The 57,671-nt window shown below is 69.4% G+C and carries 50 protein-coding genes (2 of these 50 only partly in view); 25 read left to right on the top strand and 25 right to left on the bottom strand.

What is annotated here, in order from left to right; translation table 11 throughout:
- Positions 1-379: the beginning of a class II 3-deoxy-7-phosphoheptulonate synthase gene (locus ACLBWH_RS13880; protein WP_322847731.1), read on the bottom strand. It extends 995 nt beyond the left edge of the window; only the first 379 of its 1,374 coding nucleotides appear in the window; the start codon lies at positions 377-379; the stop codon falls past the left edge of the window.
- A 187-nt stretch (positions 380-566) separates the two neighbouring features.
- Here ACLBWH_RS13880 and ACLBWH_RS13875 point away from each other — a divergent pair, with 187 nt between their 5' ends.
- Together ACLBWH_RS13875 and ACLBWH_RS13870 are read left to right on the top strand one after the other, a co-directional pair.
- A complete protein-coding gene (locus ACLBWH_RS13875; protein ID WP_447799509.1) occupies positions 567-1,592 on the top strand; it encodes a hypothetical protein in 1,026 nt (341 codons plus the stop codon).
- Between the two features lie 52 nt (positions 1,593-1,644).
- Positions 1,645-2,637, top strand: coding sequence for a M48 family metalloprotease (locus ACLBWH_RS13870; RefSeq protein ID WP_447799508.1), 993 nt, complete (start codon positions 1,645-1,647; stop codon positions 2,635-2,637).
- Positions 2,638-2,657: 20 nt separating this feature from the next.
- Here ACLBWH_RS13870 and cysS read toward each other — a convergent pair whose 3' ends face one another.
- Both cysS and ACLBWH_RS13860 read right to left on the bottom strand, forming a co-directional pair.
- The gene (cysS, locus tag ACLBWH_RS13865) at positions 2,658-4,085 is read right to left on the bottom strand and encodes a cysteine--tRNA ligase (RefSeq protein ID WP_447799507.1); all 1,428 of its coding nucleotides are present in this window, start codon (positions 4,083-4,085) and stop codon (positions 2,658-2,660) included.
- 47 nt (positions 4,086-4,132) lie between these two features.
- Positions 4,133-5,620 (bottom strand): hypothetical protein, encoded by a 1,488-nt coding sequence (locus ACLBWH_RS13860; RefSeq protein ID WP_447799506.1) that lies wholly within the window; start codon positions 5,618-5,620, stop codon positions 4,133-4,135.
- 211 nt (positions 5,621-5,831) lie between these two features.
- Here ACLBWH_RS13860 and ACLBWH_RS13855 point away from each other — a divergent pair, with 211 nt between their 5' ends.
- The 5 genes from ACLBWH_RS13855 to ACLBWH_RS13835 all read left to right on the top strand — a co-directional run bounded on the left by ACLBWH_RS13855 (position 5,832) and on the right by ACLBWH_RS13835 (position 11,358).
- A complete protein-coding gene (locus tag ACLBWH_RS13855) occupies positions 5,832-6,710 on the top strand; it encodes a glycosyltransferase (protein ID WP_447799505.1) in 879 nt (292 codons plus the stop codon).
- Positions 6,703-7,506 carry a ChbG/HpnK family deacetylase gene (locus ACLBWH_RS13850; protein ID WP_447799504.1) on the top strand — a complete coding sequence of 268 codons (804 nt, stop codon included), beginning with the start codon at positions 6,703-6,705 and terminating at the stop codon, positions 7,504-7,506. Before ACLBWH_RS13855 ends, ACLBWH_RS13850 begins: the two co-directional genes overlap by 8 nt.
- Before the next feature lie 63 nt (positions 7,507-7,569).
- Complete coding sequence (locus tag ACLBWH_RS13845; RefSeq protein ID WP_447799744.1) at positions 7,570-8,076, top strand: RNA polymerase sigma factor; 507 nt, start codon at positions 7,570-7,572, stop codon at positions 8,074-8,076.
- Positions 8,073-9,023, top strand: coding sequence for a FecR family protein (locus tag ACLBWH_RS13840; RefSeq protein WP_447799503.1), 951 nt, complete (start codon positions 8,073-8,075; stop codon positions 9,021-9,023). Before ACLBWH_RS13845 ends, ACLBWH_RS13840 begins: the two co-directional genes overlap by 4 nt.
- Before the next feature lie 64 nt (positions 9,024-9,087).
- On the top strand, positions 9,088-11,358 hold the full coding sequence (locus ACLBWH_RS13835; protein WP_447799502.1) for a TonB-dependent receptor: 2,271 nt from the start codon (positions 9,088-9,090) through the stop codon (positions 11,356-11,358).
- A gap of 3 nt (positions 11,359-11,361) precedes the next feature.
- Here ACLBWH_RS13835 and ACLBWH_RS13830 read toward each other — a convergent pair whose 3' ends face one another.
- Genes ACLBWH_RS13830 through ACLBWH_RS13810 form a run of 5 tightly spaced genes read right to left on the bottom strand, consistent with a single transcriptional unit; the run spans position 11,362 to position 17,291 of the window.
- Positions 11,362-12,213: an HpcH/HpaI aldolase/citrate lyase family protein gene (locus ACLBWH_RS13830; protein ID WP_447799501.1), complete on the bottom strand. Its 852-nt coding sequence runs from the start codon at positions 12,211-12,213 to the stop codon at positions 11,362-11,364.
- Positions 12,210-12,662, bottom strand: coding sequence for a MaoC family dehydratase (locus ACLBWH_RS13825; protein ID WP_179508442.1), 453 nt, complete (start codon positions 12,660-12,662; stop codon positions 12,210-12,212). The genes ACLBWH_RS13830 and ACLBWH_RS13825 overlap by 4 nt, the downstream gene beginning before the upstream one ends.
- Positions 12,662-14,509, bottom strand: a complete 1,848-nt coding sequence (locus tag ACLBWH_RS13820) for an acetyl/propionyl/methylcrotonyl-CoA carboxylase subunit alpha (RefSeq protein ID WP_447799500.1) — start codon at positions 14,507-14,509, stop codon at positions 12,662-12,664. The genes ACLBWH_RS13825 and ACLBWH_RS13820 overlap by 1 nt, the downstream gene beginning before the upstream one ends.
- Positions 14,510-14,514: 5 nt before the next feature.
- Complete coding sequence (locus ACLBWH_RS13815; protein ID WP_447799499.1) at positions 14,515-16,125, bottom strand: carboxyl transferase domain-containing protein; 1,611 nt, start codon at positions 16,123-16,125, stop codon at positions 14,515-14,517.
- Entirely contained in the window at positions 16,122-17,291 is a 1,170-nt protein-coding gene (locus ACLBWH_RS13810) for an isovaleryl-CoA dehydrogenase (protein WP_447799498.1), read from the bottom strand. The genes ACLBWH_RS13815 and ACLBWH_RS13810 overlap by 4 nt, the downstream gene beginning before the upstream one ends.
- A gap of 91 nt (positions 17,292-17,382) precedes the next feature.
- On the opposite strand from ACLBWH_RS13810, the gene ACLBWH_RS13805 reads away from it, so the two are divergent.
- The gene (locus ACLBWH_RS13805) at positions 17,383-18,264 is read left to right on the top strand and encodes a LysR family transcriptional regulator (protein ID WP_447799497.1); all 882 of its coding nucleotides are present in this window, start codon (positions 17,383-17,385) and stop codon (positions 18,262-18,264) included.
- 3 nt (positions 18,265-18,267) lie between these two features.
- Here ACLBWH_RS13805 and ACLBWH_RS13800 read toward each other — a convergent pair whose 3' ends face one another.
- From ACLBWH_RS13800 to ACLBWH_RS13775, 6 genes are all read right to left on the bottom strand, one after another.
- Positions 18,268-19,143, bottom strand: a complete 876-nt coding sequence (locus tag ACLBWH_RS13800; RefSeq protein ID WP_447799496.1) for an SDR family oxidoreductase — start codon at positions 19,141-19,143, stop codon at positions 18,268-18,270.
- Positions 19,144-19,213: 70 nt separating this feature from the next.
- Complete coding sequence (locus ACLBWH_RS13795; RefSeq protein WP_447799495.1) at positions 19,214-20,632, bottom strand: efflux transporter outer membrane subunit; 1,419 nt, start codon at positions 20,630-20,632, stop codon at positions 19,214-19,216.
- Positions 20,629-21,531 carry an efflux RND transporter periplasmic adaptor subunit gene (locus tag ACLBWH_RS13790; RefSeq protein ID WP_447799494.1) on the bottom strand — a complete coding sequence of 301 codons (903 nt, stop codon included), beginning with the start codon at positions 21,529-21,531 and terminating at the stop codon, positions 20,629-20,631. The genes ACLBWH_RS13795 and ACLBWH_RS13790 overlap by 4 nt, the downstream gene beginning before the upstream one ends.
- 7 nt (positions 21,532-21,538) lie before the next feature.
- Positions 21,539-21,766, bottom strand: coding sequence for a DUF1656 domain-containing protein (locus ACLBWH_RS13785; RefSeq protein WP_137896946.1), 228 nt, complete (start codon positions 21,764-21,766; stop codon positions 21,539-21,541).
- On the bottom strand, positions 21,763-23,760 hold the full coding sequence (locus ACLBWH_RS13780; RefSeq protein ID WP_447799493.1) for an FUSC family protein: 1,998 nt from the start codon (positions 23,758-23,760) through the stop codon (positions 21,763-21,765). Before ACLBWH_RS13780 ends, ACLBWH_RS13785 begins: the two co-directional genes overlap by 4 nt.
- Positions 23,761-23,769: 9 nt before the next feature.
- Positions 23,770-24,225, bottom strand: coding sequence for a MarR family winged helix-turn-helix transcriptional regulator (locus tag ACLBWH_RS13775; RefSeq protein WP_322847749.1), 456 nt, complete (start codon positions 24,223-24,225; stop codon positions 23,770-23,772).
- Positions 24,226-24,342: 117 nt separating this feature from the next.
- Here ACLBWH_RS13775 and ACLBWH_RS13770 point away from each other — a divergent pair, with 117 nt between their 5' ends.
- The 4 genes from ACLBWH_RS13770 (at position 24,343) to ACLBWH_RS13755 (ending at position 32,363) form a co-directional block, all read left to right on the top strand.
- Positions 24,343-25,965 (top strand): alkaline phosphatase D family protein, encoded by a 1,623-nt coding sequence (locus ACLBWH_RS13770; protein ID WP_322847750.1) that lies wholly within the window; start codon positions 24,343-24,345, stop codon positions 25,963-25,965.
- Positions 25,966-26,090: 125 nt separating this feature from the next.
- Positions 26,091-28,517, top strand: a complete 2,427-nt coding sequence (locus ACLBWH_RS13765) for a TonB-dependent receptor (protein WP_447799492.1) — start codon at positions 26,091-26,093, stop codon at positions 28,515-28,517.
- Between the two features lie 67 nt (positions 28,518-28,584).
- On the top strand, positions 28,585-31,410 hold the full coding sequence (locus ACLBWH_RS13760; protein ID WP_447799491.1) for a TonB-dependent receptor: 2,826 nt from the start codon (positions 28,585-28,587) through the stop codon (positions 31,408-31,410).
- A 14-nt stretch (positions 31,411-31,424) separates the two neighbouring features.
- Positions 31,425-32,363 (top strand): glycerophosphodiester phosphodiesterase family protein, encoded by a 939-nt coding sequence (locus tag ACLBWH_RS13755; protein ID WP_447799490.1) that lies wholly within the window; start codon positions 31,425-31,427, stop codon positions 32,361-32,363.
- A 204-nt stretch (positions 32,364-32,567) separates the two neighbouring features.
- Here the strand turns inward: ACLBWH_RS13755 and ACLBWH_RS13750 are convergent, their stop codons facing one another.
- From ACLBWH_RS13750 to ACLBWH_RS13725, 6 genes are all read right to left on the bottom strand, one after another.
- The gene (locus tag ACLBWH_RS13750) at positions 32,568-34,025 is read right to left on the bottom strand and encodes a phospholipase D-like domain-containing protein (RefSeq protein ID WP_447799489.1); all 1,458 of its coding nucleotides are present in this window, start codon (positions 34,023-34,025) and stop codon (positions 32,568-32,570) included.
- Between the two features lie 20 nt (positions 34,026-34,045).
- Positions 34,046-35,023: a Gfo/Idh/MocA family protein gene (locus tag ACLBWH_RS13745; RefSeq protein ID WP_447799488.1), complete on the bottom strand. Its 978-nt coding sequence runs from the start codon at positions 35,021-35,023 to the stop codon at positions 34,046-34,048.
- Positions 35,024-35,029: 6 nt separating this feature from the next.
- Positions 35,030-36,016, bottom strand: coding sequence for an MDR/zinc-dependent alcohol dehydrogenase-like family protein (locus tag ACLBWH_RS13740; protein ID WP_447799487.1), 987 nt, complete (start codon positions 36,014-36,016; stop codon positions 35,030-35,032).
- Between the two features lie 61 nt (positions 36,017-36,077).
- Complete coding sequence (locus tag ACLBWH_RS13735) at positions 36,078-37,001, bottom strand: glycosyl hydrolase (protein WP_447799486.1); 924 nt, start codon at positions 36,999-37,001, stop codon at positions 36,078-36,080.
- Positions 36,998-37,783 carry a TIGR04290 family methyltransferase gene (locus ACLBWH_RS13730; RefSeq protein WP_447799485.1) on the bottom strand — a complete coding sequence of 262 codons (786 nt, stop codon included), beginning with the start codon at positions 37,781-37,783 and terminating at the stop codon, positions 36,998-37,000. Before ACLBWH_RS13730 ends, ACLBWH_RS13735 begins: the two co-directional genes overlap by 4 nt.
- Positions 37,780-38,391 carry a histidine phosphatase family protein gene (locus ACLBWH_RS13725; RefSeq protein WP_447799484.1) on the bottom strand — a complete coding sequence of 204 codons (612 nt, stop codon included), beginning with the start codon at positions 38,389-38,391 and terminating at the stop codon, positions 37,780-37,782. The genes ACLBWH_RS13730 and ACLBWH_RS13725 overlap by 4 nt, the downstream gene beginning before the upstream one ends.
- Positions 38,392-38,607: 216 nt before the next feature.
- Here ACLBWH_RS13725 and ACLBWH_RS13720 point away from each other — a divergent pair, with 216 nt between their 5' ends.
- From ACLBWH_RS13720 to ACLBWH_RS13675, 10 genes are all read left to right on the top strand, one after another.
- Entirely contained in the window at positions 38,608-39,723 is a 1,116-nt protein-coding gene (locus ACLBWH_RS13720; protein ID WP_322847760.1) for an NAD-dependent epimerase/dehydratase family protein, read from the top strand.
- Complete coding sequence (locus ACLBWH_RS13715; RefSeq protein WP_447799483.1) at positions 39,720-40,817, top strand: SDR family NAD(P)-dependent oxidoreductase; 1,098 nt, start codon at positions 39,720-39,722, stop codon at positions 40,815-40,817. The genes ACLBWH_RS13720 and ACLBWH_RS13715 overlap by 4 nt, the downstream gene beginning before the upstream one ends.
- Complete coding sequence (locus ACLBWH_RS13710) at positions 40,814-41,938, top strand: glycosyltransferase family 4 protein (RefSeq protein ID WP_447799482.1); 1,125 nt, start codon at positions 40,814-40,816, stop codon at positions 41,936-41,938. The genes ACLBWH_RS13715 and ACLBWH_RS13710 overlap by 4 nt, the downstream gene beginning before the upstream one ends.
- Positions 41,935-43,044, top strand: a complete 1,110-nt coding sequence (locus ACLBWH_RS13705; RefSeq protein ID WP_447799481.1) for a CgeB family protein — start codon at positions 41,935-41,937, stop codon at positions 43,042-43,044. The genes ACLBWH_RS13710 and ACLBWH_RS13705 overlap by 4 nt, the downstream gene beginning before the upstream one ends.
- On the top strand, positions 43,041-44,123 hold the full coding sequence (locus ACLBWH_RS13700; RefSeq protein ID WP_447799480.1) for a CgeB family protein: 1,083 nt from the start codon (positions 43,041-43,043) through the stop codon (positions 44,121-44,123). The genes ACLBWH_RS13705 and ACLBWH_RS13700 overlap by 4 nt, the downstream gene beginning before the upstream one ends.
- Positions 44,120-45,199 (top strand): CgeB family protein, encoded by a 1,080-nt coding sequence (locus ACLBWH_RS13695; protein WP_447799479.1) that lies wholly within the window; start codon positions 44,120-44,122, stop codon positions 45,197-45,199. The genes ACLBWH_RS13700 and ACLBWH_RS13695 overlap by 4 nt, the downstream gene beginning before the upstream one ends.
- 143 nt (positions 45,200-45,342) lie before the next feature.
- On the top strand, positions 45,343-46,029 hold the full coding sequence (locus tag ACLBWH_RS13690) for a Crp/Fnr family transcriptional regulator (RefSeq protein ID WP_322847766.1): 687 nt from the start codon (positions 45,343-45,345) through the stop codon (positions 46,027-46,029).
- Complete coding sequence (locus tag ACLBWH_RS13685) at positions 46,014-46,229, top strand: hypothetical protein (protein ID WP_447799478.1); 216 nt, start codon at positions 46,014-46,016, stop codon at positions 46,227-46,229. Before ACLBWH_RS13690 ends, ACLBWH_RS13685 begins: the two co-directional genes overlap by 16 nt.
- 51 nt (positions 46,230-46,280) lie before the next feature.
- Entirely contained in the window at positions 46,281-48,410 is a 2,130-nt protein-coding gene (locus ACLBWH_RS13680; protein WP_447799477.1) for a M3 family metallopeptidase, read from the top strand.
- On the top strand, positions 48,407-49,687 hold the full coding sequence (locus tag ACLBWH_RS13675; RefSeq protein ID WP_447799476.1) for an MFS transporter: 1,281 nt from the start codon (positions 48,407-48,409) through the stop codon (positions 49,685-49,687). The genes ACLBWH_RS13680 and ACLBWH_RS13675 overlap by 4 nt, the downstream gene beginning before the upstream one ends.
- A gap of 413 nt (positions 49,688-50,100) precedes the next feature.
- Here ACLBWH_RS13675 and ACLBWH_RS13670 read toward each other — a convergent pair whose 3' ends face one another.
- From ACLBWH_RS13670 to ACLBWH_RS13650, 5 genes are all read right to left on the bottom strand, one after another.
- Positions 50,101-51,432: a HAMP domain-containing sensor histidine kinase gene (locus ACLBWH_RS13670; RefSeq protein ID WP_447799743.1), complete on the bottom strand. Its 1,332-nt coding sequence runs from the start codon at positions 51,430-51,432 to the stop codon at positions 50,101-50,103.
- Positions 51,433-51,503: 71 nt separating this feature from the next.
- Entirely contained in the window at positions 51,504-52,223 is a 720-nt protein-coding gene (locus tag ACLBWH_RS13665; protein WP_179508821.1) for a response regulator, read from the bottom strand.
- Positions 52,224-52,294: 71 nt separating this feature from the next.
- Entirely contained in the window at positions 52,295-52,738 is a 444-nt protein-coding gene (locus ACLBWH_RS13660) for a hypothetical protein (protein WP_447799475.1), read from the bottom strand.
- A gap of 136 nt (positions 52,739-52,874) precedes the next feature.
- Positions 52,875-53,645: a thioesterase family protein gene (locus ACLBWH_RS13655; RefSeq protein ID WP_447799474.1), complete on the bottom strand. Its 771-nt coding sequence runs from the start codon at positions 53,643-53,645 to the stop codon at positions 52,875-52,877.
- Positions 53,642-54,892, bottom strand: a complete 1,251-nt coding sequence (locus tag ACLBWH_RS13650) for a TetR/AcrR family transcriptional regulator (RefSeq protein ID WP_447799473.1) — start codon at positions 54,890-54,892, stop codon at positions 53,642-53,644. The genes ACLBWH_RS13655 and ACLBWH_RS13650 overlap by 4 nt, the downstream gene beginning before the upstream one ends.
- A gap of 154 nt (positions 54,893-55,046) precedes the next feature.
- On the opposite strand from ACLBWH_RS13650, the gene ACLBWH_RS13645 reads away from it, so the two are divergent.
- The 3 genes from ACLBWH_RS13645 to ACLBWH_RS13635 all read left to right on the top strand — a co-directional run.
- Entirely contained in the window at positions 55,047-56,309 is a 1,263-nt protein-coding gene (locus ACLBWH_RS13645) for an acyl-CoA dehydrogenase family protein (protein ID WP_447799472.1), read from the top strand.
- Positions 56,310-56,436: 127 nt separating this feature from the next.
- Positions 56,437-57,519 carry a Zn-dependent alcohol dehydrogenase gene (locus ACLBWH_RS13640; protein WP_447799471.1) on the top strand — a complete coding sequence of 361 codons (1,083 nt, stop codon included), beginning with the start codon at positions 56,437-56,439 and terminating at the stop codon, positions 57,517-57,519.
- 43 nt (positions 57,520-57,562) lie between these two features.
- Positions 57,563-57,671: the 5' portion of a phosphotransferase family protein gene (locus ACLBWH_RS13635; protein WP_447799470.1), read on the top strand. It continues 944 nt past the right edge of the window; 109 of the gene's 1,053 nt are visible here — the first part of the coding sequence; it begins with the start codon at positions 57,563-57,565; its stop codon lies off the right edge, out of view.

Below are 57,671 nucleotides of genomic sequence, written 5' to 3'. Positions count from 1 at the left end.
CCCCATCGATCGTCTCGTTGGGAGCGGAGCGCGGCTTGGCGAACTGGCCCGCCATGCGGCCGAGCTTCACCACCGGCAGCTTCGACGCATAGGTCAGCACCACCGCCATCTGCAGGATGACGCGGAAGGTGTCGCGAATGTTGTTGGCGCTATGCTCGGCAAAGCTTTCGGCGCAATCGCCGCCCTGGAGCAGGAACGCCTTGCCGGCGGCGACGTCGGCAAGCTCGGCGGTCAGGTTGCGCGCCTCGCCCGCGAAGACGAGCGGCGGATAGGTCGCCAGCGTGTCGGTCGCGCGGGTCAGCGCCGCGGCGTCGGGATAGTCGGGAAGCTGGCGGGCCTCTGCCTTGGTCCAGCTGTCGGGGGCCCAGTTCGCGGCCATGATCTGTCGTCCTTCGGGTCTAAACGCGTCGCGACATGCGCCCAAAACGGCCCTGACGCAATGAAGGAAGGCTTTGGCGCCGCATGGCGGGGGCTTTGCCGGTGCCGCCGGCGGCCACGGATGCTGGCGGAATCGCCAGCCGGTCTGCTAGCAGGCTATTCGGGTGTGGGGCCACGGGGGACAGACGATGAAACGGGCGATGATGATCCTGGCGCTGGCGACCGCTGCGCCGATTGCCGCACGCGATCTGCCGGTGCCGCCGGGCAAGAGCTGGCAACATGCGGAGACCGGATTGATCCTGCGGTCGCAGCTCGCCGGCCTGCCGCGCGGCGCGCTGACCGATGCCACGCAGAGCGAACACGATGTCGCCGCGCAATTCGAAGCGCCGGATGGCAGCGTCAGCGCGACGGTCTACCTCTTCCATCCGGCGGTGCCCGACGTCGCGCTGTGGTTCGACCGGTCGCGTACCGCGATCGAGAGCCGCGACCTGTTCCGCAATGCGGCGCCGGCGTCCGCCGATCCGATCGCCTTCGCCGCGCCGGGCGCGACCGCCGCGTCGTCGTTGCGGCAGGTATATGCCAATGCCGGCAGGGGGTATCGCAGCACCGCGCTCGCGGTCGTGCCCGTGGGCGAATGGATCGTCAGTATCCGGATGAGCGCCAAGGCGCTGACCGCGGAGCAGCTCGATGCGCAATTGCAGCAGGCGATCGCGACGATCCACTGGCCACGGCCGGCCGGTCCCGCGACGCCGGCGGCGACGCCGATCAGGGCGTGCGCCACGCCGCTGGTCTTCGCGCACGCGAAGCCGATCAAACCCGCGGGCGGCGACATGCTGATGGCGTTGCTCGCCGGTAGTATCGCGGCGAAGGCGAAGGCCGATCCCGCCACACCGCCCCAGCCGCGACCCTCATGGTGCCGCGAGGGCGATGCGCGCCTCGAATATGGCGTCTATCGAGCCAATGGGGCGGGGTATGAGATGGCCTTGTACGACGCCGGCCGGACGGTCAGCGTCTATCCGTCGCTGATGGGCCAAATCGACAAGAGCGGAACTTACACCGTGGCGCTGACCGACGTCGACGGCACTGTGTCGAGCTTCCCCACCTTCGACGGATTGCCGACCCCCAAACAGGTTTGGGAACTGGTCGCCAGCGGCAAGCGCACCGGCGTGTCGAAGGGCAATCAGGTGACCATCGATGCCAAGAGCGTTCGGTAGAGAAGGCGTATCGGAGGTTTCGCGGGCGAACGCGCTGTTCTAGGGCGGCGGGATGAACAAGGCTCTGCTGTGCATCGCGCCCGTATTGCTCGGGATCTGGAGCCCGTCGCCGGCCCGGGCGCAGGATAGCGCCGCGACCTTCACGGCGTTGCGTGCGGTGGACGGGCGGATGGCGGGGATCGCCTATCGGCTGACCACCGCCAATGCCGCGCTGTGCCGCGAGACGGCGCCGACGCCGGGCTGGGCGCTCCATGCTATCGACCAATATGACGCACCGTTGCGCGACCAGGCACGCCGCAGCTTCGGGTTCGAGACGCCGATCGCAGTCGAGGCGGTGGTCCCAGGCTCACCCGCGGCCGCCGCGGCGGTACGCGAGGGCGATTCGATCGTCGCGATCGACGGCAAGCGGGTCGATGGCGCAGTGCCGGGCAAGACCGCGACCAGCGCCGCGCGCGATGCGGTGATCGCGACGATCGCCGGCCTGCCCGCCGACAAGCCGCTGCGCGTCGACCTGCTGCGCGACGGCAAGGCGCGCAGCGTCACCATCGCCGCGTCGCCGGGCTGCCGCAGCGCGTTCGAGGTGCTGCTCGGACCGGGGATGGACGCGTCGGCGGACGGGCGGATCGTGCAGATCGCGGTGCGCTTCTTCGAACGCTACACCGACGACGAGGTCGCGGTGGTCGTCGCGCACGAACTGGCGCACAACATCCTCCATCATGCCGCGCGGCTCGACGCCGCCGGGGTGAAACGCGGCCTGCTGTCGGAGGTAGGGCGCAACGGCCGGCTGTTCAGGCTGACCGAGGATCAGGCCGATCTGCTCGGCATGTATCTGCTGCGCAACGCCGGCTACGACCCGCAGATCGCGGTGCGCTTCTGGCGCGAACATGGCGGCGACGTCGACGGCGGCCTGTTCCGCAGCCGGACGCACCCGTCCTCGGCGGCGCGCGCCAAGGCGCTGGAGGCGGAGATTGCGCGCATCCCCGCGAACGCACCGAGGCCGTACGTGCCGCCGATCATCGCGACGGCGGATCAGCCGCTGCAATAGAGAGGCGCGACCGTCGCCGGTTACGGCGTTACCTTCCAGTCCCAACCGAGCGGATCGCCGTCCATCACCTCGACCCCCAGCGCGGCGAGTTCGTCGCGGATCGCGTCGGAGCGCGGGAAGTCCTTTGCCGCGCGCGCCTCGCGACGCTCGGCGAGCCGCGCCGCGATCCCCGCTTCGTCGATGCCGGCGCTGGCCGGGCGGACGCGCAGGTCCTCGCGGGACAGCGTCGTCAGGCCGAGCCCGAGTACCGCGTCGAAATCGCCGAGCGCGGCGAGCCGGGCGGCGGGGCCGATCGTCTTGTCGGCGAGCAACTCGTCGAGCACCGGCAGCGCCTTGGGCGTATTGAGATCGTCGGACACCGCCGCATCGAGCCGCTCGATATAAGGCGCGGCGGAGGCGGCGCCCTTGCCTTCGCCGCGGGCACGGAGCGCCGCGACGGTCTGGACGTAGCGTTTCAACCGCGTCTGCGCCGCGGCGAGATTCTCCCAGGAGAATTCCAGCTCGCTGCGATAATGCGCCTGCAGGCACATCAGGCGATAGGCGAGGGGGTGGAAACCGCGCTCGACCAGCGTCGGCAGGATGAGGAATTCGCCCGACGACTTGGACATCTTGCCGGTGCGGTCGACGAGGAAGTTGTTGTGCATCCACAGCGTCGCGCCGGTGTCGGCGGTGCCGCTGAACGCCTGATTCTGCGCGATCTCATTGGGATGGTGGATCTCGCGGTGGTCGATGCCGCCGGTGTGGATGTCGAAATGGGCGCCGAGATATTGCCGGCTCATCACCGAACATTCGAGATGCCAGCCGGGCGCGCCGCGGCCCCAGGGGCTGTCCCATTCCATCTGGCGATGCTCGCCCGGCGCACTGGTCCGCCAGATCGCGAAGTCGGCGGCGTGGCGCTTCCCCGCCACCGTCTCGATCCGGCCCTCGGCGGGGCCGTCGTCGCGGGTGCCGGCGAGGCGGCCGTAATCGGGGACGGTCGAGGTGTCGAAATAGAGGCCGTCGGGAAGCTGATAGCAATGTTTCGCGGCGATCGCCTCGCCGAAGGCGATCATGCCCTCGACGTGGTCGGTGGCGAGCGGGAAGCGGGCGGGATCGCGGACGTTGAGATCCTTGAGGTTCGCCTTGAATGCCGCGGTGTAATGCGCGGCGACCGCCCAGATGTCGCGGCCGCTGGCGCGCGCCGCCGCCTCCATCTTGTCGTCGCCCGCGTCGGCGTCGCTGGTCAGATGGCCGACGTCGGTGATGTTGATGACATGGGTCAGGCCATAGCCCTTCCACGTCAGCACCCGGCCGAGCGTGTCGGTGAACAGATAGGCGCGCAGATTGCCGATATGCGCATAATGATAGACCGTCGGCCCGCATGAATAGATGCGGACGTCGGCGGGATCGGCGGGCTGGAACAGCTCCGTCATGCGGGTCAGGCTGTTGTGGAGCGTCAGCGGCGTCATGCAGGCGCTCTAGCCCGGCGGAGGCGTCCGCGCCAAGGGGCGTGACGTCAGCGCCGCAGCGGCAGATCGTCGCGCAGATAGACGAGCAGATGCGCGTCCTCGCGCGGCACCGCCAGCACCCGGCGATAGCGCGCGGCGAGCGCCTGCGTCATCGCCGCCTGGCTGTCGCGGTTCCACGGCGCCATCGGCGCGTCCATCGTCACGATCACCGGCGGCCGGCCGGCGAGGATGCGGCGGACCTCGGCGGCCTCGTCGATGCCGGTGGCGCCCTGTTCGGCTTCATAGGCGAGCGTCGATGGGAAGGCGTAGGCGGTGGGGATACAGGCAGATGCGAGATGGTAGAGGATGGCGTCGCCGGCGAAAACATAGGGGCAGCCGCCGCGGTCGTTCGCCGCCATCACCCGCGCCACCACGCGCGCCGATGCGGCCTCGGTCGGCACCAAAGCCACCCGCGCGACGAACAGCAGCAGGCCGTAGCCGAGCAGCGCGACGGGCGCCGCCCGGTACCGGCCGACCGCCACACCGGCGATCATCGCCAGCGGCACCATCAGCGGCAGCGCATAATGATCGAAGAAGGCGCCGATCATCGCGAAGGCGACCAGCGCCGCGGCGAGCCAGCCGAAGGCGATCGCCACCTCGGGCCGGCGCGGCCGCACCCGCCACGCGAGCGATGCGCAGGCGATGAACGGCAGCAATTGCGCGGTGGTGCCGGCGAGCCGTGCGGCGATCTTGGCGGCCGGATAGCCCTTGCGCAGCGAGACCGAGGCGAAATTGGCGAACCAGAAGGCGTCGAACACCGCCGGCCCCTGCCACCGGTAGAATAGCACGACCACCGCGGTCGGCAGGACGCCGAGCACCGCCCAAACCAGCCCCGAAACCCCGAGCCGCGCGAGCGAAGCGCCCGCGCGGCGGAGATACCAGAGGTGGACGAGCCCGAAGAACGCGCCTTCGACGACCGGCGTATATTTGGTCTGGATCGCGAGGCCCGCGAGCAGGCAGGCAGCGCAACCGTTGGCGACGATCGCACCTGTGGCGCCGCGCGCGGCGAGCTGCGGCAGGCGCAGCGTCAGCACCGCCGCGGCGGCGACGAACAGATTGTAGAAGACCGGCGACTGCCCGCCGCGCCCGCTGAGCAGCGACAGCCACAGCACATAAGCGAGGCCGGCGACCAGCGCCCCGCGCGGCGTCGCGCCGAGCCGCAGGCTGCCGCGCGTGACCAGCCAGGCGGTCGCCGCGGCGAACAGCGTCGCGACGAGCTGATAGGCGAGGATGCCGTCGCCGGGCAGCAACCGCATCGCCGCGAAGATCAGGAACAGTCCCAATGGCTTGCGATCCCACAGATCGACATAGGGCAGGGCGCCGTGGAGCAAGCGGTCGCCGACGAGCAGATAATATTGCTCGTCGACATGGATGATCGGATTGCCGAAGTCGCGGCCGCGGACCAGCAGCGCCCAGCCGAGCAGCAGCAGGAAGGTCGCCATGGCGCCAGGACGGCTGGCGGGGACGGTCGTCGCTGCGGCCGGGGAACGCGCCATAATGATCATGCCGCCCCCTTAAATCCGGCGATCCCCACCGTCATGCGCCATTTTTTTGTGCGGGCAGGTGTGGAACGTCCAATTCGGTATCGTCTGTCATTCGGGGCATCGCAGCGACTGACGCGCGGAGCCGACATGGCCCGCGGGGGGTGGGCCATGTCGGCATGCGCAGCGGTCCGCGATGCCACCGAGACCGTCTGCCGGGGGCATCATGTTTCTGATCAACGACCACGATCCGTTGTCCCGCAGCGCGGCGGGGTCTTCGATCGCCGCGCGGCGGCTGGATCGCCGGCCGACGCCGCTGTGGACCGTGCTGATCCCGTTCTTCAACGAGCGTGATTATCTCGCCGCGACGATCGCCAGCCTCGCCGCGCAGAGCGTGCGCGCGATCATGATCCTGGTCGACAACGGCTCGACCGACGGCAGCGCCGAGGTGGCCCGCGCCGCGGTCCGCGCGCACGGGCTCGACGCGCTGGTCATCACCGAGACGACGCCGGGCAAGGTCGCGGCGCTGCGCACCGGCCTCGGCTGGGTGCGGACCCGCTATGTCGCGACTTGCGACGCCGATACGCTCTATCCGCCGCACTATCTCGCCGAGGCGGAGCGGCTGTTGCAGCGCGACCGCTGCGTCGTCGCCGGCGCCTATTTCGTCGCCCCCGGCGCCGATCAGGCGGCGTTGGATGCCGAGGCGCGCAAGATCCTGTCGGCGGCCAAGCTGCTGCCGCGGCAATGCCATGCCGGTGGTGCCGGCCAGTGTTTCGATGTCGAGGCATTGCGCGCGGTCGGCGGGTTCGACGCGGCGATCTGGGGCTATATCCTGGAGGATCACGAGGTCATCCACCGCACGATGACGCGGGGACGGATGCTCTATTCGCAGGACCTGTGGTGCATGCCCTCGCCGCGCGAGCGCGACCGCGAATCGATCCGCTGGACGCTGTTCGAACGGCTGGTCTATTCGGCGACCGCGCCCTGGGCGGGCAGCTGGTTCTTCTATCGCTTCCTCGCGCGCCGGCTGCAGCGTCGCAAATTGCTCAGCGTCCAGATGCGCGAGCGCGCGCATCAGCATGTGGAGGGCGCGGCCGTTGCGTAATCTGGTCCTGTGCGCCGACGATTTCGCCTATTCGCGCGGCGTCAGCGAGACGATCGCCGAGCTGGCGGCGAACGGCAAGCTCAACGCCACGAGCTGCATGACGCTGATGCCGGGCTGGGCGGACGATGCGGCGCTGCTCCGCGATCTGCCAGCGCACGTGTCGATCGGGCTGCACCTGACGCTGACGCAGGAACGGCCGCTGACCGACATGCCGCTGTTCGCCCCCGACGGCCGGCTGCCCGAGATCGATCCGCTCGCCGGCCGCGCCGCCCGCCGGCAATTGCCGCTGGAGGAGATCGCGGCCGAGATCGCCGCGCAATTCGACGCCTTCACCGCGGCGATGGGCCGCGCGCCCGATTTCGTCGACGGCCACCAGCATTCGCACGCCTTGCCGGGCATCCGCGACATCGTGCTGTTCGAGACGGCGAGCCGCGCGCCCGACGCCTGGGTGCGCGACTGCACCGATCGGGTCGACGCGATGCTGGCGCGGCCATTCGTGGGAAAGGCGATCGGCAGCGCCTTCCATTCGCGCGGATTGCGCCGGGCGGCGGCGCGCTATCGGTTGCGGTGTAACGACAGTTTCGCCGGCCATTATGATTTCTCGACGGATTACAAACGCTTGTTCCCGCGCTTCCTGCGGCGGGCGGCGGGCATGCATCTCGTCATGTGTCATCCGGGGGCGGGCAAGCGCGCCGGCGACGCGATCGCCGAGGCGCGGCCGCGCGAAGCGGACGTCTTGCGGAAATGGCCGATAGCGGACATGGCGGCGGCGGAAGGGCTGGCGTTTCCAGCCTGACGGGAGCGCGGACGCAGATTGGCCGACGGCGGACTTCGCGCCATCTTCCTCGAACAACGCGCGATGCTGTCGCGACTGTTGACGGCGCGGCTCGGGAACCGCGACGATGCGGAGGATGCGCTGCAGGACATGTGGTTGCGGATCGACCAGCTCGCCGATCAGCCGATCGCGCAGCCGGCCGCCTTCCTGTATCGCGTCGCCAGCAACCTCGCCACCGATCGCCGGATCGCCGCCGCACGGCGCGGCGCGCGCGAGGCGGCGTGGCTGGAGGACCAGCCGACCGCCGACGATGTGCCCGATGCGGAACGGACGCTGGTGGTGCGCGACGAACTGCGCGTCATCGAGGCGGCGATCGCCGATATGCCCGAACGGATGGCCACCGCCCTGCGGCTCTATCGTGTTGAAAACAGGCCGCAACGCGCCATCGCGGTGCAATTGGGGATCAGCGTCAGCGGCGTCGAGAAGCTGTTGCAGCGCGCCTACCGGATTATTCATGCCCGCGCCGAACAGATTGGTGCGGATATGCCGGTGGCGCATCGTCATGATGATGGAAGGGGGCAGCGCCTGTGAGCCGTGACGCACCGAACATCATCGACCAGGCGATCGCCTGGCATCTGCGCCAGGATCACATGGCGGCGGAGGAGTGGGAGGGCTTTGTCGCCTGGCTCGAAACCCCCGCGCATGCCCGGGCCTATGACGCGGTGGCGATGCGCGACCGGCTGGTCGCCGAGGCGGCGTTCCCCGCACCCGTCGCCGTGCCGGAAGCGGCGAACGACGACCAGCCCGCGACGCGCGGCCGGTGGCGGCTGGCGGCTGGCGGCGCGATGGCCGCGGCGCTCGCCGTCTGGCTGGTGCCGACGACGTTCGGCTCGCACCCCGCCGAGACCGTCTATGCGACCCGCGACGGCGAGCGTCGCGATGTCCGCCTGACCGACGGAACGCAGATCGCGCTCAACGGCGGCAGCCTGTTGCGGGTGAGCGGCGCGGATCCACGCAGCGTCGCGCTCGATCGCGGCGAGGCGACGCTCCACGTCGTTCACGATGCCGCGCATCCGTTCGAGCTGCGCGCGGGCGATCAGGTGATCCGCGATCTCGGCACGACCTTCGACGTGCTGCACACCGGCGAGCGCCTGTCCGTCGCGGTGGCGGAGGGATCGGTGCTGTTCCAGCCCGACGGTGCCGGGCTGCGGCTCGGTGCCGGCGAGGCGGTGACGATGGCGGCGGACCATCGCATCGTCCGCAGCATGGTGCCGGCGGCGGCGGTCGGCGGCTGGCGCAAGGGCGACCTCAGCTTCGAGGGGATACCGGTCGGCGAGGTCGCGGCGAGCCTGCGCCGGCGGCTTGGCGTCGACCTGCGCATCGTCGGCGACTTGTCGCGCCGCCCGTTTACCGGCATGATCCACGTCACAGGCGCTGCCGATCGCGATGTACCGCATCTGGCCGAACTGATCGGGGCGACATGGCGGCGTAATGGCGAAGGCTGGGTATTGGCGGATCGCGGTCCCGCGACGCCTTAGGCTTGTTTCCACAATAATCGCGGCCACCGCCTGCCTGCCGTCGGTCGCGTATGCGCGCGATGTCGTGATAACCCTTGCCATCCCCGCGACGACGCTCGACGCGGGGGTGCTGATGCTCGCGCAGAGCAGCGGCGTCGAGATCGTCAGCACCGAACCGGGCCTCCACGCGGTCCGCTGCCGCCCCTTGCGCGGTACGATGCCGGTCGTGCAGGCGCTTAAGAGGTTGCTCGCCGATACCGGCTATCGCGCGATCGCCGGGCCGGGCGGCATCTATCGCATCGTCGCCGCGCCGCGCCGCGTGCGCCCGCCACGGCCGACGCCGTCCCGTCCCGTCCCGCCGCCCGACGTGCCCGCCGACATCGTCGTCACCGCGAGCAAGCAGCGCGTGCCCTTGCTGCGCTACCCCGGCAGCCTCACCCTGGTCGGCACGACGGCGCAGTCCAATGGCGCGACCGGGGCGATCAGCGACCTGACCAATGCGGTGCCGGTGTTGCAGAGCACGCAGCTCGGGCCGGGGCGCAACAAGGTCTTCATCCGCGGCATCGCCGACAGCAGCTTCAACGGCACCACCCAGTCGACCGCCAGCGTCTATCTCGACGATGTCCAGCTCAACGCTTCCGGTCCCGATCCCGGCCTGCGCCTCTACGACATGCAGGCGGTCGAGGTGATGGAGGGGCCGCAGGGCACGCTGTACGGCGCCGGCGCGATCGGCGGCGTGCTGCGGCTGACCTCGAACGCGCCGATGCTCGACCGGATCGCCGCGGCGATGAGCGGCGGGGTCGTCGCCACGCACGGCGGCGCGGCGGGCTACGACCTGTCGGCGATGGTCAACCTGCCCCTGCTCGACGAGCGGCTGGCGCTGCGCAGCGTCGCCTATGTCGTGCGCGACGGCGGCTATATCGACGATCCCGCGCGCGGTCGCGACGTCAACCGCGTCGGCACCGTCGGCGCCCGCGTCGCGCTGCGCGCCGAGCCCGGCGGCGGCTGGCGGATCGACACCAGCGGCGTCGTCCAGCGGATCCGCGCCGCGGATGGCCAATATGCCGAGAGGAGCGACGGCAGCTACCGGCGCAGCAGCCGGATCGCGCAGCCGTTCGCGGACCATTTCCTGTTCGGCCGCATTGTCGTCGCAAAGGATTGGGACAGCGGCCTGCACCTCGTCTCGGCGACCGGGGTGGCGGATTATCACACCGGCGAGGTCTTCGACGCGACGCCGCGCGGCGTCGGGCGACCGCTGGCCTATAGCGTCGACACCGCCAAATTGCTGCTGTCGCACGAGATGCGGCTGTCGCGTTCGACCTCGGCGGGCAATTCCTGGCTCGCCGGCTTCACCCTGGTCAGCGACCGGTCGGCGCTGTCGCGCGCGCTCGGCCTGACCGGCAACCAGATGGATATCGTCGGCGTCACCAACGTCACCCGCGCCGCCTCGGCGTTCGGCGAAATGACGCTGGCGGTGACCCCGAACCTGTCGGTGACGCTCGGCGGGCGCTTCACCAGCGCGCGGATCGACGGCGAACCGTCGGCGACGCGGCGGCCGGGCGCCTATATCCGGGGCCGCTCGACGCAGCGCGCCGATCCGACGCTCGCCTTGTCCTACCGGCTCGCGCCCGACCTCGCGCTGTTCGCGCGCTATCAGACGGGTTTCCGCACCGGCGGGCTGGCGGTCGCGCAGGGGATCGGCCGGGTCGCCAATTACCAGGCCGATTCGATCGCGGTCGGCGAAATCGGCATGCGCCGGCTGCGGCGTGGCACGACCGGGCTCGGCCTGTCGGTGAGCGCATCGACCGCGCGGTGGCGCGGCATCCAGGCCGATCTGCTCAACCGGCGCGGACAGCCGTTCACCACCAACCTCGGCAACGCCAATATCCAGACGCTGGAGGCCTCGCTCGACTGGGTGCCGGTCGCCGGGCTGCGCCTCGATGCCGCGGCGCTCTACACCTACAATCGGGTGCGCGGACCGGTCGCCGACCAGTCGCGCGAGGACAATCGCCGGCTGCCCGAGACGCCGCCGTTCGCGGGCCATGCCGCGCTGAGCTACGCCTGGGGGCAGGGGCGGAGCATCGCGCCGCGGGTGGCGGCGACGCTCGATTATGTCGGGCGCTCGGTGCTCGGCACCGGCGATCTGCTCGACGTCAGCCAGGGCGATTATACCACCTTCGGCGTCTCGGCGGGGCTGCGCTGGCGCAATCTCGACCTGACGCTCGGCCTCGACAATCTCACCGATGCGGCGGCTAATCGCTTCTCGTTCGGCAATCCCTTCGGCCTCGCCGCGCGTAATCAGGTGACGCCGCTGCGACCGCGCAACGTGCGCGTCGGCGTGTCGGCCGCGTGGTAATGTTTATGGCTGCGGGTCGGCGCGGTCGACCAGCCGCTGCGCCTGTTTGCGATGCGGCGCATCGACCATCCGGCCATCGATCTGCAACGCGCCCGCGTCCGGCGCCGCGGCGAAGGCGGCGAGGATGCGCCGCGCCGCCTCGACCTGTTCGGCGTCGGGGGTGAAGGCGGCGTTGATCGCCGCGACCTGCGTCGGGTGGATCGCCATCATGCCGGTGAAGCCGTCGCGCGCCGCGCGCCGCGCATAGGCGGCGAGGCCGTCGAGGTCGCGGAACGCGGGGTAGACGGTGTCGATCGCCGCCACCCCCGCGGCATGTGCCGCGAACAGCGTCAGCGACCGCGCCATCTCATAGGGCGGCGTGTAGCGGCCATCGTCCTCGCGGCTGGTCGTCGCGCCGATCGCCGCGGGCAGGTCCTCCGCCCCCCACGTGATCCCGGCGAGCGCCACGCCCGCCGCCGCATAGCTGCCGAGGGCGAAGATCGCCGCCGGCGTTTCGGTGGCGATCGGCAGGATCGGCGCGGCGATCCCCGCCGCCGAAAGCCGCTGGGCAAGCTCGCGGACGCTGGCCGCGCCCTCCGCCTTGGGCAGCACGATTGCATCGGGGGACAGGCCTTGAAGCGCGGCGATATCCTCGGCGCACAGCGCGGTATCGAGCGGATTGATGCGCACGAACAGCCGCACCGCGCCCCGCGTCTCACGCAGCCGCGCCGCCACCGCGCCCCGCGCCGCGGGCTTGGCGGCGGTGGTCACCGCATCCTCCAGATCGAGGATCAGCGCATCGGCGCCGCTCGCCGCCGCCTTGTCGAACCGCTCCGGCCGGTCGCCCGGCACGAACAAGAGCGACCGCAGCCTCATGCCGCCGACCGCTTGAGCAAGGCGGTGCGCAGGCACTGGCAGACGATCTCGTCGCGCTGGTTGAGCATCCGGTGCGCGAAGGTGACGATGCCCGCATCGGGCCGCGAGCGGCTGTCCTTCAAGTCGACCACCTCGGTCTCGGCGCGCAACGTGTCGCCGAGGAACACCGGCTTGGGCATCACGAGCTTGTCGTAGCCGAGATTGGCGACGAGCGTGCCGAGCGTCGTGTCGCCGACCGACAGGCCGACCATCAGCGCGAAGGTGAAGGTGCCGTTGACGAGGATCTGGCCGAATTCGCTCGCGCGCGCCGCCTCGGCGTCGAGATGGAGCGGTTGCGGATTGTGCGTCATCGTCGAGAACAGCAGATTGTCCGTCTCGGTCACAGTGCGGCGGATGTCGTGGACGATGCGGTCGCCGACCTGCCATGCGTCGAAGCTGCGTCCTGCCATCAAACCTCCTCCACTGCGATCCGCGCGAGCAACGTCCCTTCGGGCACCTGCGCGCCCTCGGCGACCTTGAGTTCGGCCACCACGCCGTCGAACGGCGCGACCAGCGCCTGTTCCATCTTCATCGCTTCCAGCACCAGCAGCCGCTCGCCGCGCGCGACGGCCTGTCCCGCCGCGACCAGCACCGCGATGACGCGACCCGGCATCGGCGACAGGATCGCGCCATCGCCTTCGCCGCCGCCGGCGATCGCATCGGCGCGCGGGGCGCCGAACGGCCACGCCTCGCCGTCGAGGAACAGCACGCCGTCGGCGACGACCCCGCCGCCGGCGGGATGATCGACGCGATAGGGCTTGCCCCCGACCTCGACGTCGACCGCGGTCGCGGCGGCGCGATTGGCGCGGAAGCCGCGCAGCGCCACCCACGGATCGTCACCCTCCGGCAGCAACGCCGCCGCCGCCGCGCCGAGCACCGCGGGGGAGGGCTCCGCCGCCGGGATCAGATCGCCGGCATGACGTTCGATGAAGCCGGTATCGACGCGCCCGGCGACGAAGTCGGTATGCGCCGCCGCCCGCGCGAGGAAGGCGGCGTTGGTCTTCACCGGCCACACCTGCGTGCCGCGCGCCGCCGCGGCAAGCTTCGCCGCCGCCTCGCGCCTTGCGCCGCCATGGACGATCAGCTTGGCGATCATCGGGTCGTAGAAGGGCGTTACCGCGCCGCCTTCCTCGACACCGCTGTCGACGCGGACGTCGGCAGGGAAGCGCAGCCGGTCGAGCGGCCCGGTCGAGGGCAGGAAGCCGCTCGCAGGATTCTCGGCATAGAGCCGCGCCTCCATCGCCCAGCCATGGATCGACAATTCGTCCTGCCGGCACGGCAGCGGTTCGCCCGAGGCGACGCGGAGCTGCCATTCGACCAGATCCTGCCCGGTGATCGCCTCGGTGACGGGATGCTCGACCTGCAACCGCGTGTTCATCTCCATGAACCAGATGCGATCGGCGCGCAGCCCATCGGAGCCGTCCGCGATGAACTCGATCGTGCCGGCCCCGACATAGTCGACCGCCCGCGCGGCCTTCACCGCCGCGTCGCAAACCGCGGTACGCGTCGCTTCGTCCATGCCGGGGGCAGGGGCCTCCTCGATCACCTTCTGGTGGCGGCGCTGGAGCGAGCAATCGCGTTCGAACAGATGGACGACCTGCCCGTGCGTATCGCCGAACACCTGCACCTCGATATGGCGCGGCGAGAGGATGTATTTCTCGATCAGCACCTGCGTGTTGCCGAACGAGGCCGCCGCCTCGCGCTGGCAACTGGCGAGCAGTTCGGCGAAATCTTCGCGTGCATCGACCTTGCGCATGCCCTTGCCGCCGCCGCCGGCGACCGCCTTGATGAGCACCGGATAGCCGATCGCGTCGGCCTCCGCCTGCAGGCGTTCGGGCGACTGATCCGTGCCGAGATAGCCCGGCGTCACCGGCACGCCGGCGGCGATCATCCGTTCCTTGGCGGCATCCTTGAGACCCATCGCGCGGATGCTGGCGGGCGGCGCGCCGACCCAGATCAGGCCGGCGGCGACCACCGCCTCGGCGAACTCCGCGTTTTCGGACAGGAAGCCATAGCCGGGGTGGATCGCCGCCGCGTGTGTCTCGCGGGCGGCGGCTAGGATGCGATCCTGCCGCAGATAGCTGTCCGCGGCGAGCGCGGTGCCGATGCACACCGCCGCATCCGCCTCGCGGACGAAGGGCATGGCGGCATCGACGTCGGAATGGACCGCGATCGTGCGGATGCCGAGCCGCCGCGCGGTGCGGATGATGCGGCGGGCGATTTCGCCGCGATTGGCGATGAGCAGGCTCTCGATCATGGCCATCACATCCGGAACACGCCGAAGGACGGCGACTGGGGAATGGGCGCGTTGAGCGCCGCGGAAAAAGCAAGGCCGAGCACGTCGCGGGTCTGGACGGGATCGATGATGCCGTCGTCCCACAAACGCGCGGTGGCGTAATAGGGGTTGCCCTCGTCCTCGTATTTTTGACGGATCGGCGCCTTGAACGCCTCGGCCTGCTCCGGCGTCCAGCTCTCGGCGTCGCGATGCACCGTGGCGAGCACGCTCGCCGCCTGTTCGCCGCCCATCACCGATATGCGCGCATTGGGCCAGCTGAACAGGAAGCGCGGGGAATAAGCGCGCCCGCACATGCCGTAATTGCCCGCGCCGAAGCTGCCGCCGATCAGCACGGTGATCTTGGGCACCGAGGCGGTGGCGACCGCGGTCACCAGCTTGGCGCCGTTCTTCGCAATGCCTTCCGCCTCGTATCTGCCGCCGACCATGAAGCCCGAGATGTTCTGGAGGAACAGCAGCGGCACGCGCCGCTGACAGGCGAGCTCGATAAAATGCGCGCCCTTCAAGGCGCTTTCCGAGAACAACACGCCGTTGTTGGCGAGGATCGCCACCGGCATGCCCCAGATGCGCGCGAAGCCGCAGACCAACGTGGTGCCGTACAGCGGCTTGAATTCATGGAAGTCCGAGCCGTCGACGATCCGCCCGATCACCTCATGCACGTCATAGGGTGCGCGCACGTCCTGCGGCACGATGCCGTACAGCTCCTGCGGGTCGAGCTTGGGCGCGCGCGGCGTGGCGATCTCGATATCGACCGCCTTGGGCCGGTTGAGCGTCGCGACGATGTCGCGGACGATCAGCAGTGCATGCTCGTCATTCTCGGCGACGTGATCGACAACGCCCGATTTGCGCGCATGCGTATCGGCGCCGCCCAGTTCCTCCGCCGAGATGACCTCGCCGGTCGCCGCCTTCACCAGCGGCGGGCCGGCGAGGAAGATCGTCCCCTGATTGCGGACGATCACCGTCTCGTCGGACATGGCGGGGACATAGGCGCCGCCCGCGGTGCAACTGCCCATCACGCACGCGATCTGCGCGATCCCCTCCGCCGACATCTGCGCCTGGTTGAAGAAGATGCGGCCGAAATGCTCGCGATCCGGGAACACCTCGGCCTGATGCGGCAGGTTGGCGCCGCCCGAATCGACCAGATAGATGCAGGGCAGCCGGTTCTCGCGTGCGATCTCCTGCGCGCGCAGATGCTTCTTCACCGTCATCGGGAAATAGGCGCCGCCCTTCACCGTCGGATCGTTGGCGATGATGAGGCATTCGCGACCCGAGACGCGACCGATGCCGGCGATCATGCCTGCACCGGGGGCCCCGTCGCGACCATCGGCGCCGCCATACATGCCGTTCGCCGCCAGCGCGCCCACTTCGAGGAACGGCGAGCCCGGATCGAGCAGCCGCTCGACGCGATCGCGGGGCAGCAGCTTGCCGCGCGCGACATGACGGGCGCGATGCTGCTCCGAGCCGCCTAGCGCGCTGGTCGCCACCGTCTCGCGCAGCGTCGCGGCGAGCGCGCGGTTGTGCGCAGCATTGGCGGCGAAGTCGGCGGAGGCCGCGTCGATCGCGGTACGCAGCATTGTCATTGCGCGCGCGGCGCGTCATGGCCGATCAGCTCGCGGCCGATCAGCATGCGGCGCACCTCGTTGGTGCCGGCGCCGATGTCGAGCAATTTGGCGTCGCGCCAATAGCGTTCGACCGGCCAGTCCTTGGTATAGCCCGCGCCGCCCAGCGCCTGGATCGCCTCCCCGGCGACCTTCACCGCGCTCTCCGAGGCGAGCAGGATGCAGCCCGCCGCGTCGAACCGCGTCGTCTGGCCCGCGTCGCACGCCTTGGCGACCGCATAGACATAGGCCCGCGCCGAGTTGAGCGCGACATACATGTCGGCGACCTTGCCCTGCATGAGCTGGAACTCGCCGATCGGCCGGCCGAACTGCTTGCGCTCGCGGACATAGGGCAGGACGACGTCGAGGCACGCCTGCATGATGCCGAGCTGGATGCCCGACAGCACGACGCGCTCGTAATCGAGCCCCGACATCAGCACCTTCACGCCGCCGTTGAGCGGCCCCATCACCTGCTCGTCGGGCACGAAGCAATCGTCGAACACCAGTTCGGCGGTCGGCGAGCCGCGCATGCCCAGCTTGTCGATCTTCTGCCCGATCGAGAAACCGGCGAAACCCTTTTCGATCAGGAAGGCGGTGATCCCCTTCGATCCGGCATCCGGGATCGTCTTGGCATAGACGACCAGCGTGTCCGCATAAGCGGCGTTGGTGATCCAGAATTTGGTGCCGTTGAGCCGCCAGCCGCCGTCGACTTTGTCGGCGCGCAGCTTCATCGAGACGACGTCCGATCCCGCGCCCGCCTCCGACATCGCGAGGCTGCCGACATGCTCGCCCGAGATCAGCTTGGGAAGATATTTCGCCTTCTGCTCGGGGCTCGCCCAGCGGCGGATCTGGTTAATGCACAAATTGGAGTGCGCGCCGTAGCTGAGGCCGATCGCGGCGGACGAGCGGCTGATCTCCTCGCAGGCGATGAGATGCTCGATATAGCCGAGGCCGAGCCCGCCATCGTCCTCCTCGACGGTGATGCCGTGCAGCCCGAGGGCACCCATTTCGGGCCACAGCTCGCGCGCGAACCGGTCCTCGGCATCGACCGCGGCGGCGATCGGCTCGATCCGGTCGAGCGCGAAACGCCGCGTCGTCTCGCGGATCGTGTCGGCCATCTCGCCGAGCGCGAAGTTGAGTTCAGCCATCATTCTCTCCAACCGTCTTTTGCGGCCTTGTACCCGCTCGCCCGCCACATGGAAAATTGAAAGACGGGCAAGAACATCATAGAAAACGTCTATGATCGATCGCTATCATCTCCGCTATTTCCTGTCGGTGGTCGACACCGGCAATTTCTCGCGCGCGGCGGCGGCGTGCAACGTCTCGCAGCCGACCCTGTCCGTCGGCATCGCCAAGCTGGAGAAGACGCTCGGCCGCAGCCTGTTCGACCGCACCAACCGCCGCGTCGCGCTGACCGACGCCGGCGCGCGGCTGGTCGCCTCGGCGCGGTCGATCGAGGCGGGGTTCGCCGAGGCGGAGCGGGCGGTGGCGGAGACCGCGCCGGTGCGCACGCTGCGCCTCGGCGTGCTGGTGACGACGCCGCGGCGCTGGATCGAACGCCTGCTCGCCGACCAGCGCAGCGCCCCCGGCGGCGACCGGCTCGAGATCGTCGAGGGCAAGGAGCGCGATCTGCGCGAACGGCTCGCGCGCGGCCGCATCGACCTCGCCCTCACGCTGCTGCGCGACGGCGATCCGCCCGAGGCTAGGCTGAAGTTGCTCAGCGAGGGCTATGCCCTCGCGCTCGGCCAGACGCATCCGCTCGCCGGCATGCCGGTGATCCGCGCGGAACAGCTCGTCAACGATCCGATGATCGTCCGCCGCCATTGCGAATTGCTGCCCGAAACCAGCCGATTCTTCACCACCCGCGGCGTCCGCCCGGTGTTCGCCGCACGCACGACCAGCGACGACAAGGCGGTGAGCTACGTCCGCGCCGGGCTCGGCGTCACCGTCATGCCGGAGGGGTTTCGCGAAGCCGGCGTGGTGCTCGCGCATCTCGACGGCTTCGATTTCAGCCGCGACATCGGGTTGGTGTTCGCCGCGCATGCCGACGCCGAGGCGCTGCGCCACGGCTGGCTGGCGACGTCGCTGGCGCGGGCGGTCGAGCCACCCGCGCCGGACTGACGTTCAATACATCGGCATGCCGCCGGTCACCGGCACGATCGCCCCGGTGATGTAGCTGCCCTCGTCGGAGGCGAGCAGCACATAGGCGGGCGCGAGTTCGCCCGGCTGTCCCGCACGGCCGAGCGGGGTCGATTCGCCCAGCGTCTCCAGCTCGTCGCTGGGCTTGGCGATCGGCTGGATCGGCGTCCACACCGGTCCCGGCGCGACCGCGTTGACGCGGATGCCCTTGGGCGCGAACAGGTTGGACAGGCCGATCGTCAGGCTGCTGATCGCGCCCTTGGTGGTTGCGTAGACGATCATGTTCTCGGTCGCGGTCTTCGCCTGGATGCTCGTCGTGTTGACGATCGCCGAGCCCGGCTTGAGGTGCGGCGCCGCCGCCTTGGCGAGGCGGATCATCGCGAAGACGTTGGCGGCGAAGGCGCCCTCCATCTCGGCATCGTCTATGCTGTCGATATCCTCGTTGATCGTCTGCGCGGCGGCATTGTTGACGAGGATGTCGAGCTTGCCGAGCCCGGCGACCGTCTGGTCGACCAGGGCGGTGCATTGCGCGACGCTGCGGATGTCGCCGGGCAGCAGCAGGCAGCGCTTGCCCGCCTTCTCGACCCAGGCCTTGGTATCGTCGGCATCGACCTGTTCGTCGGCGAGATAGGAGATGGCGACATCGGCGCCTTCCCGCGCGTAGGCGATCGCCACCGCCTTGCCGATGCCCGAATCGCCACCGGTGATCAGCGCCACCTTGCCGTCGAGCAGCCCCTTGCCGCGATAGCTGTCCTCGCCGTGGTCGGGACGGTTGCGCATCTTCGCCTCGACGCCGGGGGCGGGCTGCTGCGGCTCGTCGGGGAAGCGGGTGGGGGCGCTGGTGCGGGGATCGTTGGTCATCGCGAATATCCTGTCTACGGTGTCGCAGCAGGAACGAGGCAAGCCGCGGTTCTTTCCGTCCGGCGTGCGATCACCCCTGCCAGCCGCCGCCGAGCGCGAGGAACAGCTGGACCTGATCGGCGGCGAGCCGGCTTTCCGCCGCGGCGAGCGTCTGTTCGGCGCCGATCGCGGTACGCTGCGCGTCGAGCACCGGCAGGAAGCCGGTCCGTCCGGCGCGGAACAGCGTCTCGGCGTCGCGCGCCGCCTTGCCCGCCTGGCGGCTCGCATCGCGCAGCGCCGCCACCCGGTCGAGATCGCGGGCGTAGACGGTGAGGCTGCTTTCGGTCTCGCGCAGCGCGGTCAGCACCGCGCCGTCGAACCGGGCATAAGCGGCGTCGCTCTCCGCCTGCGCCGCGGCGATCCGCGCCCGCACCCGCGCCCGGTTGGGGAATTGCCAGCTGATCAGCGGCCCGAGCGAGAATTTGAACGTGTCGCTGCCCAATGCCCGCTCGGCGAGGCCGACCGAGCCGACCGAGGCACCGAGTGCGATGCGCGGATAGAGATCGGCGGTGGCGACGCCGATCCGCGCGGTCGCGGCGCGCAGCTCCCATTCGGCGCGGCGCACGTCGGGGCGGCGACGCAGCAGCGCGGCACCGTCGCCGATCGGGATCGGCCGGTCGAGATGCGGCTCGCCGGTACAGGCGGCGACCGCGCGATCGAATTCGGCGGGCGGGCGGCCGGTCAGCGTCGCCAGCCGGTACAGCGCCAGCCGCTGCGCCGCCTGCAATGCCGGCATCGTCGCGCGGACCTGCGCCTCCTGCGCCGTGGAGCGCGTCGCATCGAGCGAGCCGCTGCGCCCGGCGCGGACCAGCCGCTCGGTCAGCCGCGTCGTCCGGCTCTGCAGGTCGAGCGCGCGTTGCGCGACGCCGATCTCGCGCGCCGACGAACAGGCGTCGAGATAGGCGCGGGTGGTGTCCGCCGCGACGGTGATGCGGACGCTGTCATAGGCGGCGCGGGTCGCGGCGACATCGGCGTCCGCCGCCTCGATCGCGCGGCGCGCCTGCCCGGCGAGGTCGAGCTGGTAGGAGATGCCCGCGCTCGCCGCATAGACGAACGAACTGGGCAGGGCGGCGCCGGGCCGCAATTCCTCCTCCGCCGAGCGCTGCGCATAACCGGGCGACGCCTGCACCTGCGTCTGGATGCGCCGGCCGTCCTCGGCGACGTCGAGCGACGCCTGTGCGCGCGCGATATTCGCGGTCGCGACGCGCAGGTCGGTGTTGGCGGCGAGCGCCTGTTCGACCAGCCGGTCGAGCAACGGATCGCGATAGAGCTGCCACCACCGGTCGGGCACCGGCGCCAGCGCCGCGAACGCCGCCTCGTCGCCGCCGACGAACGGTGCGGTGGCGCTCGGCCGTGCGATCACCGCGGCGTCGGGCCGGTGGTAATCGGGTCCCGCGGTGGTGCAGCCGGCGAGCAGCGCGGCGGCGAGCAGCGCGAGGCGGCGCGTCATGCCCGCGCCCCCGCCGCGACCGGCCTGGCGCGCGGCAGCACCTCGACCGTCGCGGTCCGACCGACCACCAGCATCTCGCCGCGCGGCAGCCGGTCGATCGCCACCCGCACGGGGATGCGTTGCGCCAGCCGCACCCAGCTGAAGGTCGGGTTGACGTTGGCGAGCAGATTGGCGCCGGCGCTGCGGTCGCGATCCTCGATGCCGCCGGCGATGCTCTGCACATGGCCGGCGATGACCTGATCGTCGCCCATCAGCCGGACGCGCACGGGGTCGCCGACATGGACGCGCGGCAGCTTGGTCTCCTCGAAATAACCGATGATGTGCAGCGATCCGCGGTCGATGATCGCGAATTCGGGATGGCCGGCGGTGGCATAGTCGCCGGGCCGCAGATCGAGGTTGCTGACCGTGCCGGCGACGCTCGCGCGCACTTCGGTGCGGGCGAGGTTGAGCTGTGCGGTCTGCAGCGCGATCTGCGCCTGCGACAGCGCGGTGGCGAGCTGCGCCACCTTGGCGTCGCCCTGTTCGCGTACCTCGCCCGCGACGAGGTCGCCGAGCGTGCGGTTGCGCTGCGCCTCGCGCCGCGCCTGCGCCAGTTGCACCCGCTGCGCCGCCACCGCCGCCGCCGCCTGCGCCACCGCCAGCCGGTAGCGCGGCCGATCGACGCGGAACAGCGGCGTCCCCACCGCGACCGGCTGGTTGTCGTGGACCAGCACCTCGGTGACGAGGCCGGACACGTCCGGCGCGACCTGGACGATATCGGCGCGGACGCGGCCGTCGCGCGTCCACGGATCGGTCTCGTAATGCGCCCACAGGCGGCGGCCGGCGATCAAAGCGAGCAGCACGACGGCGAGCGTGATGCCGATCCGCAGGACGACGCGCAGGGAAGGATGTGGAGTCATGGGCTTTCTAGCTGAAAAAGGCCGCGGCGGGATCGCCGCCGGTAATCAGGCCGGCGATCCCGGCCCACAGGACGATGGTCAGCGCGACATCGAACAGGCCGCGATGCCAGACGAAACGATACAGACGCGCCCGCGCCAGCGCCCAGCCGATCGCCTCCGCCAGCACGAAGGCGAGGATCGCGGCGAGCAGCAGCGGGTGGACGAACACGCCGCCGATATCCAGGTCGGCGGTCATGCCGCCGCCCTCGCGTCTTGCCAGTCGGGCGCGGCGGGAAAGACGTTGCGGCGCAATCCGACGAGATTGACCAACTGGCCGCGGCGCTCCTCGGCATCGGCGATCGTGCGGCCGGCGGCGATCGCGCCGTCGATCCGGTCGAGCAGCTCGGCCGGCGGCGCGACATCGTCGCCGCTGGCCAGCGTGCGGAAGTGGCGGGCCAGTGCGGCGCGCAGCGCGGCATGGTCGGCGACGGGCGCGATCTGCGCGATGCTCAGTCCCATGCGCAATTCGCGCAGCGTCGCGGCGGCGGCGTCGCGCTCCTCGTCCTCCACCTCGCCGATGCGGCTGGCGAGCAGGCCGACGCGGTCGAGCATGCGGCTGCGCCACGCCGCGATCTGCCCCGGCGCCGGGTCCGCCGGCCGTTCGGCGAGCGCGGCGAGGTCGCGCCAGCCGGCGCGGCGCAGCCGGCGGATCGCGGTGCCGGCGCCGATGCTGCGGATCAGCCGCGTCATCACCATCGCCGCGGCGATGCCGATGATCTGCGCGACATTGGCGTTGAAGAAGCTCGCGGCGTCGACGGTGAAGCTGTTGGTCAGCGCCAGCCCGCCGGCGAAGCCGAGCATCATCGGCACCATCCGCCCGTACCAGCTCGGGTTCGCCATCACCGCGCCCATCGCCAGCAGCGGCGGCGCCATCGCCAGCGTCAGCATCGCAAAGCCGTCGATCGTCGGCAGGATCGCGAACAGATAGAGCGCGGCGAGCGGCAGCGACGCGATCGTCCACAGCAGGAAGCCGCGCTGCGCCGGCACCGGATCGTCGAGCGTCGCGAAGAAACAGCAGACCACCGCCGCGATCATCGCCGCCACCGCGCCCTCCGGCCAGCCGGTGACGATCCAGAACAGGCAACAGCCGAGCACGGTCAGCAGCGTCGCGGTCGCCGACAGCAGCGCCAGCCCGTAATCGCGATGCAGCGGCCGCGCCGCGACGGCGCCGACCATAAGCGGCGGACTGCCCGCGGGGTCGGCGACCGCCGCCACCAGCGTCCGCGCCTCCGCCAGCGCGTGCACCAGCTCCTCCAGCCGGGCGAGCAGGTTGAGCGCGAGCAGGGCGCGCCAGCCGTCCGCCTCCACCGCGTCGCGCGCGGTCCGGAGCGTGGCGATCACCGGCGCGGCGGGCAGGGCGGGGGTGGTCACCCAGTCGCGCACCGCCGCCACGGCGCCGGCGAGCGGGGCGAGCGGGGCGGGCAGCGGCCCGGCGGCGATCAGGCTGCGCCAGCGGTCCTCGACCGCGGAGACCAGCGGGATCAGCAGCACCAGCCGGTCCTGCATCCCGGTCAGCAGCGCGCGCGTCGGGCGGATGCGCGCGGTATCGAACGGGATATGCGTCGCGGTGACGTGCAGGTCGGTGATGTCGCCGGCGAGCTTGCGCCGCTCGCGCCCGGTGCTCGCCACCGGCGCGGCGGCGAGCACGTCGGCGATCCACGTCTCCGCCTCCGCCAGCACCCCGGCGACGCGGCGGCCGAACACCTGGCTGACGCTGCGCGGCCATACGATGGCGTGGATGAACGCGGCGCAGAGCACGCCGATGCCGATCTCCTGCACGCGCAGCACCGCGGTGTCGAAGATCGCCTCGGGATGCGTCACCGAGGGAAAGCCGATCAGCGCCGCGGTATAGCCCGCCAGCATGAACAGATAGGACCGCGGCGTCCGGTCGAGCAGCGAGACGAACTGGCACAGCGCCACCCACAGCGCGAGCGCCAGCGACAGCAGCACCGGCGCGTTGACCAGCGCCGGCACCAGCAGCACGGTGACGATTCCGCCGACCGCGGTCCCGGCGAGGCGGAACACCGCCTTCGACCGCACCGCACCGCTCAGCGGCTGGCTGGTGATATAGACCGTCGCCATCGCCCAGAACGGCCGCTCCAGCCCGAGCGAGAAGGACACGAACAACGCCAGCATCGCCGCCGCGAAGCAATTGATCGAGAACACCGTCTCGCGCAGCCCGATCCGCATCACCGCCGCTCAACCCTGTTCGTCGATGCGCGCCATCGTCGCATGGAGCTGGTCGAGCACCCGCGTCGCGATGACCAGCTCGTCCGCCTCGATACACGCGAGTAACGTCTGGCGGATCTCCGCCGTCCGCGCCTCGACCTGCGCGGCGAGCGTCGTGCCCGCGGCGGTGAGGTGGATCAGGCGCGCGCGCTTGTCGGTGCTGTCGACGCGCCGCTCGACGAGGCCGCTGCGTTCGAGCTGGTCGATCAGCGGCACCACCGAAGGCGCCTCGACGCCGAGCTGGTCGGCGAGCGCACCCTGGCGCAGGCCGTCCGCGGCGCGGCCGATCAGCATCACCGCCAGCGCCGGCGTATGCGACAGCGACAGGCCGGCGAGACCATTGTCGAGCGCGCGGCGATACCGGCGGCCGAGCGGCACGAGGTGCGCCGAAAAGGCGCGCATCTGGGCAGGGGTAGGACGAGTCACCCGGCTCAGATAGATAGGTAGCTAACTAACGGCAAGACCCATGTTGCACTGCCGCAGGCGTCGCGCACGTTTCACATTCGCGTTGCATGGCGGCCGCACAGACTTCGGAGCACCATCATGATTCTCGATCGCCGCATGCTGATGAAGACCGCCATGATCGGGATGGGCGCCACCGCGCTGCCCGGTGGCGCGTTCGCGCTCCAGGCGCTGGGCAACGCCCGCGGCTTCACCCATGCGGTGGCGAGCGGCGAGCCCGCCGCCGATTCGGTGCTGCTGTGGACCCGCTACGTCCCCGCCGATGGCGGCCCCGTGGAGCTGCGCGTCGAGGTTGCGGAGACGCCCGACTTCGCCCGCACCGTCACCGGCGGAGCGCAGATCACCGGCCCGTGGCGCGATCATACCGCCAAGATCACCGTCGATGGCCTCCAGCCCGGCCGCAGCTATCATTATCGCTTCGTCGCGCCCGACGGCAGCCGTTCGCCGGTCGGCCGCACCGCGACGCTGCCCGAAGACGGCATGAAGACCTGGCGCGCCGCGATCTTCTCCTGCTCGAACATCGGCTTCGGCTGGTTCAACGCCTATGCGCACGCGGTCGCGCAGGGCGGCTTCGACTGTGCGATCCACCTCGGCGACTATCTCTACGAATATGCGCCGGCGCATTATCCGCTGCCCGCCGACGCCGTCCCCGGCCGCATCCCCGCACCGCAGAGCGAGATCATCCATCTCGCCGATTACCGGCTGCGCTACGGCAGCTATCGCGCCGATCCCGATCTGCAGGCGCTGCATCTCGCCATGCCGATGATCGTGCAATGGGACGACCACGAAAGCGCCAACGACAGTTGGGAAGGCGGCGCGGAGAACCACACGCCGGCGACCGAAGGCGACTGGAATGCCCGCCGCGCCGCCTCGATCCAGGCCTATCGCGAATGGATGCCGGTGTCGGACGAGCCGTGGAAGGCCTATGACATCGGCGGCCTCGCCACGCTGTTCCGCACCGAGACGCGGCTGCTCGCGCGCACCCGCCAGCCCGACGTCGCGCCGCTGTTCCGCGCTGCCGACCCCGTCGCCGCGCTCAAGGCGTTCCGCGACGGTCCGTGGCAGGACCCGGCGGTGACGATGATGGGCAGCCAGCAGGAGGTGTGGCTGAGCCACGCGATGCGCGCCTCGGTACGCAGCGGCCGGCCGTGGCAGATCGTCGGCTTCGGCACGATCATGGGCGCCACGGTGATGCCGCCCGAGACGCAGGGCTGGCTCGCCGCGTTCAAGCCGGAGGCACGGGGCTATGTGACGGCCGGCGTCGCCGCCGGGGCGCTGGGCCTGCCGTTCAACTACGACAATTGGGGCGGCTATCCCGCCGCCCGCGCGCGCTTCCTCAAATCGGTGCAGCAGATCGGCGGCAACACCGTGCTGATCTCCGGCGACAGCCACAATGCCTGGGCCTACGACCTCGCGCAGGACGGCCGCCCCGCCGCGGTCGAGTTCGCCGGCCACAGCGTCACCTCGCCCGGGTTCGAAAGCAGCCTCAGCACCGATCCCGCGCAGGTCGCCGCCGCGCTCGTCCGCGCCAATCCCGAGCTGAAATGGTGCGACACGTCGCGCCGCGGCTATATGGCGATGACCGTCGCCGCCGATCGCGTCACCAACGAATGGATCATGGTCGACGGCATCAAGGCGCGTACCCCCCGCGGCACGATCGGCCACCGCGCGACGGTGTTGCGCGACCGCCACACCATGACGTGATCCCAACGCTTCGTCGCAAACGTTTGCGAGAAACTTGGTAACGCAACCGAAACGACGCCGAAGCGTCACATCCTGCCCCTAGCCGCACGGTCGACCGCGGTCGTGCGGTCGCATTGGGGAAAGTCATGTCATTGCCGTTCATCGCCGCGCGCCGTCGCCGCGGCGCGTTGTTGCTCGCCGTCTCCATCGCCGCGCTCGGCCAGGCCTCCGCCGCCGCCGCCCAGATGGCCCCGGCGACGGTGCCGGACGCGGCCGCACCGGTCGCGACGGCGCAGGGCGACGATCGGGACGGCGTGGTCGTCGTCACCGCCGCGCGCACCACGCGCTCGGCGGTGACGATCGACGGCGCCGAGATGCAGAAGGTGCTGCCCGGCGTGAACCCGGTCAAGGCGATCCAGACGCTGCCCGGCGTCCAGTTCGAAACCGCCGATCCCTGGGGCAACAACGAACAGAACATCTCGCTGATCGTCCACGGCTTCAACCAGAACCAGCTCGGCTTCACCCTCGACGGCGTGCCGCTCGGCGACCAGTCCTACGGCAATTACAACGGCCTCTCGCCGCAGCGCGCGGTGATCAGCGAGGATGTCGGCTCGGTCCGCCTGACCGCGGGCGCCGCCGATCTCGCCACCGCCTCGGCGAGCAATCTCGGCGGCGGGCTGGAGACCTATACCAGCCAGCCGACCGCGCGCGGCGGCCTGCGCTTCGCGCAGACGCTCGGCAGCTATGACGCGCAACGCACCTATCTGCGCATCGACAGCGGCGATGCCGAGGCGTTCGGCGGCACCAACAGCGGCTATCTTTCGATCGTCCGTCAAAAGGCGCGCGCCTGGGAATTCCCCGCCAGACAGGGCGGCTGGCAGGCCAATGCCAAATTCGTCCACAAGGGCGAACACGGCACGCTCACCGGCTATGCCGCTCTGTCCGACAAGGCCGAGCCCAATCAGGATTCGGTCGCGCACAATGCCGGCGGGCTGGAGCCTTATTACCGCTCGTTGCTCTATCCGGACTGGCAGGCGGCGCTGCGCTACGTCGACGCCAACGGCAAGCCGCCGGCGGACAACCCCAACAATTACGCCAATTACTACGGCGACGCGCAGCGCACCGATTATCTGTTCTACGTGAAGTACGACTATCGCTTCAGCGATGCCGTCACCTTCAGCAACCAGGTCTACGGCCATCACGACGAAGGGCAGGGGCAGATCGTCGGGCCGGTGTCGGCGGCGGGGCTGCCGGGGCTGTTCTCGGTCTATTTCCCCCGGCAGAACCTGAAGTCGGTCTTCGGCAATTCGGGCTATGCGCTGCGCACCACCGAATATGGTATCGACCGCAGGGGCGTGCTGTCGTCGCTGGCGATCACCGCGGGCGATCACGAGATCGGCCTCGGCGGCTGGTACGAGCACAATCGCAACACGATCTTCCGCAACTGGTATGCGGTGCCGGTCGATGCGCCGCCGCCGTCGCCCTATGAATGGGCGGACCCGGCGCTGCTCAAGCTGACGCAATATGCCAGCGTCGTGAGCTACGACGTCGTTCAGCTCCATCTGCAGGACCGCTGGCACGTCACGCCGACGCTGACGATCGAGGGCGGCTTCAAGTCGAGCCTGCAATTCGCCGATGGCCGCGTGCTCGTCCAGCCCCTGCCCAACGCGATGCCGCTGCCCGGCGGCACCTCGACCCGCTATCCCGAAGGGCGGCTCGACACGCGCAAATGGTTCCTGCCGGCGATCGGCGCGGTGTGGGACGTGACGCCCGACGATCAGCTCTTCGGCCACATCCAGCAGAACGTCCGCCAGTTCCAGGCATCGATCGCGGGCGGCCTGTCGCCCTATAACGTCGGCAGCCAGGACCTGTTCGAGGCGATCAAGAAGAACACCCAGCCGGAGAGCTCGTGGACCTACGAAGCCGGCGTTCGCACCCGGCACCACGTCGACGCCGGCCCGCTGACCGCGATCGAGGGACAGATCAGCGCCTATCACGTCGATTTCAGCAACCGGCTGTTGCAGATCAGCTCGACGCAGGTGATCGGTTCGGTGCTGGGCGGCGCGAGCATCCTCCAGAACGTCGGCGCCGTGCGCACCAACGGCATCGATGCGGCGGCGACGTTGCGCTTCGGCACGTCGGTGTCGCTCTACAACGCGCTGTCGTACAACCGCTCGCGCTACGCCGACGATTACAAGAGCGGCAGCATCCTGATCGCGACCGCCGGCAAGGACGTTCCCAACGTCGCGCGCTGGCTGAACAAGACCGTGCTCACGCTCAACTCGGGCCCGTTCGAGACGCAGGTGATCGGCGATTACGTCGGCCCGCGCTTTGCGACCTATACCAACGACCAGTCGGTGCCGGGCCGGTTCCTGCTCAACCTGCAAGCGTCCTACACGCTGCCGCAGGATGTCGTCGCGGGGCTCCAAAATCTCAGGTTCTCGGTCAACATCACCAACCTGACCGCCCGCCGCGGCATCTACGAGATCGCCGGCGTCGGCGTCGTCAAGACCTACAACACCTACGCCCAGCCACCGCGGATGGCGTTCTTCACCCTCTCCGGCGGCTTCTGACGAGGCGGGTGCCCGGGACCACCGGGCACCCGCAGCATTCCACCGTTTTTCACACATTGGGGGGTCAATGTCCGTTCGTCACATCCTGCTGGCGCGTCTGCTCGCGTCCGCGTCGCTGCTCGTCGCAGCGCAGCCCGTCGGTGCGCAGGCCGCCGACGCCGGCCAGGCCGAAGCGGCCGCCGCGCCCGAGGAGAAGGCGCCGGGCGACATCGTCGTCACCGGCATCCGCCGCGCCAATGCCGCGGCGATCGAGAGCAAGCGCAACGCCACCAACATCGTCGACGTGGTCAGCGCCACCGACGTGCGCGCGCTCCCCGACAATACGATCGTCGAGGCGCTGCGCCGCGTCCCCGGCCTGTCGGTGCTGCCCGCGACCGACAACGAACATCCCCGCGACGAGGCGGCGACGCCGGTGCTGCGCGGGCTCGGGCCGAGCTACAACAACGTCACGATCGACGGGCTGACCATCGCCTCGCCGGGCACGCCCAACGGCACGCTCGGCTCGATCACCCGCGGCGTCCGGCTCGACATCCTGCCGTCCTCGATGGTCAGCGAGATCCAGGTGGTGAAGAGCTTCACCGCCGATCTCGATCCCAACGCCACCGGCGGCGCGATCAACCTCAAGACGCGATCGGCGTTCGAGAATCACGGCAAGCCGTTCTTCACCGCCGAGGCGTCGCTCGGCCATGCCAACGACACCGGCAAGCCGCGCGACCAGAGCGATCCCGGCTTCCGCCTGATCGCCACCGGCAGCACCACCTTCGGCGCGCGGCATCAGTTCGGCGCGACGCTCTCGGCCAATTACCAGAAGCTGTCGAGCTACACCGAAACCCACATGACCACCGACACGGTGCATTACAGCTTCTACGACAATGCCGGCGCGCTGCAGAACGGCACCAGTCTCGGCAACGGCTATGCCGTGCCCCAGCAGGACAAATATTGGTACGTGATGGACGCGCGCGATCGCTACGGCATCACCGGCAAGCTCGAGGCGCGGCTGACCGACACGTTCGATGCCTTCGTCACCGGCGGCTATTATCTGTTCCGCGACGATATGCAGCGCAACGAGATCATCATCGATCCGCGCAACCGCAATACGGTGTTCGCCCAGACCCCCACGTCGGGCGTCTATCCCGGCGGCGATGTCGAGGTCGGCTACGCCAACCAGGTCACCACCACGCGCACCCGCGTCGGCCAGACCGGCTTCAACTGGCATCCGGCGCCCAATCAGGTCCTCAGCGGTCGCGCTTCGGTGTCGAAGGCGACCTATGACGAGCCGATCTTCATGGTCAAATACGCCACCAACGTCACCCGATCGGCGGCGGCGCCGACCACCACCACCGGCAAGGCCGCGACGATCGTCGCCACGCCCGAATATGGCTTCACCTACGATACGTCGGGATTCGACCAGCGCTTCCCGATCGCCGCCGCCGCGTACAACGACCTCGGCAAGTACAGCCTGCTCTACTGGCGGCCTGCGAGCGACTATCGGCGGCAGGCGGCGAACCGCCTCGCCACCGGCCGGCTCGATTACGGCATCAACCAGGGTTTCGACGATCAGGGCCTCGGCGCGGCATTCGGCGTGGTCTACACCGACGACCGCCCGCGTTTCAGCATCGCCCGCACCGAATACCAGCCCAACACCACCGCGCCGGCGCTCGGGATGGCGGACGTGCTCGGGCCGTCGAACGCGATCATGCCCTATCTCGGCCTGAACCTGTTCGCGCTCGATCCCGCCAAGGCACGCGCGCAGGTCGAGGCGGCGCCGCGCAGCGCCTATAACGCCACCGACCAGTATAGCTTCAGCAACCAGGACAATTTCACCCACCGCGAGCAGGTGTTCGGCGCCTATGCGCTTGTCTCGCATCGCGGCGATCGGCTCAACCTGCAGGTCGGCCTGCGCTACGACGATACCAGACAATCCACCGTCGGCCGCCAGCGCCAGCTCGACAAGGCCAGCGGCACGTACGTCTATGTGGATAAGCAGACCGGCTCGTCCTACCGCTATCTGCTGCCCTCGACGGTGCTCACCGTCCACGCGACGCCGCTGCTCGACCTGCGCGCCGCGGCGAGCCGCACGCTCGGCCGCCCGCCCTATGACGCTTATGCCGCGCGCACCGCGATCAACTTCGTCAATCCGGCCGATCAGGGCAATCCCGCCGCGACCAACGTTACCGTCACGATCGGCGCGCCGGACATTCGGCCGCGCGTGTCGGACAATCTCGATCTCGCCGCCGACCTGCGCATCGTTCCGTTCGGCGGCATGTTGTCGCTCGCCCTGTTCAACAAGCAGATCCACGACGAAACCTTCACGCTGACCAACGTCGGGCCGTTCACCTTCGACGGTACCACCTACGCCAATGCCTCGATCAGCACGCCCGCCAATGCCGCTTCGGCGCGCATCCGCGGCGTCGAGGGCTCGCTGATCGTCAACACGCTGCGGCCGGTCGCGCCCTTGTTCGCCGGTTTCGGCTTCTCCGCCAATCTGGCGCTGCTCGACGGGCGGATCGTCGTGCCCTATTCGACCGGCACCGCCACGGCCAGCCGGTCGATCGACCGGCTCGTCGGCCAGCCCGGCTATACCGCCAATGCGATGCTCTTCTACAACGCCGGCGGGCTCGAACTGCGCGCCGCCTACAACCGGCAGGGCAAGGCGTTGCGCGCCGTCATCGGCAATATCGCCTGGCAGGACCTCTATTGGGCGCCGCGCGAGCAGGTCGATCTGTCGGCGACCTATGCGGTCGATCCGGCGATCAGCCTGATCGGCCAGATCGGCAACGTCACCCATCGCCGCATCACCAGCGTCACCGGCCCCGGGCAGGATCTGCTCAAGGACAGCTATTCGGTACCGACCACCTTCTGGCTCGGCCTGCGCATCACGCCCACTTTCTGACGGAGCGATCGACGATGATGAAGACGATTTTCGCACTCGCACTCGGTCTTGCCGCCGCTCTGACGGCCGGCGCGGGTGCCGCGCCCACCGGCGGCGTCGCGGCGATCCAGGCGCGGCTCGCCGATCCCAACGGCGGGCTGGTCGTGGTCGCGCATCGCGGCTGCCACAATCCGGCGCCGCGCCATGGCCTGCCGCAGTCGGTGCCGGAGAATTCGCGCGCCGGTCTCGAACGCTGCGTCGCGCTCGGCGTCGACCTGATGGAAACCGACGTGCGTCGCTCCGCCGACGGCGTGCTGGTGATGATCCACGACGCCACGCTCGACCGCACCACCGACGGCAGCGGCGCGGTCGACCAGCAGCTCTGGGCGGACCTCGCCAAGCTCCGCCTGCGCGACGACGAGGGCGGCGCGAAAGCGGCGCTGACCGACGAACATATGCTGACGCTCGACCAGATGCTGGCGCTCGCCAAGGGGCGGATCATGCTCAACCTCGACGTCAAGGCGAGCATCTATGCCGAGGTCGCGGCGGCCGTCTTGCGCGCCGGCATGGAAAAACAGATCGTCATCAAGTCCGAAGTCGGCCCCGACACGCCGCCGATGGCCGCACAACCCCCGTTCGACCGGCTGCTTTACATGCCGATCCTCCTCAACCCACGCGGGGCCGCCGATCTCACCGCGATCGCCATCCGCCAGATGACCGGCGCGCATCCCGCCGGTATCGAACTGCCGCGGCTGAACGAGGCGCAGCTCGCCCCGCTCGCCGCCACGGCGCGGGCGCACGGCGTCCGCTTGTGGATCAACAGCCTTTGGGAGGGCTTCGTGCCCGGCTATGGCGACGTCCAGGCGCTGCGCGATCCCGACGCGGTCTGGGGCCGCCTGTACCGCGAAGGCGTCACCATCATCCAGACCGACGAACCCGAAGCGCTACTCCGCTACCGCGCGACGCTGCACTGAGGGGAGGGCGTCGCTCTTAGGGCACCGAGTGCCATCGCATATGACCGACTGGGTTGTCGCAACGGCACGTATATTCCCCGTCATGCCGGACTCGATCCGGCATCCCGCTTCTTCGTCCCGTCCGAAGAAGCGGGACCCCGGCGCAAGGCCGGGGTGACGGCGTGACAAACGCGTCCAGATCACTCGGACGTTGAAATGCGGCCCCTACCGCGCCCGCCGCAACCGCCCGCGGAACAGGCCGCGGTGCGTCACCGCCTCGAACATCTCGCCCGGCCCTTCGGGGTCGAGCACCTCATTGTCCGCCAGCCATTTCTCGACGCCGTCCAGATCCGGCACGGCATAGGGCCGCAGCGAGCGGCCTGGCCCGCGCAGCCGCTCGATCGTCTCGATCAGCGACCCCGTCTGCTCGATCAACTGGCCCACGCGCTCCGCCGGCACGTCGAGATGCTCGGCGATCAGGTCGTTGCGCACCGCGACGATCTTCGCCTCCAGCCCCTCGTCGGGATGCCGCGCCGCATCGAGCACCACGTCGCATTCGGTGTCGAGCCGCAGCGAGCGGTTGTTGATGTTGGCCGAACCGACGCGCAGCTGCCGGTCGTCGACGATCGTGATCTTGGCGTGGCAATAGATCGCGGTGCCGCCGCGGGTGAACGGATGGTACAGCCGCAGCCGCCCGTGCGTATCGCGCCGCCGCAGCGTCTCGACCAGCCGGGCGCGCGCGGTATCCATCGCCAGCGGTTCGAGCCAGCCCTGCGCGGTCAGCGGGTTGACGATGACGATCTCCGGCCCGTCCGCCTCGTCGAGCCGCGCCGCGATCGCCTCGGCGATCCGACGCGAGGCGAAATACTGGCTCTCGCAATAGATGTGGCGGCGCGCGCTGCGGATCTGGTCGAGGAACAGCGCCTCGATCTCGGTCACCGGCGTCTCGTCCGGCATCTCCGGCTGGCTGCGCGCGATGCCCAGGTCGACGCCTTCGAAGGTCGGTTCGAGCGACGCCGGCCAGCACCCGCTCTCGCCTTCGACCGGCGGCAGCTTCACGCCCGTCGCCAATCGCCAGCGCTGCCGGCAGAGGTCGCCCAGCGCCGCCGCCGCCGGGCCGGTGATCGCGGTGGTCGCATCGTGCCACGGCTTGTACGGCTTGCCGCCGGGCAGCTTGCGGCCGGGATCGTCGTCGCGATGCGCGCGCGTGTCCCAGCGTTCCGCGGTCATGTCGATGCCGCCGCAGAAGGCGAGGCAATCGTCGATCGAGACCAGTTTCTGGTGATGCGACGAGGCGGTCGGGTGATGGTGGTCGAGCTTGACGTGGATGCGCGGATGGCGCGCCCATTTCAGCACGGTGAACATCGTCTTGCCGCGCAGCACCGACTTCATCGCGCCGACGTCCCAGCGCAGCAGGTACAGCTCCAGCTTCGGGTTGCGCTCGACCAGCCAGTAGAGGAAATCGCCGACCGTCTCCGGCCCCTCGGTGGTGCCGGTGCTGCCGACCAGCCGGATGCGCGCGTCGAAGTCCCAGCCGACCAGCATGATCCGTCGCTTCGCCTGCGCGAACGCCTCGCGCGCGACGCCGAAATAGCGATCGGCGTCGACGATCACCGACAGCCGCTCGGCGCGGGCCACCCGCCACACGTTGCGGCCGGGCTCGAACAACCCTGTTTCAACCATGTGCGTGCGCTCTGTCCTTCCTATCGGCCATAGATGCGGTCGAGCACCTCGGCGCTGCGCGCGAACAGCGCCGCGGCAGGATCGAATGCGGGCGAGGCAGCGAGCTGCTCCGCCCAAACGGCAGCCGACCGCGCACCCCAGGCATCGGGTGGCGCGGTCAGCGTGGCCGCGTGCGTACCGGTGAAATGCTGCGCCGTGAAGTCATAGAAGGAACCGGACACGTTGCGCAGCGCCGCACCCCCCTTGGTGCCGTAGAAGGCCGCCTCGATCACCGCGTCGCGCCCGGCATGCAGGTTCCACGAACAGGCGAGCCGCACCGTCGCACCGCCGGCGTCGAAGCGCGCGGTGGCATAATCCTCGACCTCGCCGGGGCGCAGCGGCCGCCCGCCGGCGAGCAGCACCGCCTCGACCGCGCCGACCTCCGGGAAGCCGAGCGTCCACAAGGCGAGATCGACGAGATGCACGCCGAGATCGATCACGCAGCCGCCGCCCGACTGCGCCGGATCGAAGAACCACGGCTTGCCCGGGCCATAAGCGTTGTGGAAGGTCAGATCGACCGCGAAGATCTCGCCGAGCGTGCCGTCGCCGACCAGCGCGGCGATCGCCCGCATCGCCTCGGTATGGCGATAGGACAGATCGACGCCGAGCAGCCGGTCGGCGGCGCGCGCCGCCGCGATCACGCCTTGCGTCTCCGGCGCCGACCGGCCGAGCGGCTTCTGGCAGAACACCGCCGCACCGGCGCGCAGCACCGCGATCGCCTGATCGGCATGCAGCGCCGACGGCGTCGCGATCACCACCCCGTCGACCCCCAGCGCCAGCATCGCATCGAGCGACGGCATGACCACGGCCGCCGGCGCGAGGGCGGCGGCGTCGCGCACGCAATCGTCGGACGGATCGCAGATCGCGGCGACCTCGATCGCCCCGGTCGCGACCATCGCCTCCATCCGATGCCGGCCGATCCATCCGGTCCCGAGAAATCCCACGCGCGGTCTAATCATCGATCCTCACCCCAGCTCCACCAACGCCTTTACGAACCCCTCCGGCTTGTCGCGCGTCGCATCCAGCGCCTCGCCCAGCCGCTCCAGCGGGAAGCGGTGCGTGTACAGCCGCGCTGGATCGAGCCGGCCGCTCGCCACCGCGTCGATCGCCTCGTGCAGGCCCTGCATCTGCACCGCGGGGTCGCGCTCGTGCGCGTTGATCACGTCGATGCCCTTCCAGTTCCACTCCTGCATGTTGACCTGCCGCGGCCCGTCCTGGTGATAGCCCGCCACCACCAGCCGGCCGCCGAACCCGATCAGCGCGGTGGCGAGATCGAGCGGCCATTGCTTGCCGACCGCCTCGATCACCCGCTCGCACATCGCCTCGCCGGTCAGCGCCTTGACCTGCTCGATGATCTGCCAATGGTCGTGCATCGGGATCGTCTCGGCGGCGCCGTAATGCGTCGCGAGGTCGAGGCTCTCCTGCCGCCGTGAGATCGCGATCACCCGCGCGCCGGCATCGCTGGCGAGCTTGGTCAGCACCGCGCCGAGGAAGCCGATGCCGATGATCGCCACCGTCTGCCCGGCGCGGATGTCGCTGCGCCGGAAGATGTTGAACGCGCAGCCCAGCGGCTCGCCAGGAAACGGCTGGCCGTCGAGCGCGGCGGGCAATTTGGCGACCCGGTCGGCCGCCGCCACGTCGTAATCTGCGAACGAGCGATAGGAGAGGGCGGCGACGCGATCGCCCACCGCCAGCATCGCGACGCCCTCGCCGACCGCATCGACCCGCCCCCAGCCTTCATGGCCGAGCCCGCCCGCCTCGCCCGGATAGGTCAGCCACGGCAGCCCCGCCCAGGGTTCGAGGTTCGACGCGCACACGCCGCACCCCTCCAGCCTCAACCGCACCTCGCCCGCCTGCGGCTCCGGCAGCGGCGCGCCGGTGACCTCGATCCGTCCCGGCGCAGCGAGGATCGCCGCCTGCATCGTCCCTGCAACCAACTGATCTTCCATCATTTATGACCTTCATGATCGACGCCATCGCCGCTTTCGCGAGCCGCCAGCGCGGCAGCCGGGCTCATGCCACGGCGGTCTGCGGCGCCACCACCGCGGCGGGGGCATAACGGTCGATCATCCACGCGCAGAAGTCGGCGAATTGCTGCGGATCGCGTGCCGCGCTGCTGTGATGCGGCTGCACGCCGAGATGCTCGGGGGTGAAGCAGAAGGTCACCGTCACCTCGAAATCGGCGAGCGCCGCCATCTGCCGGTCGAACCAGTCGATCGCATCGGGCCGGAAACTGTCCGCCCAGCTCAGCCCGGTACGCAGCCGCTTGGTGCCGAGCCGCTTCATCCACGCCACCGCCTCGTCGAGCCGCGGGTCCTGATAATGGAACCATTGCATCAGCCCCATCCGGTCCGCCACCGCGGCATAATCGTCGAGGCTCGGCTTGGGCGTGCCGTCCTCGCGGATCAGCCCCATGTAGAAATGCCGGTAATAGCTCGACCCCTCCGCCTCGCGGTGCCGCGTCGTCGCGCCCCAGCTTTGCGGCAGGTCGTAGAGCGAATACCAGAACACCCGCGGCACCCGGTCGAGCAGCAGTTCGGCGGTGCGGCGCACGCCGAATTGCTGCACCTCCTCGGCACCGAAGCTGCCGACGCCGACCTCGGTCGCCCAGATCGGCTTGTCGGGCACCACCGCCTCGATCTCGGCGATCTTGTCGGGCCAGGCGTGGATCGGCCACAAATTCCAGTCGAGCGGGAAGCCGTGCACCGCGACCACGTCGACCGCGTCGAGCGCACCGTGCGCGCGCATGCGCTTGACCCATTCGGGATCGATCGGGCTCATCCCGCCGAGCACCCGCGTCACCGCCGGGTTGACCGCGTGGATCGCATTGCCGGCGCGGATCACCGTGTCGGCGAAGATCGACCAGTCGGGATCGACCTCCGGGTCCCAATGGGATTTGTTGTTGGGCTCGTTCCAGATCATCGCCGCTTCGATCATGCGTTATTCCCCCTGCTCGGATAGACCGCTGCCGGCCCGTATTCGCCATAAGGCACCGGTGCGGCTCTACAGAGATAGACCTCGGTTTCCGGCTGCTCCAGGATCGCGAAGCCCGCCGCGCGCAGCATCGCCGCGCTCGCCGCCGCATTGGGCGCCCACCAATTGGTCCAGTCGTGCGCGAATTCGCGCTCGATGAAGTGCAGTTTGGGATAGCCTGGCTCGTCGAAGAACGGCGGCGGCGTATGCGTGCCGGGCATGTGGAAGGGGTGATCCTCGGGCACCGGATAGACCGCGCGGCTGCCCTGCTGCATCGTCTGGAACAGCATCAGGTCGCCCGCGACATGCTCGCGGATCAGGTCGAGCGCCAGCAGCGGATGGCGCAGGTGATAGAGCACGCCCATGAAGATCACGAGGTCGAACCGCTCGCCGAGCGCGCCCACGTCGTAGACGGAGAGGTTGCGGAATTCGATTCCATGCTGCCCCAAGGCGTCGGCGGCGAGCCGCGCCTGCGCCAGATAGCGATCGTCGCTGTCGATCCCCAGCACCCGGTCGGCGCCGCGCCGCTTCATCTCGACCGAATAGAAACCGGCGTTGCAGCCGATGTCGAGCACCGACTTGCCGGTGAGGTCGGCGGGCAAAGCGTCGGCGAAGCGCGCGAACTTGAAGCGCGGATAGTCGCCGAGGAAATGATCGGGTGCGGTCTGGATGCCGTGGCCGAGGTCGATGTTGTGGAACCACGGCGCGAGCCGCGCCACTTCGGCACGCAGGGTCTCGGGGGTCATGCTGCCAGTCTTTCGTTGAGGCTGAGGAGCCGCGCGCCCCAATCGCCGACCACGATCCGGCTGACCGAGGCAGGGCCGATGTCGAAGCGCAGCAGATGGTCGAGCGGCAGGCCGAGCGCGAAGGCGACCGCGCCGCGGATCATGTCGGAATGGCTGACCAGCGCGATGCGAGCCCCGTCCTGCGCGGCGGCGGTCTGCGTCAGCCAGCCGACGATCCGCGCCTGCGCCTCCGCCATCGTCTCGCCGCCGGGAATGCGCGCGGTGCCGCGCTCGGCGTTCCACGCGTCCCACGCCGGCCCGTGCAGGTCCTCGAACGCGACGCCGGTCCAGTCGCCCATGTCGATCTCGATCAGCGCGTCGACCGGCTCGGGGGCGGGCAGGTGGCAGGCGGCGGCGATCGCCGCGGCGGTCTCGCGCGTGCGCTCCAGCGGGCTGCACACGATCCGGTCGATCGGTTCGTCGGTGATGCGCGCCGCCAATGCCCGGGCCAGCGCCTCTGCCTGCGTGCGGCCCGCGTCGCTCAGCGGCACGCCGTCCATCCGCCCGGACAGGCGGCGGTCGAGATGGATATGGGCGGCATGCCGGATCAAAAGGAACGTCGCCGTCACTGCCATGCTGTCGCTTGTCTACCCCGCCTCGCTGCCGTCAGCGCCCCGGCTCGTCTTGATATCGATCAAGAAGAATGTCGGCTAACCCCTTAGGAACAAAGAAGAAGAAGCTTCGTTCCATCTCTCCAGCGATTGTTCAGCGATTAGGGGCGGGCGACGGATGCCACGAACAGACACGATCACCCCCGGCATGTCGTTGATCCGGATCAATATAGCGTGAGCGAGACCGTCCTGATCACCGGCGGTGCCGGTTTCATCGGTCGCTTCGTCGGCGACGAATTGCTCCGCCGCGGCAATCGCGTCCGCGTCCTCGACAGCCTGATCCCGCAGGTCCACGGCGACGTCGATCGGCCGCCGCTGCTCAACGACGAGGTCGAACTGATCCGCGCCGACATCCGCGACGGCGATGCGGTCGCCCGCGCGCTCGCCGGCGTCGACAGCGTCATCCACCTCGCCGCCGAGGTCGGCGTCGGCCAGTCGATGTACGAGGTCGAACGCTACACATCGACCAACGACGTCGGCACCGCGGTGCTGTTCGAGAAGCTGATCGACCAGCCGGTCCGCCGCGTCGTCACCGCCTCGTCGATGTCGATCTACGGCGAGGGGCTGTATCGCGACGAAGACGGCAGGGATGTCGAGAATGCCGAACGCGGCGCGGTCCGCGACGGCATGGCGAATTGGGACCCGCTCGATGCGCAGGGTCGCCCGCTCACCCCGGTGGCGACACCCGAATGGAAGCGGCCCAGCCTCGCCTCGATCTACGCGCTCAACAAATACGTGCAGGAGCGCACCACCCATATCATGGCCAAGCCTTATGGGATCGAAGGCGTCTGCCTGCGCCTGTTCAACGTCTATGGTCCCGGCCAGGCCCTCTCCAATCCCTATACCGGCGTGCTCGCGATCTTCGCCTCGCGCCTGCTCAACGGCCAGCAGCCGATGATCTTCGAGGATGGCGAGCAGCGCCGCGACTTCGTCCACGTCAGCGACGTCGCGCGCGCCTTCGCCGACGCGCTGGTGCTGCCCGAGGCGGTCGACCAGACCTTCAACATCGGCTCGGGCCACGACCGGTCGGTGACGCAGGTCGCCGAGGCTTTGGCCAAAGCGATGAACAAGAACGACATCCGGCCTGAGATCGTCGGCAAGGCGCGGATCGGCGACATCCGCCATTGCTTCTGCGACACCAGCCTCGCCGAACGACGCCTCGGCTTCACCGCGCGCCAGGACTTTATCGAAGGACTTGCCGAACTCGCCGAATGGGTCGGCGAACAAAGCGCCGAAGACAATGTCGCCAAGGCGCGCGCCGAACTCGAAAAGCGGGGACTGGTCGCATGACCCCGTCTCCGCAGCAGCGTCCTCCGCGCGACGGCGGCGCGCCGATCCTCGTCACTGGCGGCGCCGGGTTCATCGGCTCGAACATCGCCGACCGGCTCGCGCGCGACGGTCACGACGTGCTCGTCTACGATACGCTCAGCCGACCCGGGGTCGAGCGCAACCTGCGCTGGCTGCAGGACCGTCACGGCGCGCGCATCACCGCGATCCGCGCCGACGTCCGCGACGCCGACGAAATCGGCCGCGCGGTGGCTGAGGCGCAGGCGGTGTTCCACATGGCGGCGCAGGTCGCGGTCACCACCAGCATGGACGACCCGCGCGACGATCTCGAGATCAACATCCTCGGCACGTTCAACCTGCTCGAGGCGCTGCGCCGCAAGCCCGGCACGCCGCTCGTCTTCGCCTCGACCAACAAGGTCTATGGCGACCTCGGCGATCTCGCCTTCGCGCGCGCCGGCGACGCTTATGTGCCGATCGACGAACAGGTGCGCAGCCACGGCATCGGCGAGCGCCGCCCGCTCGATTTCCACACGCCTTATGGCGTGTCGAAGGGCGCCGCCGACCAATATGTCCTCGATTACGCGCGCAGCTACGGCGTCCCCGCCGCGGTGCTGCGGATGAGCTGCATCTACGGTCAGCGCCAGATGGGCACCGAGGATCAGGGCTGGGTGGCGCATTTCCTGATCCGCGCGCTCGAAGGCCAGCCGATCACTTTGTACGGCGACGGTTATCAGGTCCGCGACATCCTCGACGTCTCCAATGCGGTCGACGCCTATGTCCGCGCCTGGCAGCGGATCGATCGGGTCAGCGGCAAGGCGTTCAATCTCGGCGGCGGTCCCGCCAATGCCGTCTCGCTGCGCGTCCTGCTCGCGCATATCGGCAGACTGATCGGCCGCGAGGTCGCGGTCCACGCCTCCGACTGGCGCGCCGGCGACCAGCGTTATTTCGTCGCCGACACCCGCGCCGCCGATGCCGCGCTCGATCTGTCCGCCAAGGTGCCGTGGCGCGACGGCGTCGCCGAACTCGCCCGCTGGCTCGCCACCGAACGCGGCTTCGACGTCGCCATTGCCGAAGCGATCCCCGTGGCGGCCGAATGAAGCTGCTGCTCACCACCGATGCGGTCGGCGGCGTCTGGCACTATACCGCCGAACTGGCGATCGCGCTCGCGGCGCGCGGCGTCGAATGCATCGTCGCCGTCCTCGGCCCCCCGCCGACCGCCGACCAGCGCGCGATGCTGTCCGCCCCAGCCACCCACGCCCCGACCACCCCGGCCCCGATCACCCTCATCGTCACCGACCTGCCGCTCGACTGGACCTGTACCGACGCCGCGCCCGTCCGCGCCGCCGGCCACGCCATCGCCGCGCTCGCTGCCGACCATCGCGTCGACCTCGTCCACTACAATATGCCGACGCTCGCCGCCGCCGCGCCGCTCCCGATCCCCGCGATCGCGGTCGCGCACGGCTGCGTCTCGACCTGGTGGGAGGCGGCGCGCGCTACCCCGCTCGCCGACGCCTTTCTCTGGCACCGCGCGCTCACCGGCGACGGCCTGCGCGCGGTCGACCGCGTCGTCGCGCCCACCGCCGCTTATGCCGCGATCGTCGCGCGCCATTATCACCTGACGCAGCCGGTGCTCGCCATCCACAACGGCCGCACGCCCGCGCGCGCGGTCGATCCCGCCGCGCCCGTCGCCGATCTCGCGCTGACCGTCGGCCGGCTGTGGGACGGGGTGAAAAACGCCGCGTTGCTCGATCGCGCCGCCGCGCGCCTGCCGATCCCGTTCCTCGCCGCCGGCGCGGCGCGCGGGCCGCATGGCGAGACGATCCGCCTCCAGCATCTGCGCGAGCTCGGCCACCTCTCGGGCGATCAGCTCGCCGCGCATCTCGCCCGGCGGCCGATCTTCGTCTCCGCCGCCAGCTTCGAACCCTTCGGCCTCGCCGTGCTCGAAGCCGCGCAGGCCGGCTGCGCGCTCGTCCTCGCCGACATCCCCGCCTTCCGCGAGTTGTGGGACGGCGCGGCGCAATTCGTCGCACTCGACGGCGATGACTGGTGCCGCGCCATCGAAGCACTCGTCCACGACCGCGCCGGCCGCGCCGCACTCGGCGAATCCGCGCGCCAGCGTGCCGCCCGCTACACCCCAGACGCGACCGCCGATAGGATGCTTGCGCTCTATCGCGCGACGATCGCCGCGTACCCGAACGCCCGGAAAGCCGCCGCATGAAGATCGTCTACTTCACCCACAGCCTCGCCTCCTGCTGGAACCACGGCAACGCCCATTTCCTGCGCGGCGTGCTCAGCGAGCTGATCGCGCGAGATCATGACGTACGCGTCTATGCGCCCGAAAATGCGTGGAGCCTCACCAACCTCGTCGCCGATCACGGCCCGGAGGGGCTCGACGCCTATCGCAGCGCCTATCCCGAGCTCGGTTCGGTCAGCTATCCCACCGGCGTCGATGTCGCCGAGATGGTCGACGGCGCCGATCTCGTCCTTGTCCACGAATGGAACGACCATGCGCTGGTCGCGGAGATCGGTCGCCTCCGCAAGGGCGGCGCGCCCTGGACGTTGCTGTTCCACGACACCCACCATCGCGCGGTCAGCGAGCCCGATCAGATGCGCGCCTATGACCTGTCCGGCTATGACGGCGTGCTCGCCTTCGGCGAGACGCTGAGCGAGGTCTATCGCGGCTGGGGCTGGGGCGGGCGCGTCTGGACGTGGCACGAGGCCGCGGACATCCGCCGCTTCCATCCGCCCGCGGTCGAGGGGCCGCGCGACGGCCTCGTCTGGATCGGCAATTGGGGCGACGGCGAACGGACCGAGGAACTCGAAACCTATCTGTTCGAACCGAGCCGCGCGGCGGAAATCGCGCTCGATATCTACGGCGTCCGCTATCCGCAGGCGGCGCATGACATGCTCACCCGCTACGCCATCCCCTATCACGGCTGGGCGCCCAACGCCGCCGCGCCGGCGCTGTTCGCAAAGGCCTTGGCGACCGTGCACGTGCCCCGCCGCTATTATGCGACCATCCTGCCCGGCATACCGACGATCCGGGTGTTCGAGGCGCTCGCCTGCGGCATCCCCCTGGTCTCCGCCCCCTGGCAGGATACCGAAGGATTATTCCGTAAAGACAAGGACTTCCTCATGGTGGACTCGGGCGATGCGATGACCGGTGCCCTGCGTGATATACGCGAGGATAGTGAACTTAGGGCCGCGCTCGTCGCCGCCGGCCGCGAGACGATCCTCGCCCGCCACACCTGCGCCCACCGCGTCGACGAACTGCTCGCCATCGTCGCCCGGCTCGCCACCTCCGCCCGCAAGGATGCAGCATGAAGATCGCCTTCTACGGCTCCAGCCTCGTCTCCAGCTACTGGAACGGCGCCGCCACTTACTATCGCGGCATCCTCAAGGCGCTCCACGCCCGCGGCTATGCCATCACCTTCTACGAACCCGACGCCTTCGACCGCCAGCAGCATCGTGACATCGATCCGCCGCCCTACGCCAAATCGGTCGTATACCCCGCGACGATCGACGCGATGAACGCCGTCCTCGCCGAGGCCGCCGACGCCGACATCGTCGTCAAGGCCAATGGCGTCGGCGTCTTCGACGCCGAGCTGCTCGCCGGCATCCTCCGTCACGCCCGCCCCGACGCGCTCAAGATCTTCTGGGACGTCGATGCCGCCGCGACGCTCGACGAGATGCGCGCCGACGCCTCGCACCCCGTGCTGCAGGCGCTGCCCGCGCTCGACATGGTGCTGACCTATGGCGGCGGCCCGCCGGTGATCGATGCCTATACCGGCTTCGGCGCGGCACGCTGCATCCCGGTCTACAACGCACTCGACCCCGACACGCACCATCCGGTGCCGCGTGACGCGCGCTTCGCCTGCGACCTCGCCTTCCTCGGCAACCGGCTGCCCGACCGTGAGGCGCGGGTCGAGGAGTTCTTCCTCCGCCCCGCCGCGCGCCTGCCCGAGCAGAGCTTCCTGATCGGAGGCAACGGGTGGGAGAGCAAGGCGATGCCCGCCAACGTCCGCCACCGCGGCCACGTCTACACCGCCGAACACAACGCCTTCAACTGCACCCCGCGCGCCGTGCTCAACGTCGCCCGCGACAGCATGGCGAACATCGGCTTCTCGCCCGCCACCCGCGTGTTCGAGGCGGCGGGCGCCGCCGCCTGCCTGATCACCGACGCCTGGGAGGGGATCGAGCAGTTCCTCGTCCCCGACCGCGAGGTGCTCGTCGCCCGCGACGGGCAGGATGTCGCCGACCATCTCGCTGCGCTTACCCCCGCCCGCGCCGAGGCGATCGGCGCCGCCGCGAGCGCCCGCGTTCTCGCCGAACATACCTACGACCTGCGCGCCGAACAGGTCGACGCGCTCTTCCAGGTGCATCGCGCGAAGCAGCCGGCATGAGGCTCGTCGTCCTCGGCCTCAGCCTCGGGTCGTCCTGGGGCAACGGTCACGCCACCACCTTCCGCGCTTTGCTCAAGGCCTATGCGGCCCGCGGGCACGACATCCTGTTCCTCGAGCGCGAAGTCCCTTGGTACGCCGGCGACCACCGCGACCTGATCGACCCCGACTTCTGCACCCTCGCTTATTACAGCGACCTCGACGATCTCGCCCGCTGGCGGCCTCAGATCGCCGCTGCCGACGCGGTGATCGTCGGCTCCTATGTGCCCGAAGGCGTCGCGGTCGGCCGCTACGTGCAGCGGCAGGCGAGGGGCACCACCGCCTTCTACGACATCGACACCCCGGTGACACTCGCCAAGCTCGCCCGCGGCGACTTCGAATATCTCGACCCGGCGATCATCCCCGATTACGATGTCTATCTCAGCTTTACCGGCGGCCCGACGCTTGACCGGCTGGAGCGCGACTTCGGCTCGCCTGCCGCCCGCGCCTTGTTCTGCTCGGTCGACATCGCCGCCTATCGTCCGCTCGACGTGCCCAAGCGCTGGGACCTGAGCTATCTCGGCACCTACAGCGACGATCGCCAGCCGACGCTCACCCGTCTGCTGATCGACGTCGCCCGCGCCCAGCCGCAGCGGCGCTTCGCCGTCGCCGGCCCGCAATATCCCGCCGGCATCGATTGGCCGGCGAACGTCGAGCGGATCGACCATCTCCCGCCCGCCGATCACGCCGCTTTCTACTCCGCCTCGCGCTTCACCCTCAACGTCACCCGCGCCGACATGATCACCGCCGGCTGGTCGCCCTCGGTACGCCTGTTCGAGGCGGCGGCGTGCGGTACGCCGATCATCTCGGACCGGTGGCCAGGGCTCGACGCGATCCTCGACGACGGCCGCGAGATCATCCTCGCCGACACCGGTGCCGACGTCGTCGCCGCGCTCGATCGCGACGCCGCCGCGATCGGCCACGCCGCGCGCGCGCGCGTCCTTGCCGAACACGGCGCCGACACCCGTGCCGCCCAGCTCGAAGCGCATCTCGGCGTCAGGACAGACACGCCGGCGAGGCTGGCTTGCGCGGCGACGTGAAGCTTGCGATGGAACGTTACGCCACCGACCCGTGTTAGAGTGTATCGATGAGAGACGACCCGAAGGATAGTGCATCGACTCAGGACGATGTCGCCCAATTCCCACGAACCGGCCGCTTCCTGATGGGCCGGGGACGCACGGGTATGACGATCGAAGAGCGCCGCGTGCTCGAAGAGGCGGCGACGACCGTGAAGGACTATCCCGCGCGTCACCAGCTGGTCCGCCGCGGCGAGCCGGTCGAAACCAGCATGATGCTGATCGATGGCTACGTCACCCGCTACATGGACGATCGCGAAGGCTATCGGCAGCTCGTATCGGTCCATATCCCGGGCGACTTCGTCGATCTCCACGGTTTTCCGACCGGACGGCTCGATCATGACGTCGGCACGCTCGGGCCGGTCAGGATGGCGCTGTTCGATCATCAGACGCTGGTCGGGATCACCGAGCGTCATCCGACGCTGACCCGCTTCCTGTGGTTCGCGACCCTGATTGACGCGGCGATGCACCGCGAGTGGATATTCCGTCTCGGCCGCCTCGGCGCCGACGGGCGGCTGGCCCACTTCTTCTGCGAGCTGTACGCGCGGTTGCAGATGGTCGGGCTGGCGCGCGACGGACGCTTCGACCTGCCGCTCACCCAGCCCGATCTCGCGGAGGGGTGTGGGTTGACGGGTGTGCATGTCAATCGCACCTTGCGGACGTTGCGGGAACGGGCGTTGCTTACCTTCAAGAACGGGCGGGTGGAGATACTGGACCTTCCCGGCCTGTGTGCCGTCGCCGAATTCGCCAGCGACTATCTCTATTCGGATGCCGGCGCGTGGAAGACGGGATGACGCCGAGCGACGATCCCGCCGGCCGGCCCTATCGCGTCAATACCGAAGCCGGCATCGTCACCGTGGAAAACGGACAGGTCCTGCTCGACGGCCCCGGCGGCGTCGCGGTGGCGATGACGCCGGCGGCGGCGGCCGAGACCGGTCGCCGCCTGCTCGCCGCGGTGCACGAGGCGCAGCTGCAGGCCAATCAGCCGGGGTGACGTGACGGGATCAGCGGCTATGCTAGGCGGCCGAACGATCCGGAGAACGTCTTGCTGCATATCCTCGTCGCCGCCGCATCAGGCCTGCCCATCCTCGCCGGAGCCGGTACGCTGATCGCCACCGATGCCACGGCGCAGACGCCCGCCGCCAACCCGCTGCTCGCCGACTGGACCGGCCCATACGGCGGCGTTCCCCCCTGGGATAAGGTGAGGCCCGAACTGTTCCCGGCGGCGTTCGAAGCCGCGCTCGCCGAACGTGCCGCCGATTATCGCCGCATCGCCGACGATCCCGCCGCGCCGACCTTCGCCAACACCTTCGTGCCGATGCAGCTCGCCGGCCAGCGTTATGGCCGGGTGATGACGCTGTTCGGCGTGATGACCGGCAATATGAACAGCCCGGCCTATCAGGCGCTCGACCGCGAATGGTCGCCCAAATTCGCCGCCGCTTCGGACGCGATCACCTTCGACCCCAAGCTCTTCGCCCGCATCGAGGCGGTCTACAAGGCACGGGGCAAGCTCGACGCGCAGCAGCAGCGGCTGGTGACGCGCACCTATGACAGCTACGTCCGCCAGGGCGCGCGGCTGAACCCCGCGCAGAAGGCCCAGCTGTCGGCCTACAACCAGCAGCTCGCCAGCGCGTTCAGCGACTTCTCGAAGCGCCTGCTCGCCGACGAGGGCACCGCGATCCTCGTCACCGACGAGGCGCAGCTCGCCGGCGTCCCCGACAGCGTCAGGGCGGTCGCCAAGGCCGCCGCCGCCGAGCGCGGCCAGACCGGCTGGGCGATCGTCAACACGCGTTCGGCGGTCGACCCCGTCCTCACCTTCGCCAGCAACCGCGCATTGCGCGAAAAGGTGTGGCGCGCGTTCACCAACCGCGGCGACAACGCCGACGCGAACGACACCAATGCGGTGATCGCGCAGATCGTCAAACTGCGTGCCGACCGCGCCCATCTGCTCGGCTTCAGGACGCATGCGGACTGGCGGATGCAGGACACGATGGCGAAGACGCCCGCCGCGGCGATGGACCTGATGCTGCGCGTCTGGCCCGCCGCCAAGGCGCGGGTCGGCGAAGAGGTCCGCGACATGCAGGCGATCGCCGACAAGAGCGGCGCGAAGATCACGATCGAGCCGTGGGACTATCGCTTCTATCAGGAGCAGGTGCGCAAGGCCCGCTACGACCTCGATCAGGCGCAGCTCAAACCCTATTTCGAACTCAACAATATCATCCAGGGTTCGCTCTACGCCGCCAACCGGCTGTACGGGCTGAATTTCAAGGAGATCACCGGCACCGTGCCGGTGTTCGAGCCGAACATGCGCGTTTGGCACGTCACCGACCGCAACGGCAAGGAAGTCGGCCTGTTCTACCGCGACGATTTCGCGCGGACGGGCAAGCGCTCGGGCGCCTGGGCCAATACCTATCGCAGCCAGCGCAATCTCGCCCCGGCGCAGACGGTGCTGTCGTCGAACAACAACAATTTCGCGCGTGGCGCGAAGGGCGAGCCGATCCTCATCAGCCTCGACGACGCGCAGACGCTGTTCCACGAATTCGGCCACGCGATCCACGCGATGCTGCAGAACGTCACCTATCCGGGCCTCGCCGGCACGCCGCGCGACTTCGTGGAATATCCCAGCCAGGTGAACGAGCATTGGCTGCTCACCCGCGACGTGCTCGACAAATATGCGCGCCATTATCAGACCGGCGCGGCGATGCCGCAGGCGTTGCTCGACAAGATCGAGGCGTCGAAGACCTTCAACCAGGGCTTCGCCACCACCGAATATCTGTCCTCGGCGATCGTCGACATGAAGCTGCACACGGTCGCCGACGGGGTCGTCGATCCCGACGCGTTCGAGCGCAAGACGCTCGCCGAGATCGGCATGCCGCGCGAGATCGTGATGCGGCACCGCCTGCCGCAGTTCAATCACCTGTTCTCGTCGGACAGCTATTCGGCCGGCTATTACAGCTACCTCTGGTCGGAGACGATGGACGCCGACACGTTCGCGGCGTTCGAGGAGGCGGGCAGTCCGTGGGACAAGCCGACCGCGAACCGCTTCGCGAAGATCCTGCTCTCGACCGGTAACGAGACCGATCGCGCCGAGGCCTATCGCGCCTTCCGCGGTCGCGATCCCGACGTCAACGCGCTGCTGAAGAAGCGCGGCTTCCCGGCCGGGGCGGCCAAATGAGCGGGACGGCGGCGCCGGTGGGGCGGCTGAAATCGATCCTCGGCGGTTCGGCGGGCAATCTGGTCGAATGGTTCGACTGGTACGTCTATTCCGCCTTCGGCCTCTATTTCGCGCCGCATTTCTTTCCGAAGGGCGATCCGACCGCGCAATTGCTCAACACCGCCGCGGTGTTCGCGGTCGGCTTCGTCATGCGGCCGATCGGCGCGTGGATCATGGGCATCTACGCCGACCGCCGCGGTCGCAAGGCGGGGCTGACGCTGTCGGTGACGCTGATGTGCGCCGGCGCGTTCCTGATCGCGATCTGCCCGAGCTATGCGACGATCGGCTGGGGGGCGCCTGCCTTGCTCGTCTTCGCGCGGTTGATGCAGGGCCTGTCGGTCGGCGGCGAATATGGCGCGAGCGCGGTCTATCTGTCGGAGATGGCGGGGAAGAACCGGCGCGGCTTCTTCTCGTCCTTCCAATATGTCACGCTGATCGCCGGGCAGTTGCTCGCGCTGTTCACCCTGCTGCTGCTGCAAGGCGTGTTGAGCGAGGCCGAACTCGAAGAATGGGGCTGGCGCCTGCCGTTCGCGCTCGGCGGCCTGCTCGCGATCGTCGTCTTCCGCATCCGCCGCGGGCTGATGGAGACCGAGGCGTTCACCAATGCCAAGGACAAGCCCAAGTCGAGCGGCTGGCTGCTCTTCTCCAAACATCCGCGACAGGCGGCGACGGTGGTGCTGCTCACCGCCGGCGGTACGCTCGCCTTCTACGCCTACACCACGTACATGCAGAAGTTCCTGGTCAACACCAGCGGCTTCAGCCGCGAAACCGCGACCTGGGTGATGACCGGGGCGCTCGCGCTCTATGCGGCGTTGCAGCCGCTGGCAGGGGCCTTGTCCGACCGGATCGGCCGTCGGCCGCTGATGATCGGCTTCGGCATCGCGGGCGTGCTGGCGACGGTGCCGATCTTCACCGCGCTGGAGACGGTGAAGAACCCCATTGCCGCCTTCGCGCTGGTGATGACCGCGCTGGTGATCGTGACGGGCTATACCGCGATCAACGCGGTGGTGAAGGCGGAGCTGTTCCCGGCGCATATCCGCGCGCTCGGCGTCGCCTTGCCCTATGCGCTGGCCAACACCGCGTTCGGCGGCACGGCCGAATATGTCGCGCTGTGGCTCAAGGACGCGCAGATGGAACGCGCTTTCTACTGGTATGTCACTGCGATGATTGCGGTGTCGTTGATCACCTATTGGCGGATGCGCGACACGCAGGCGCACAGCCAGATCGCGGAGGACTAGGCGGGATCGACCTTCCGTCGAATTCCTCGCCCTGGCGGGCAGGGGTATCGGATATGACCCTCACGGTAAGTCGTACGCCCTCCAAATCCACTTCGTCACCCCGGCCTTGCGCCGGGGTCCCGCTTCTTTGGACGGCGCGAAGAAGCGGGATGCCGGATCAAGTCCGGCATGACGGGGATGGGAAAGCCGTTGCAGCACCCCAATGGCCATATGCGATCGCCCTGCCCTAGTGGGGGAGGTGGCAGCACAAAGCGTTGACGGAGGGGGGACACGGAACAGACGTGTCGCTTACCTCCCCCTCCGTCATGCCTTCGGCATGCCACCTCCCCCTCGCGGGGGAGGAATTTTGCTAAGATTCCGAATGTCGATCCGGCCGAAGCCATATGCATGCGCCCCGCGCAGCGGGAGAACGGTCAGCCGCGCGGCAGTTCGATCGTCGCGCACAGGCCGCCGCCGTCGCGGTTCGCCAGCCGCACGTCGCCGCCCGCCTCACGCACGATCGTCCGGGCCAGCGCCAGCCCCAGCCCGATCCCGCCCGTATCGCGGTTGCGCGAGGTTTCCAGCCGGGTGAACGCCTCGAACACGTCGCCCAGCCTCGCCTCGGGGATGCCCGGCCCGCGATCCGCGACTTCGATCCGCACCGCCGTCGCCTCCGCGACCAATCGTACCTCGGCGCCGTCGCCGTATTTGACCGCATTCTCGATCAGATTGCGGATCGCCCGCCGGATCAGCGACGGCCGCAGTCGCATCCGCAGCCGGTCCGCCTCCTCGAACGCGACGTCCTGGCCGAGATCGCGGAAGTCCTCGACCACCGCATCGACCAGCGCGGCGAGATCGACCTCGGTCAGCGGCTCGCTCGGCCGCCCCATCCGCGCCAGCGACAGGATGTCGTCGAGCGTGCGGTTCATCTCGGCGATCGTGTCCGCCATCCGCGCGCGGTCGTTGTCGTCCTCGACCGATTCGATCCGCACCCGCAGCGCGGCGAGCGGCGTGCGCAGATCGTGGCCGATCGCGCCGAGCATCCGGTCCTTCTCGTCGAGCATCGCGGTGACGCGCAATTGCAGCGCGTTGAACGAGCGCACCAGCCCGACGATATCCGCCGGCCCGTGCTCCTCCACCGCGACCGGCGTCTCGCTGCCGCCGCGGCCGAAGCGCTGCGCCGCGGCGGTCAGTTCGCGCAGCGGCCGCGAGATACGCCGGGCGATCCACAAGACCGGCAGCAAGACGACGCCGTAAAGGATCAGCGTCTGCGCGAACAATCGCCAAAACAGGTGCATGCCGCCGTCGTCGCCCCACGGCACGATCACCGCCAGCCAGCCCGAATGCGGTCGCTCGATCGCGATCAGCAGCGCCTGTTCCGGCCGGTCGCCGGCGCGCCGGGTCCGGTTGGCCCGCGGAACGCTGCGGCCGAGCACGGCATCGTCCACCGCCGTCCAGTCGCGCACGCCGGTGTCGATCCGTCCGACCTCGACCCCCTGTTCGCGCAACTGGTCGCGCAGCTCGCTCGCCAGTTCGGGCAAGCGCGGCAGCCCGGCGGGGATGTCGTTGCGGTCGGCGCGCCGGATCCGGCCATGGTCGCGCTGGATCGGCCGGCCGCCCTGCGCCTCCCGCTCCATCGCATCGGCGATGCGGATCGCGACGGGCCGCGTCGCCTGCGCCAGCCGGAACGCCGCACGCTCGCGCAGCGCCAGCCCGAAATTCACCGCCTGCGCGACGAACAACGCCAGCGCGATCAGGACCGCCATCTGCCCGGCAAGGCTGCGCGGCCAGAGTCTCACAGCATCTGTCTCACAGCGTCAGGCTCACGGCATCAGGCTCACAGGCGGGTGACCTCCGCCGCCAGCGTATAGCCGCCGCCCCACACCGTCTTGATGATCTCGGGCAGTTTGGCGTCCGTCTCGATCTTTCGGCGCAGGCGGCTGATCTGATTGTCGATCGCGCGATCGAACGCCGCCGCCTCGCGCCCCTGCGTCAGGTCGAGCAACTGGTCGCGGGTCAGCACCTGCCGCGGCCGCGTCACCAGCGCGAGCAGCAGATTGTATTCGCCCGTCGACAGCGGCACCGACACGCCCTCGCGATCGACCAGCGCGCGCTCGCCGGTCTTGAGCACCCAGCCGGCGAAGGCATAGGAGCCGCTTTCCGGCGCATGCTGGCGCGCGCCGCCCGCGGTGAGACGGCGCAGCACGACCTTGACCCGCGTCGCCAGTTCGCGCGGCGAGAAGGGCTTTACGACATAATCGTCCGCGCCCATTTCCAGCCCGACGATCCGGTCGGTCTCCTCCGCCTTGGCGGTGAGCAGGATGACGGGCGTATCGCTGGTCGCGGCGATGTGCCGGCACAGCGACAGGCCGTCCTCGCCCGGCATCATCACGTCGAGGATGACGAGATCGATCGCATAAGCGGCGAGCCGCGTCCGCGCGCTCTCCGCATCCGCCGCCTGGGTGACGCGAAACCCCTGTTTGGTGAGATATTGCGCGAGCGGTTCGCGGATCGATCGCTCGTCGTCGACGAGCAGCAGGTGCGGCATGTCTCCCATCGGTTCGGCATTAGCCACGGCGCACCCTTCCTGCAAAGCCCGGACGGGCAATTGCCCGCCCGGTCAAGATGTTACTGGGCCGGGGCGGGCGGCGGGGGCATGTCGCCGACGCGCGGGCCGCGCATCGGCCGTGCTGCCGCGAGTTCGGCCGCATCGAGCTTGCCGTCGTGGTTGGTGTCGAGCCGATCGAAGCGCTGGCCGGCGCGCGCGAGCGTCTCGGCGCGGGTCATCTCCCGGTCGCCGCCGCCGCGCGGGCGGTTACCGCCGCCGCGCCATTGCGGACGCGCCGCATCGCGTTCCGCGGGCGTCACCTTGCCGTCCTTGTCGGCGTCCATCGCGGCGAAGCGCGCTTCCGCCTCCGCGATCATCTCCGGTCGGGTGATGACGCCGTCGTGGTTCGCGTCGAGCCGCATCATGCCGCCGCCGGGCGGCGGGGCAGGGGGCACGGTCTGCGCGCCTGCTGCGGCCGTCAGTAGCCCGCTCGCGATCGCGAGCCCGAAACGCATCGATATCATGACGTCCTCCACCCCCGGCGGGCCGATCCCTGCCGCACCCTCTCCTTATGGCAGGCGGGTGTCGCGGCCGTATGTCGCGTGCGGTGGAATTTGTCGCAACCTGTCGCATGATCCTCCCCCTGACCGCGGGGGCCGATCAGGCGAAGACCGCGACGCTCTGCATCTGCTCGGCGACCGGCGTGCCGTCCGCCGCCCAGATCGCCATCGCCTGGCTCGAACTGCCCGCGCGCGCGTAATCGCTGGCCGAGCGCAGCAGCCACCAGCCGTCCTGCGTCACCGGCGCCTCGCCGAGCAGGTTGAGCTGCCACGTCATCGAGCTGACCGGAGCAGGGCGGCCGAGCAGCTTCAGCGCCACCGGCGGCAGGCAATCCGCGACCGCGATCAGCGCGACCAGCGGATCCACCCCGGTGCGATCGGTCAGCCGCACCCAGCGCAGCCATTCCGCCGGCCCCGCCTCCTGCCGCTCGACCATCTCGAAATGCTGCGAGAAGGCGACCGCCGGATGGCCGCGCATGACGGCGTCCGCAGGCCCCGGCACCGCCACTTCCGGCATCGACCCGGCGCGATGGTCCACCGCCGATTCGACCGCGCGCATGAAGACGAAGGTGGCGCGCAATCCCAGGCCCGCCTCGCCCGAGACGTCCGCCTGCACGAACGCCGCATTGCGCCCGCGGCGCAGCACCTCGGCGCGGACCGTGATCGCGCCGCTCAGCGGCCCGACGAACGCCACCAGCGCCGATCGCAGCGGCGGCAGGTCGGCATCCGCCCCCATCGCGGCATGCAGCGCGAGCGCCGCCGACAATCCGCCATAAGCGGTCCGCCCCTGCAACCACGTCTCGGGCACAATGCCGCGCCAGCCCTGCGCGACCGGCTCCAGCCCGGCGATCACCTGGCCGAGCGTCGTCACCGCAACGCCCGGTCGTCGAACAATCCGAACAGCAAGGTCGAGGCGTACATCGCCACCGCCCGCTCGCGCGGCATCGCGGCGGCCCATTTGCGCATGTCGAACGCGGCATTCTGCAACGCCATCAACGCCTGCGCCGCGACCAGCGCATCGACCGCGCGGATCGATCCTTCGGCGATCCCGTCCATCATCGTGCCCGCGAACCGCCGCGCGATCCGGTTCGACCGGTCGACCATCGCGGTGCGCACCACCCCGGGCAGGCCCGACAGCGCCGTCGTCCGCAGCAACGGCGTCCGCTCGGCGAACTGCACATCGAGCAAGGTCGCGATCGTGCTCGACAGCCGCTGCCAATGTGATCCGCCCGCCTCGTCCGCCAGCCGCTGCGCGTCGGAGATCGTGTCGAAGCTGCGCCGGTAGCAGGCGATGACGAGATCGTCCTTGGCGTCGAGATGGTGGTAGAAGCTGCCCTTGGTGACGTTGAGCTCCGCCGCGATCCGCTGCACCGACGCGCCGCGATAGCCCAGCTCGTTGATCAGCCGCGTCGCGGCGAGCAGGAAGGCGGCGCGGCCCGGCTCGCTCTCCTCGTGCGTCAGGTCGATCGGCTGCGGCGCCCAGCGGCCGTCCGGGATCGCGATGCCATGGTCGAACACGTCCATCAGCCGCGCCTCGACGCGGGCATATTGGTCGGGCTCGTAACGGACCAGCCAGACCGGCAGCCAGAAGGTGTTTTCGAGCAGCACGTGCGCACGCGCGCCAAACAGATCGGTCTCCGCGCGATTGGCCGCCGCGCCCCACAGGCCGCGCGTCCGCCGGAACACTTCGCGCCAGCGATTCATCAATCGGGTACGGTTGGGCTCCTCGGTGGCGCGCAGGTCGGACAGCACCGCCATCGCGCGATCTTCGCCGCGCTGCACCCGCGCAAGCCGCTCCATGTTGAGCGCCAGATAGCGGCGCACCCGCTCGCGCGGGGTGGCCGCGGCGCTCGCCTCGTCGATCATCGCCAGCAACTGGTCGAGCGTGTGCTCGAACGCCGCCGCCGCGAGGTCCTCCTTGCGCTTGAAATAATAAGTGACGCTGGTGGTGTTGAGCCCGACGCGCCGCGCCACGTCGGCGAAGGTCATCCCCTTCGCGCTCTGTTCGTTGATCGCCTCGGCGGCGGCGGACAGGATCGCGTCGCGTTTCGCGCGGAAACGCTTCGTGCCCTGTTCCTCGTCAGCGCCGGCGCTGCCCACGTCCTCCGTCTGGTCCATCCGACCCGTCTATCAATGCCGGTTTAGAAGAAACAGTGTTTTCTCTCGGCGATGCGATCAGGCGTGGAAAAGCGGCGACCCGCCGCGTCACACCACTTTACCGAATGTGCGGTACGGCCTAGACCATCGCCAAAGACACGTCGGAGAGAGGCGCATGGACTTCACGCTGAGCGAACGCGAGACCTATTTCCGCGACCGGGTGCGCACCTTCATCGACCAGGAGATCCGCCCGCGCCAGGCCGAGCATGACGCACAGGCGCATGCCGGCGAACGCTGGAAGGTGATCCCGGTCATCGAAGAATGCAAGCAGAAGGCCAAGGCCGCGGGCCTGTGGAATTTCTTCATGCCGCCGAACTCGGGCCAGACGCATGTCGACGACAGTTTCGCGTTCGAGGGCACGCAGCTCAGCAATCTGGAATATGCGCTCTGCGCCGAGGAGATGGGCAGGATCGACTGGGCGTCGGAGGTGTTCAATTGCTCCGCGCCGGACACCGGCAATATGGAGGTGTTCCACCGTTACGGCACCCGCGAGCAGAAGGAACGCTGGCTCGGGCCGCTGATGCGCGGCGAGATCCGTTCCGCCTTCCTGATGACCGAACCCGCGGTCGCCTCGTCCGACGCGACCAATATCGAGACGTCGATGGTCCGTGAGGGCGACCATTACGTCATCAACGGCCGCAAATGGTGGTCGAGCGGCGTCGGCGATCCGCGCTGCAAGGTCGCGATCGTGATGGGCAAGACCGATACGACGGCCAAGCGGCACGCGCAGCAGAGCATGATCCTGGTGCCGATGGACGCGCCCGGCGTCACCATCGAACGGATGCTCAGCGTCTATGGCTACGACCACGCGCCGCACGGCCATGGCGAGGTGGTGATGAAGGACGTGCGTGTGCCGGTGGAGAACGTGCTGCTCGGCGAGGGCAGGGGGTTCGAGATCGCGCAGGGGCGGCTCGGGCCGGGGCGCATCCACCATTGCATGCGCACGATCGGCGTCGCCGAGACGGGGATCGAGGCGATGGCCAAGCGGCTGCTGTCGCGCGTCGCCTTCGGCAAGCGCATCGCCGATCAATCGGTGTGGGAACAGCGGATCGCCAAGGCGCGCATCGATATCGAGATGACGCGGCTGCTCTGCCTCAAGGCGGCGGACATGATGGACAGAGCGGGCAACAAATCGGCGCAGGTCGAGATCGCGATGATCAAGGTCGCCGCGCCCAACATGGCGTTGCAGATCCTCGACGATGCGGTGCAGGCGCATGGCGGCGGCGGCGTGTCGCAGGATTTCCACCTTGCCCATGCCTGGGCGGCGATGCGGACGCTGCGCTTCGCCGACGGCCCCGACGAGGTCCACAACCGCGCGATCGCCCGGGCCGAGTTCGGCAAATACGGGGACTATGCGGCGGAGCGGCCGGCGCGGTAACCGACCTCACCCTCACCCTTCCGACGCTTCGCGTCTCCCTCCCTCTCCCGGCGGGAGAGGGAAGAGCCGGCGGAGCCGGCGATGGGTGAGGGTGCGCGCGATCCGCTGATTGCGAAAGGAACATCCCATGAAAGCCGCCATCCTCTTCCAACCGAAAGAGCCGCTGAGCATCGAGGACGTCACCGTCGCGGCGCCCGCGGCGCACGAAGTGCTCATCCGCACCGCCGCGGTCGGCGTCTGTCGTTCCGACCTGCATTTCGTCGATGGCCTCTACCCGCACGCGCTGCCCACCATCCCCGGTCACGAGGCCGCCGGCGTGGTCGAGGCGATCGGCAGCGAGGTGCGCACGGTCAAGGTCGGCGATCACGTCGTCACCTGCCTGTCGGCCTATTGCGGCCAATGCGAATTCTGCGTCACCGGCCGCATGTCGCTGTGCGTCGACGCCGCCGTCCGCCGCCCCAGGGGCGCGCCGCCGCGGCTGATGCTCGGCGACCGGCCGGTCGCGCAGATGCTCAACCTGTCGGCCTATGCCGAACAGATGCTGATCCACGAACATGCCTGTGTCGCGATCGATCGCGACATGCCGCTCGACCGTGCCGCTTTGCTCGGCTGCGCGGTGACCACCGGCGCGGGCGCGGTGTTCAACACCACCGACGTGACGCCGGGCGAGACGGTGTGCGTCGTCGGCTGCGGCGGCATCGGCCTCGCCGCGGTCAATGCCGCGAAGATCGCCGGCGCCGCGCGGATCATCGCGCTCGATCCGGTGGCGGAAAAGCGCGCGCTCGCCGAAAAGCTCGGCGCGACGCATAGTATCGACGCCGCGTCCCCGACCGCGGCCGACGAGGTGATCGAGATCACCCGCGGCGGCGTCCATCACGCGATCGAGGCGGTCGGCCGTCCGCAGAGCGCCGCCACCGCGGTCAAGGTGCTGCGCCGCGGCGGCACCGCGACGATCCTCGGCATGCTGCCGCCGGGCGAGACGGTCGGCCTGTCGGCGATCGACCTGCTGTCCGGCAAGCGGCTGCAGGGCGGATTGATGGGGAGCAATCGTTTCCCAGTCGATATCCCGCGCCTCGTCGACTTCTACCTGCGCGGCGCGCTCGATCTCGACACGATCATCGCCGAGCGCCTGCCGCTCGACCGGATCAATCACGCCTTCGCCGAACTCCGCAAGGGCGACGCGACACGCACCGTGATCACCTTCGGGTGAGGATCATTTCCTTCACCGTCTTGGCGGCGAGGAGCCGAGCATCATGACCATCGCATCCGACACCATCCCCGTCGCCGGCAAGGATCGCCTCGACGAGGCCAGTCTCACCGCCTGGATGGAGGCGAATGTCGCCGGCTTCACCGGCCCGCTGA

This window comes from Sphingomonas sp. M6A6_1c (genome assembly GCF_053345135.1).
The sequence above is the reverse complement of the archived record's forward strand: the minus strand, read 5'-3'. Positions and strand labels throughout refer to the sequence as shown.

Coding starts and splice junctions, on each gene's coding strand:
- ACLBWH_RS13770 (WP_322847750.1), top strand. CDS start 24,343: ATGATTCTCGATCGCCGCATGCTGATGAAGACCGCCATGATCGGGATG.
- ACLBWH_RS13815 (WP_447799499.1), bottom strand. CDS start 16,125: ATGACAATGCTGCGTACCGCGATCGACGCGGCCTCCGCCGACTTCGCC.
- ACLBWH_RS13755 (WP_447799490.1), top strand. CDS start 31,425: ATGATGAAGACGATTTTCGCACTCGCACTCGGTCTTGCCGCCGCTCTG.
- ACLBWH_RS13785 (WP_137896946.1), bottom strand. CDS start 21,766: ATGACCGCCGACCTGGATATCGGCGGCGTGTTCGTCCACCCGCTGCTG.
- cysS (WP_447799507.1), bottom strand. CDS start 4,085: ATGACGCCGCTGACGCTCCACAACAGCCTGACCCGCATGACGGAGCTG.
- ACLBWH_RS13675 (WP_447799476.1), top strand. CDS start 48,407: ATGAGCGGGACGGCGGCGCCGGTGGGGCGGCTGAAATCGATCCTCGGC.
- ACLBWH_RS13665 (WP_179508821.1), bottom strand. CDS start 52,223: ATGGGAGACATGCCGCACCTGCTGCTCGTCGACGACGAGCGATCGATC.
- ACLBWH_RS13670 (WP_447799743.1), bottom strand. CDS start 51,432: ATGGCGGTCCTGATCGCGCTGGCGTTGTTCGTCGCGCAGGCGGTGAAT.
- ACLBWH_RS13735 (WP_447799486.1), bottom strand. CDS start 37,001: ATGATCGAAGCGGCGATGATCTGGAACGAGCCCAACAACAAATCCCAT.
- ACLBWH_RS13790 (WP_447799494.1), bottom strand. CDS start 21,531: ATGACTCCACATCCTTCCCTGCGCGTCGTCCTGCGGATCGGCATCACG.
- ACLBWH_RS13805 (WP_447799497.1), top strand. CDS start 17,383: ATGATCGATCGCTATCATCTCCGCTATTTCCTGTCGGTGGTCGACACC.
- ACLBWH_RS13870 (WP_447799508.1), top strand. CDS start 1,645: ATGAACAAGGCTCTGCTGTGCATCGCGCCCGTATTGCTCGGGATCTGG.
- ACLBWH_RS13760 (WP_447799491.1), top strand. CDS start 28,585: ATGTCCGTTCGTCACATCCTGCTGGCGCGTCTGCTCGCGTCCGCGTCG.
- ACLBWH_RS13660 (WP_447799475.1), bottom strand. CDS start 52,738: ATGATATCGATGCGTTTCGGGCTCGCGATCGCGAGCGGGCTACTGACG.
- ACLBWH_RS13705 (WP_447799481.1), top strand. CDS start 41,935: ATGAAGATCGTCTACTTCACCCACAGCCTCGCCTCCTGCTGGAACCAC.
- ACLBWH_RS13860 (WP_447799506.1), bottom strand. CDS start 5,620: ATGGCGCGTTCCCCGGCCGCAGCGACGACCGTCCCCGCCAGCCGTCCT.
- ACLBWH_RS13855 (WP_447799505.1), top strand. CDS start 5,832: ATGTTTCTGATCAACGACCACGATCCGTTGTCCCGCAGCGCGGCGGGG.
- ACLBWH_RS13750 (WP_447799489.1), bottom strand. CDS start 34,025: ATGGTTGAAACAGGGTTGTTCGAGCCCGGCCGCAACGTGTGGCGGGTG.
- ACLBWH_RS13745 (WP_447799488.1), bottom strand. CDS start 35,023: ATGATTAGACCGCGCGTGGGATTTCTCGGGACCGGATGGATCGGCCGG.
- ACLBWH_RS13710 (WP_447799482.1), top strand. CDS start 40,814: ATGAAGCTGCTGCTCACCACCGATGCGGTCGGCGGCGTCTGGCACTAT.
- ACLBWH_RS13800 (WP_447799496.1), bottom strand. CDS start 19,143: ATGACCAACGATCCCCGCACCAGCGCCCCCACCCGCTTCCCCGACGAG.
- ACLBWH_RS13810 (WP_447799498.1), bottom strand. CDS start 17,291: ATGGCTGAACTCAACTTCGCGCTCGGCGAGATGGCCGACACGATCCGC.
- ACLBWH_RS13740 (WP_447799487.1), bottom strand. CDS start 36,016: ATGATGGAAGATCAGTTGGTTGCAGGGACGATGCAGGCGGCGATCCTC.
- ACLBWH_RS13845 (WP_447799744.1), top strand. CDS start 7,570: ATGCTGTCGCGACTGTTGACGGCGCGGCTCGGGAACCGCGACGATGCG.
- ACLBWH_RS13820 (WP_447799500.1), bottom strand. CDS start 14,509: ATGATCGAGAGCCTGCTCATCGCCAATCGCGGCGAAATCGCCCGCCGC.
- ACLBWH_RS13715 (WP_447799483.1), top strand. CDS start 39,720: ATGACCCCGTCTCCGCAGCAGCGTCCTCCGCGCGACGGCGGCGCGCCG.
- ACLBWH_RS13640 (WP_447799471.1), top strand. CDS start 56,437: ATGAAAGCCGCCATCCTCTTCCAACCGAAAGAGCCGCTGAGCATCGAG.
- ACLBWH_RS13780 (WP_447799493.1), bottom strand. CDS start 23,760: ATGCGGATCGGGCTGCGCGAGACGGTGTTCTCGATCAATTGCTTCGCG.
- ACLBWH_RS13730 (WP_447799485.1), bottom strand. CDS start 37,783: ATGACCCCCGAGACCCTGCGTGCCGAAGTGGCGCGGCTCGCGCCGTGG.
- ACLBWH_RS13690 (WP_322847766.1), top strand. CDS start 45,343: ATGACGATCGAAGAGCGCCGCGTGCTCGAAGAGGCGGCGACGACCGTG.
- ACLBWH_RS13825 (WP_179508442.1), bottom strand. CDS start 12,662: ATGGCAGGACGCAGCTTCGACGCATGGCAGGTCGGCGACCGCATCGTC.
- ACLBWH_RS13650 (WP_447799473.1), bottom strand. CDS start 54,892: ATGGACCAGACGGAGGACGTGGGCAGCGCCGGCGCTGACGAGGAACAG.
- ACLBWH_RS13695 (WP_447799479.1), top strand. CDS start 44,120: ATGAGGCTCGTCGTCCTCGGCCTCAGCCTCGGGTCGTCCTGGGGCAAC.
- ACLBWH_RS13795 (WP_447799495.1), bottom strand. CDS start 20,632: ATGACGCGCCGCCTCGCGCTGCTCGCCGCCGCGCTGCTCGCCGGCTGC.
- ACLBWH_RS13830 (WP_447799501.1), bottom strand. CDS start 12,213: ATGAGGCTGCGGTCGCTCTTGTTCGTGCCGGGCGACCGGCCGGAGCGG.
- ACLBWH_RS13875 (WP_447799509.1), top strand. CDS start 567: ATGAAACGGGCGATGATGATCCTGGCGCTGGCGACCGCTGCGCCGATT.
- ACLBWH_RS13645 (WP_447799472.1), top strand. CDS start 55,047: ATGGACTTCACGCTGAGCGAACGCGAGACCTATTTCCGCGACCGGGTG.
- ACLBWH_RS13700 (WP_447799480.1), top strand. CDS start 43,041: ATGAAGATCGCCTTCTACGGCTCCAGCCTCGTCTCCAGCTACTGGAAC.
- ACLBWH_RS13765 (WP_447799492.1), top strand. CDS start 26,091: ATGTCATTGCCGTTCATCGCCGCGCGCCGTCGCCGCGGCGCGTTGTTG.